Origin of the sequence: Micromonospora sp. DT178 (assembly GCF_049841695.1) — a bacterium.
Taxonomy (GTDB): Bacteria; Actinomycetota; Actinomycetes; order Mycobacteriales; family Micromonosporaceae; genus Micromonospora.
Genome location: NZ_JBNCKV010000027.1, coordinates 1 through 57,671 on the forward strand (window position 1 = coordinate 1; position 57,671 = coordinate 57,671).

The following is a 57,671-nucleotide window of genomic DNA, read 5'->3' on the forward strand; positions in this document are numbered from 1 at the left end:
CTCCAACAACAGCCGCTGCTGCGGATCCATCGCCACAGCCTCCCGCGGACTGATCCCGAAGAACCCCGCGTCGAACATCCCGGCCCCGGAAAGGAATGTTCCGTACCGGGTCCCCGACCGCTGCCGACCGGGGCCGTCCAGCGCCGTCAGATCCCAACCCCGATCCGCGGGGAACTCACCCACCGCGTCAACACCCTCGACCAGCAACTGCCAAAACGCCTCCGGGTCACCAACCCCACCCGGATACCGACACCCCATCCCCACAATCGCAACCGGCTCGTCGAGCACAGTGACTGCGGCGACCGGTCCAGTTGCCGGCTCAGACACCCCGTCCAACCGCTGCTGCAGGTATCCCAGCAGTGCCACGGGCGTGGGGTAGTTAAATAGCAGGGTGGTCGGCAGCCGCAGCCCTGTCACCGCGGTGAGTCGGTCACACATTTTGATGGTGGCGTATGAGTCGAAGCCCTGCTCCTTAAAGCTCCGGTCAGCGTCGACATCCTGCGGCCCGGCATGACCAAGCACTGCGGCCGCATGGGTACGGATCAGGTCAAGTAGTTGCCACTCGCCCCCACCCGCTGCCGGCTCGCTTCTCGCACCGGCTTCACCAGGGCGGTCCCGCCTCGCGGAGCGTTCGGTCTCGGCAAGGTCGAGCGCGGCCGCGCTGGCCTCGATGTCATGCCGCTCGACCGCGTCCTGGGACTGGTCGATCGGGGCGATACTGCGACCAGGGTGCTCGGCCAGCGTGTCCGGGAGCCAGTGGCGCTGGCGCTGGAACGGGTATGTTGGCAGCGGCACGCGTCGGGGCAAGTCACCGGCAAAGGTCGGGGTCCAGTCGATGTTGATGCCGGCCACGTGCAGGGTGGCCATCGAGCGTAGCCAGCGGTCACGTCCGCCGTCGTCACGGCGTAGGGTGCCGGTCACTACCAGATGCTCGCCGGCCTGTTCTACCGCCATGGTCAATACCGGGTGCGGGCTGACTTCCACGAACGTCTGGTGGCCGGCTTCGGTCAGTGTCTGGATCACCTCGGCGAACCGGACCGTGTGTCGCAGGTTGCGGTACCAGTAGTCGCCGTCGAGGCTGGCGGTGTCGACCTGCGCCGCTTGCAGGGTCGAGTAGAACGGCACCTGCCCGCTGTGGGGTTGCAGGTCGGCCAGATCTGTGCGCAACTGGTCCTGGATCGCCTGTACCTGCACCGAATGCGAGGCGTAGTCCACCGCGATGCGCCGGACCCCCCGCTCCGCGTGCGCCTGCACGAATTCGTCACACGCGGCCGTGGTTCCGGATATCACCACCTGCGCCGGGCCGTTGACCGCCGCGACCGACAGGTCCTCACCCCACCCGGTGATCAACTGTTGCACCTCGTCCAACGGTGCGGGCACCGACACCATGCCCCCCGACCCGGACAGGGCTACGATCGCCCGGCTGCGCAACGCCACCACCCGGGCCCCATCGGCCAAGGACAGGCCACCGGCCACACACGCCGCGGCGATCTCTCCTTGGCTGTGTCCCACCACCGCCGCCGGCGTCACTCCCACCGAACGCCACAACTCGGCCAGCGACACCATCACCGCCCACGACACCGGCTGCAGCACATCCACCCGGTCCAGCAACGCGCTATCCGCCAACGCCTCCCGCAACGACCAGTCCACAAACGGCGCCAACGCCTGCGCGCACCGGGTCATCGCCTGCGCGAACACCGGCTCGGCATCCCACAACGCCACACCCATGCCCACCCACTGCGCTCCCTGACCCGGAAACACGAACACCGGACCCGTCGCGCTACCCGCACCGGCCGCGACACCACGCACCACCACCGGCGAGGCGTCCAGATCCTGCAACCCGGCCGGATCCTGCAACCCGGCCAGATCCTGCAACCCGGCCAGGAACCCGTCCAAATCCTCGGCCACTACCACCGCCCGATGCGCAAACACCGACCGGGCGGTGGCCAGAGTCCAGGCCACATCCCGGGCCGAGATCTCCGGCTGCTCGGTCGCGAACGCCCGTAGCCTCATCGCCTGCTCACTTAACGCACGGGCCGTTCTCGCCGACAGCGACAGTGCCAACGGCGCCGACCCCATCGGCCCGCCGAGCCTGACACTCTCAACAACCTCAACGTCGGCGACCTCGCTTACGACGACGTGGCAGTTGGTGCCGCCCATGCCAAACGAGCTAACGCCCGCAACCAGCGGCCGGCTGGGATCCGGCCATCCAGCGGTCTGCGTCTGAACCTGTAGGTTCTGTTCCTCCAGCCGAACCCACGGACTCGCCTGCCGGAAGTTCAAGCTGGCCGGAATCTGGCGATGGTAGATTGCCAAGATCACCTTGAGTAATCCGGCGATACCCGCAGCACACTCAAGATGGCCAATGTTCGTCTTAACCGATCCCACCCGCAGTGGACCGTAAGCACGGCGGGGCCTGCCAACGGCCGCGCCCAGCGCGGCCGCCTCGATCGGATCACCAACCTTCGTGCCAGTGCCGTGCAACTCGACATACTGAATGTCTGCTGCTTGTACGCCTGCACGTTCATGCGCGAACCGAATGACCTCCTCCTGCGCGGAGGCACTAGGAACCGTCAGACCTTCGCTTATCCCATCGTGGTTGATAGCGCTGCCGCGAATGATGCAATACACGTGGTCACCGTCGACCAATGCCTGCCGTAACGGTTTCAGTACAACTACTGCACCGCCTTCGCCGCGCACGAACCCGTTGGCTCGGGCATCAAATGTGAAACAGCGGCCATCCGGCGACAGCGCCCCGAACCTCGACAACTCAACGGCAGCCTCTGAGCTGAGATTGAGAATAACGCCGCCGACAATTGCGCTGGAACACTCGCCGCGACGCAGGCTGTCACAGGCGAGGTGAATGGCGACTAGCGACGACGACTGGGCGGTATCGACGGTGATGCTCGGTCCAGTCAACCCGAGCGTATACGACACCCGGTTGGCGATCATGCCACGCTGCAGGCCGGTGTTGCTGTGCGCAGTGATTGCCTCCAAACCGTACCGGCGCAATACGGTTGCGTAGTCATCCTTATTCGCACCGATGAACACCCCGACGCGGGTGCCCCTAATTCGCTCCGGCACGACGCCGGCGTCCTCAAGCGCCTCCCAGCTCAGCTCAAGCGTCAGTCGCTGCTGCGGGTCAGCGGCGGCAGCTTCCCGTGGCGAAATCCCGAAAAACCCAGCATCGAACTGGTCAACCCCGTCAAGGTAGCCCCCATACCTTGTACCCAGGGGCGGATTGCCCGGGTCGAACGGAGTGACGCCCCAGCGATCAGCAGGAGTGGATGAGATCGCGTCCAGCCCATCGCGTAACAGGGTCCAGAATGCTGCCGGACCAGCGGCGCGTGGCAGACGGCACGACACACCAATAACGGCAATCGCACTATCCTGGCCTCGGAAGGTCTCAGACATCGCTGAAGGTCTCAGACATCGCCATCCTCAGATATTCTAATCCACACTGCGGAAAACACGAACCAGCGGCCTGGAAGTGAGCCTGCCGGTTACGCGCCCCGGCTGGGCTCACGCAGTCACCTGACCTACACGTGATCTTCGATCACGGGCCAACAGGTCAGCGCCACGCGGTCGGAGTCTTGACACTGAATCGTTTGACGAGACGTCATTAGCAATGGTTCGGCAGGCCCGCCTTGGAGCAGCCGACTGCCCCAACCTGGCCGGAAAAACACTTCGAGGTGAACGGTGCAGCCCGAGATCAAGAAGCTTAGGGCTCTGCGTTCGGAATACGGTGAACCTGATGCTAGGTAACGAAGGCAATGACGAGCTTGCGCAAGTCACGACCGGGCTAACTCGCTGGACCCTAGGAGCCGATGCCTGGAGCGGCGACGGTCGAGGTAGCGTGACGAGCCGCCCGGCGATCAACGCCGATTCCACGGCCGAAGGGGCGAACGTGGACGAGGCATCGATGGTCCTTCCCCCGTAGAAGTTTTCTTCACCGGAACGACTCCTCCATACACGATTCTCAATCTCCGCGCACCTTGTCAAGGGTCCGGCACAACGACCGCAATAACGAAGAAGTGGCGCGATGACGGGCCCGGCTGGTCGTGTCGTTCGGCGACGCCGGCGAGTTCGGCTGGCTCTGACCGCCGGTCCGGGTCAGCGGACAAAGCCGGTGGCGGCAAACGCCTCCGCGCCGTCGCGTTCGCGGACCCGCACGGGCCAGACCGACAACACTGTGACCGCCCCGACATAACCCGGTCCGGGATCCAGATCGACGATCTGCGCCGTCCCGACGAGGTCCGGGCGGTCGATGAAGCCGGTCAGCCGGGCCAGGTCGTGCGGCGCCCACACTGTCAGGTTCGACATCAGGATCCGCAGCCCGTCGCCGGTCGCCTTCAGCACCGACTCCTTGCGCGTCCAACAGTGGAAGAAAGCCTGGGTCCGGGCCGGCCGGCCGTGAACAGCGCGGAAGTCCGCGCGCTCGGCATCGCTGAGCACCAGTCCCAGCATGCTGTCGACGTCGACGTCGGCGATCACCTGCTCGACGTCTACTCCGACGGCTGCGTCCGCGCACAGCGCGACCGCCACCCGGTCGGCGGCATGCGTGAGGGAGACGTTGAGCGTGCCTCCGACGACCTCAGGGCGCCCGTGCGGCCCTCGGCAGTCCGGGCACTCGCGGCGAAGCTTGACCTTCCGCGGATCGTCCTCGGCCGACTCGGCAACCGCGACCTTGAGGAGCGCGGTGGCCGTCGTGAACCGCCGTCGCGCCGCGACCCGGCGGAGGGACCCGGCGCGGGCCCGCTCCGATTCGCTGAGCAGGTCCTCGCACCAGTCGGGAGCGTCGGCCGGGTCGATGCACCACACGTGGCAGTCGGTCGGGCGACCGCCACGCCTGCGGGTCCGGCCATCAGGCGGCACGGAGGAACTGGCCGTTGAGGAACATCAGCGCGTCCTCACCGGGCCGGCGCCACAACGACAGCAGCCGACCGACGTAGATCGTATGCTCGCCCGCCTCGTGGCTTTGGTCCAGTTCGCATTCGAGGTGGGCCAGCGCCCCGTCGATAAGCGGCGCGCCACTGTAGGCGCCGGGGAACCACGACACGGCGTTGAACTGTTCCGGGCCGACCGGCCGTCGTTTGTCGGCGAAGTACCGCGCCACCTCGGTCTGGTCGGACGCCAGGATCGACACCGCGAAGGTGGCCTGCCGATCGAGCACGTGGTGCATCCGGGCGTCCCGTCCGACACAGACCAGGATCAGTGGCGGAGCAAGGGATACCGCGGTGAAGGAGTTGGCCGTCATGCCGTGTGCCAGGTCTCCGCCCGCCGTCACCACGGTGACCCCGGTGGCGAAGGCGCCGAGGACGCGTCGCACGGATGCCTGCTCGTGGATGGCATCGTGAGCCAGCTGGAGCCTTTCCACATTTCCCTCCTGGCGCCGCCTAGGAATAGGGCTGTAGGGCCGTGGCCAACGCCTCCGGCACGCGGGCCGGGGACGTCCGGGTGTTGGGCCCCCGCATGCAGGCGACCCGTTGTTTGCCGCGAGCGACCAGCGTTTCCCCGCCCGCGGCCAGCCGCACGTAGTCGAAGCCGAACTGCAGCTGTGTCTGGGCCAGTTCGATCAGTCGCATGCGGATGGAGAGCTCGTCGAACGCGGTGAGCTCAACGAAGAACTCGCAGTCCACCTTGAGGGTGAACAGCTTCAGGTCCTGCTGGAGGTCCTCGAGCACCGAAGGCGCCCGGTCCTTGAGGAACATCTCCCGGCACCGGCCCTGCCAGCGCGGGTAATTGACGTAGTAGACGTTGCCCACCATGTGGGTTTCCTCGAACCCCACGGTATGGCGGTACTCGCAATACTCCTCCACGGTCTATTTACGCCCTCCGCTGAGAACGGCCACGGCAACCTTGTCGTGGACGCCGGACACTCGAGTGACAAAGGTGGCCACCCGCCGGTCGCCGCACCCGAGCACGACCCAGCCGATCGGCTCGGCCGCCGTCACACGCCACTCGCCGGCGTCGGGCAGGCATTGCCGGGCGACCTGGAGACGCGTTGCCGCCGCGTCCAGTGGTTCGCCGGCGGCCTCGGCAACCAGGTGCGCCACCGACGCGTGCTCGCCCAGTCGGTCGGCCCATGCTTGCCCGGTCCGGCTCTCCACCGCGGCGACGGCGCAGCCAACCGGATCCGTGGCCGCGACGCACAGGGCGAGACCGGCCGCCGAACTGGCCGACACCGTGCGCTTGCCGGGGACCCGCGGTTGACCGTCCTCGCTGTACCGGACCATGACCGGCCCACCAAGGTCCCGGCCGACCGCGACCGTGGTGATCGGCTGGAGCGGCCCGGCCGGTGCGGGCTCGACCGCGACCGCGATCGCCGACCCGGCACGTCGTGCATCGCCCGTTCCAGGTAGGACCGAGCAGGACCGGATGCCGGGGCCCCGACCCGTTCCGCTTCCGTACGGCACGCAGCCGCAGGCCCTCCCACCGTTCGACGACCGCGCCGGCCGCGTCGCGCAAAGCGATGTCGTAGACGTGGGCGTCCCCCGTCCCGTGAGCGCTCCGTGGCGCGGAACCGGAGCGAGTCGGCGTCGAACATGGCCGCGCCGGCCGGCACGTTCCGCTCGATCCTCTCCGGAAGCCACGTCGCGTCGGGCACGCAGACCTGGTTGCCGTGCATCATCGCGTTGCACACCCGGATCGCCGAGCAGCAGCGTGGAGGGCAGATAGGCCCGCGAACCAGTCGGTCCTGGCGTCGGCCGCCACGGTGGCGTCCACGTCGCGGGCCGCGGCGAGGTGGTAGGTCCGCAGGCGTTGGAACCGGCGTCCCTGGAACAGCACCGGGCCATAGAGGTCGGTCGCCGGGTCGAGCGGCACCTCGGGCAGGCCCGGCTCGATCTGCTCGGGTGCGCCGGCCGCCGGGGTCGTTGGCCGGAAGCACAACCGCGCCCGGAAGTGGTCGGTGGCGAAGCCGGTCTCCTCGCTGTGCAACGCGACCTCGACCGTGCCCGAACCGGTAACCACGGCCGCGACCCGGATCCGGATGCTGTCGTGCACCGGCACGACGATCGGCCGGAGAAACTCGACGTTCTCGACGACCGGCGCGGTGGCCTCACCGATGACGGCCGCCGCCACCTGTGCCATGGCCTCCATTTCGAAGACCGCCGGGAAGAGCTGGTTGCCGTCGAGCAGGTGATCGGTCAGGTACAGGTCGGTTCCCGCGCTCAGCTCGACCTCGCAGATCAGCTCGACCCCGTGGTAGCGCACCAGAGGACGGTCGACGAAGCGCAGCAGCGGCAGCTCCGGCTGGTCGTAGCGCATCGTGTCGATGCTGTTGGTGCGGCCGCTGATGACCACCGTGGTCGGCGTATGCGGGTCGGCCAGCAGACGCCGCAGCACGGCGATCCCTGGCCGGGCGAGATGGCGCTCACCCCTTCGCGGCCGAGCGTCTCGATTACGTCGAGCCGTTCACCCATGCCGACGCCCGATCACACCGACCACTCGAGACACATCGTGCGGACGTGCGGATTGCGCTTGCCGAACTCGCAGTGGCCTCGGCCAGCCATTCGTTCGCCATGGCGTAGTGGGCCTCACCGCGCAGCCCGGTACGGCCGATGCTGCTGCCCAGGGTGACCAGCAGCCGTAGGTCCTGGGGATCGACGGCTGCCAGTACGGCGCGCAGGCCGCAAACCTTCGGCGCGAAGGTGCGGGCAATGGTTTCGGTCTCCAGGGTGACCAGCGACGCCGGTTCGTTGCGACCGGCGCCGTGCAGCACCGCGGTGACCGGGCCGAGCGTCGCGGTCAGCGTGGCCACTGCGTGCTTGACCGACCGGGCGTCGGTGACATCGGCCCGCGCGTACTCGACAATGAGACCGGCCTGTGCCATCCGCTGGAGGTTGGCCGAGAGCTCGGCGTCCTGGGCCGGATCCGATCGCCCCAGCAACGCGTGCTTGGCCCCGCTGTCCTGGGCCATGGCCAGGGCGCACTCGGCCGTGATGCCCTTGCCGCCCCCGGTGACCAGCAACACGTCCTGCGCCGTGAGGGCCGGGACGGTCCGGGCCGGTTCGAAGGGCAGCACCCGCAACGTCGGGGTCCGGCGGGTGCCGTCCGCGTCGTAGAACACCTCCGCGAAGGACTCCGTCGCGGCGGTCTCGGCGGTCACCCGGGCCACTGCCTGATCATCGGTGGCCAGATGGACCACGGTGACCGGGGTCTGCGGCGACTCCAGATGCAGCGTCTTGGCCAGCCCCGGCCGCGCTCCGATCGTGCTGGACCAGGACGAACCGCCGGCTGGACAGGTCGGCCGGAACGGCCTTGGCTCCCCGCAAGGCCAGTTCGAGGTCGCCCTCGGCGCAGGCCGGCGGCAGGCAGACCAGCACGCCCGCGCCCACCCCGGCCCGGGCCAGGGCCGCGCCCAGCCCCGGGGCGAACGGGTGACCGGCCGGTGCGAAGACCTGCCACTCGCCGTCGGCGACCGCGGCGATCCGGTGTGGGATCGGCGTGACGTCCAGCTCAACCGACCAGGGGCGGACCCAGGACGCCGCCCCGACGGACACCGCCGGCGCGACCGGCTCCACGGTCTCGGTGCGGGACAAGGCGTCGAAGGCGTCCGCCAGTTCCCGCAGGGTCGAGGTGGCGAAGTTCCGCGGGCCTGCGCGGCCGCGATCCCGAGCTGGGCCGCGACCTGATTGACGATCTGGCCGACGGTGATGGAGCTCAGGTGCAGGTGGTCGAGCAGCCGGCTGTCCGGGCCGACCAGGTCCAGCGGCAGCTCGGCCCGCTCGGCGGCGAGCCGCCGCAACAGCTCCAGGCTGGAGGCGGGGGCATCACCGGCGGCGACCGCGGCCACCGGTGAGCTTGTCGAGACCTGCGTCAGTGCAGCTCAAGCGGCATGGTGCATTCTTTGAGGAGGCCGCCGATGCCGTTGCAGCCTTGGGATGCCGAGCCTAGATACGGATCTTGTCTCAGCCGGCGCGCGGTGAGGCAACCGGGGTAACAGGTCATGCCTTCGCGGTGCCGTGGTGCAGACGGTGGTCGTCGTTTGCGCACGAGGTCTCACTGCGCCCTACGCCGCGATCTCTCACCCGATGTGGTTGGAGACGCCGCTGACCCATCGCGCTGGTGGCGGTGGCGCCTCCTCCATCCGGGCGGCTCCGCGCGGCTAGTGCGCTGACCACGAACGTTCTCCGGGTCTGGTGTCAGGCGGCTTTGGAGCGCGGTCGGCCCCAGCGTTGTTGGCGTTCGCGACGGATGCCTGCGCGTTCGCGGCGTTGTATGGCTAGGACGCTGGGGTGGCGGGCGTCGGCGTTGCGCCAGCGTAGGTATGCCTGCCGGTCGCGGGCGAGAACGGTGCGGTTGGGGTAGTTGGAAGCGGTCATGGTGACGCTGCGTAGCGGCCTAAACTGGGCCTCGATCGGGTTGGCCCAGGCGACGCTGGTCGGGGTCAGGCAGAGTTCGACCTGTTCCGCGCGCCAGGTCCGGAGGCGGCGTCTTGTTCGTGGCCAGGTTGTCCAGGATTACGCAGAGGGTGCACCGTCCGGGCGGGCGGATCGTCTAGAGCGCGGTCAGGTGTGGTCGCCGCCTTTGCGGCGGCGCATGACCCAGAGCTGTTCGTCGCCTAGGCTGGCTGTAGCAGCCGTGGAAGTAGCGGATCCCGTGCGTACGGGGGTAGTTGGCCGGGCGTCCGGTCCGGGCGCTTGGCCGGCGACCACGAGCTGCCGTGGTGTGGGCGGGCCTCCCTTGCGATACCGACGGACACCGCGCCAGACATCGCGGTGTCGCCCCTTTGCGACACCGCTCTTGCCCTTCAAGACTTTCGGCCACCGCCTCGTAGCCGGCTTCGCCGGACCTCATCTGGGCGCGCACTGGCGTTGCCCGTGCTGGTAGACGAGAAGCCCAATCTGTGAACGAACAGGAGCCGGAACCTCCGAGTTTGACACCTCTGCACAGGTCCGGGCGGGGACAGTGCAGGCGACCGCCCAGACGATCTCCGCTAACCATTTCGGATAGATGAGACCCGTACGACCGTTCCGCGCCAGGTCTCGTCGATCGCGTCGGTCACCCATCGCAGCACACGATTAGCAGGTCGCCTAGCGTACGCCGGCACGTGGAGACCCAGCCGCGGGAGACTGGCGAGGATGGGCTGCTGCGCAGCCCATCAAGCGAGTCATCGGATCCGCATTGGTGGCGAAATTGCCAGCCATGTCGTTGGATGGACTCAAGGGGCCCTCCCCGAGGCGTGCGCGGCCCGCACTACCTGTCCTACGGCGGCCGCAAGCTTACCGCCACGGCGGTGCGCCCGACCGGCGCTGCGATCAATGCCGCCGCCGCCGGGCCCGACGGGCCGCGTTCAATCGGGTGCAGGACCGCCGGCGCCGAGCGTCGTCCCGGTGTGGGAACGCCTGGAACGGATTCGTACGGGTTCTCGGCCCTCGAAGCCGACGTCGGCAAGGTCATTCGCACTCACGTTCTGCCTGCAGCGGCCTGAACCCGTGTCCGGGAGGCGTGCGACATGGTCTGGTTCAGAGTGGCCGCCCGCGCGTCCGTCCCTGGCGCCATGGATCCGGCGCCTTACCGGTTCGTCGCAGCTCCTTGATCCAGCCATTGGCGATCTGCCGGGGAACCGAGTAGTGCTCGGCGACCCTCGCCGCACTCCCCATCTTCCAGTACGTGACGGGGAAGTCGGGCGGCATGTCGCTTACGTGCTTACCCACGCGTCTGGGCGGCACCTTGTCCGCAGGCGCCGACGTCCGCCCTCCGTCGATTGGCTGCGCAGGTTCGTCTCGTTCTATGTCGTGTCTGTCAACGATGTCTGGCACCGAGCCAGGGGGTTCCGCGTCTCCGGATAGCCGAAACGCAATCTCGATAACCTGTCGAAAGTCCAACTCAGCCAGCGTCTGCGGTATGGCGGAGCCACCGTCGTCAGGCCGTACCGAAATCTCCCGGAGGGCAGGGCCAGCTGAGGCCAGGTCCACAACGACCTTTATCTGCCCGCTGCCGCCAACCTGCTCAACTGTGATGAGGTACTCGCTCATCAAAGCTCTCCTTTATGCGGTGAGCCCGACCACGGGCAGCACACTGTTACGATGGTTTGCCGTCCAGCTTCCGCAACCGGCCTATCCAACCCTTCGCGGTGTGCCGCGGAACCCCGTAGTGTTCGGCGACGCCGGTGACGGTACCAGCGGCCTCGTACACGGCCCTGACCTCTTCCGCATCAGGCATGCGCCGGTAGGCGCGGCCCGACCCCGTCCCCTGAGAGCGCGTCGCCTCTGCGGGTTGTACCGCGGCAAGCTGGCCATGATCCGCCGAACCGTCAACCGACTGCTGAGTGTCGGACCGCCGGCGAGTCGTTACCCGACCGCCAGCGGGCGCGCTGGGACCAACGACTCCAGTCGCCGCGCCGGCCCCCACTGCCGAACTACTGGCACGCGAGACTCCCGCGCCCCCAATTAGTGCCTGCCCGATCGCCTCAAGATCTATCTCAGGCAGCGAGCTGACAGTCAAACCGGCCGGGCCATTGCTGCGCATCGTTATCTCAGCGATCCGGTGCACGCCGCCGCTGGCTTCAACCCTGATCAGGAGTTGAACCGCACCAGCAGCTTCATCGTCATCCGTTGATATAGCGACACGAAAAACAGTCATCCCGACATATTAGTCCTTCGCCTGCCACCGCGAGGTCGAGCCGCTCGTGGCGAGGACTGCCATGCGGTGAGCCTTGTTAGGTACGACTGATCGACTCGCCGTGTCGCCGCTCTCTGAAATGGTCTGGCCACTTTTCGTGATGCCCCGCGAGCAACCGTGTCTGTCCACTGTGGGACTTGGCTGCGTGGTTGACGGCGCCATCGGAATATGTTCGCTCAGCTGGCCGGTGTGACGGTCGAGCGGGTCGAGGCTACTGACCAGGCGTGCGGATCTGGCGGGCGACTGGTCCGGGCACGGGGTGTCGGAGTGTTAGCGGTTGACGACGCGGGCCCACTCCCGGTGTCGCAGGTTGGCGGAGGACGGATGACGGCCGGCCGGTGAACTTGCGGCTGCCGATGCGACGGTTCCGTTGTCCGCTCACCAAGTGCGAGGGTCGGCCTTCGCCGATCATATCCCTGGCTGGACCAGCAAGCACGCCCGTCGGAGTCCGGCCGCGCGGCGGACGTTGACAGGAGTCGATCGCGGTCGTATTGGCTGGCAGGCGGGGCATACGGTTGGCGACCAACGCTCGGTCTATCAGCCAACCGCAGCGCGCAACTGCGACTGCTGCTGGCGTTGCCGCTTCCCACGCCCGGACAGATGCGCGTCCGTAAAGTCGATGTACGTCCTGGCGACCATCGAGCACGTCACACGACGGGTTCGGATCCTCGGCGCGACCGGCCACCCGACCGCCGCCTGGGTCACCCAAGCGGTCCGCAACCTCGGCATGGACCTCCACGACGCCGGCTGCCAGGCCCGTCTCCTGATCCACGATCGGGACGGCAAATACCCGGCGCTGTTTGACACGATCCTCCCCGACACAGGGATCACGGTCGTCCTCACCGGCCTCCAGATGCCCCGGATGAACGCGATCATGGAACGCTGGAATCAGACCTGCCGCTATGAGCTGCTCGACCGCATGCTGATCTTCAACCAGCGCCACCTGCTGCACGCCCTTCGGGAATACGAGTGGCACTACAACGAGCACCGAGCCCACCGCGGGACTTCCCACGCACGGCCGCTGCATCCGCTGCCCAAACCGATCACCAACCCAGACACGATCACGCACCTGACCATCCGCCGACGTGACCGCCTCGGCGGACTCCTCCACGAATACGAGCATGCCGCCTGAACTGCACGGACAGGGTTTCCGGCACCCGCAGCGGCGCCAGCGGGATCGGCGCCGCGATGGCGCGCCGGTTCGCCGCTGAGGGCGCGGCCGGCGTCTGCGTCGCGGATCGCGACGGCGCGGCCGCCGCCGCGGTGGCCGCCGAAATCCGGCAGGCGGGCGTTCCCGCGCTGGCAACGCGCACCGACGTGGCGGTGGAGTACGAGGTCGTCGCGCTGATCGACGCCGTCGAGCGGCAGCTCGGGCCGATCGACCTGTTCTGCGCCAACGCGGGCGTCGCGTTCGGCCACGGGCTGGACGCCCCGGACCAGGACTGGGCCCTGGCCTGGCAGGTGAACGTGCTGGCCCACATCTACTCCGCGCGTGCCTGGTGCCCCGGATGTTGGCCTGCGGCGGCGGATACCTGCTGCACACCTGCTCGGCGGCCGGTCTGCGGGTGGCCCCGGGCGACGCGCCGTACACCGCGACGAAGCACGCCGCGGTGGCGTACGCCGAATGGCTGGCGGTGACCTACGGCGACGCCGGCCTTCGGGTCAGCGCGCTGTGCCCGCAGGGCGTGCGTACCCCGTTGTTGATGGCCGGCCTCGAGGCCGGGTCGGCCGCGGCGAGGCCGTCACCGCAGCCGGCGAGCTGCTTGAGCCGGACGACGTCGCGGCGTGGTGGTCGAGGGTTTGGCGGCCGAACGGTTCCTCGTCCTGCCACACCCCGAGGTGTCCCGGTACGTGCAGCACAAGGCCGCCGACCGGGACCGCTGGATCGCCGGCGCCCGCCGCCGGATGGGCTGAACTGCCGGACGGGCTGAACCGCCGGGCGGGCGGCCGGAGGGCGGGCGGCCGGGTCAGTCGCGGGCGGTGAACTCGACCCGCAGCGTGTTCAGGTCATGCTGGAACGGCGAGCTGGCCTGCCAGTCCGGTGTCGCGTCGACCGGGCGCAGGTCCGGGAAACGATCAAGCAGGATGCGGAAACACTCGTCCGCTTCCATCCGGGCCAGCGCGGCGCCCAGGCAGTAGGACGCGCCCATGCCGAACGCGGTGTGCCGGTTGGGGGTACGGGTGATGTCGAAACGGTCGGGTTCGTCGAACACCTCGGGGTCGCGGTTGCCGGCCACCATGGCGAGGTAGATGATCTGGTGCGCCGCAATGGGCACGTCGCCGATCACCACCGGTTCGGTGGTCGTCCGCACGACGCTCCCGCCCGGGCCGTCGCAGCGCAGCATCTCTTCCACGGCTGACGGGGTCAGCTCTGGCTTTCTCTTGAGCAGGTCGAGCTGCTCGGGGTTCTGGAACAGCAGGAGCAGCCCGTTCGCGATGAGGTGGGCCGTCGTCTCGTGGCCGGCGAACAGCAGCAGCACGCAGTTGGCGACGATCTCGTCCTCGGTGACCAGGCCGTCCTTCTCGGCGGCCGCGAACGTGCCCAGCACGTCCTCGCGCGGCCGTTGCCGGCGCTCCGCCAGCAGTGGCCGCAGGTAGTCCTGCATCTCCACGATGCTGCGCTGGCACTGGCGCAGCCGGGCCAGGCTGGCGATCTGGAAGACGGCGAGGACGTCCCGCGACCAGGCCTGGAGCAGCTCGCGGTCGCGGATCGGCATACCGAGCATCTCGGCGATGACGTTCGCCGGCAGCGGGTACGCCAGGTCCTTGACCACGTCCATCCGGCCCTGCGGCGCCACGGCGTCGAGCAGCTCGTGGGTCAACTCCCGTACCCGCGGGCGCAGCGCGTCCACTGTGGCGCGCGTGAAGTACCGCTTCAACAGCTGCTGAAAGCGGACGTGGTCAGCGGGGTTGGTGTGCCCCATCCACATGTCGATCGAGGCGCGCAGCGGCAGCAGTTCGTCCTGCTCGGCGGGACTCAGCCGCCGGAGACCCTGGGCCATGTTCGCGTTGGCCAGGCGGCGGTCCTTCATCCCGGCGACGATGTCCGCGTGCCGGGTGACGAGGTACGCGTTGAGCTCCGGAACCCAGGTCACCGGGTTTTCCGCCCGAATCCGGTGGAACAGGCGGGTCGGGTTTTCCCGCGCCTCGGGGGTGAACAAGCTGTTCTGCCGAATCGTCCCGTTCATGTCCTCCATGCAGTGATTATGACGTGGGACGTACGCCGGCACCATGCCCGCCAGCCGCGGGCCCCTGTCGCTCGACCGGCCGGAAAAGTTCCCAGCAAAGCGCAGGAAATTGGCGGAAACCAGGTCGCGGCGGGTTTCGACTAGGGCCTGTCCTGCCGACCATGGAAGCCAGATGATGGCGGCGGTCAATACGAGGCTGGCCCGGTAGAGGGATGCGCGTTTGGCGTAGCGGGTGGCCAGGTCACGCCACTGCTTGAGGCGGTTGAAGCAACGTTCCACGACGTTGCGCTTGCGGTAGGTCGTCTTGTCGAAGGTGGGTGGCCTGTGGCCGGCGCTTCCTCTGGCAGTCCGGCGGGCGACCTGGTCCGACCGTTCGGGAATGACGTGCCGGATCCCCGCGTTGCCGCAAAGCTCGGCGGGTCGAGTCGTGCGCATCTCCCTTGTAGCGGAAAGTAGCCGGAGCGGGCTTGTCATTACTTTCCTGAGATGGTCGTTGAGCTGCAATTACGCCGCTTAGCCCTTACCAACCCTTGTCACTCTTCGTCAAGATTTGACTCGGGTTTTCGGAGCTAAACGGGGGGTCCAAGGGTTGGCCGTCCGCCACGTCCAACCGTCTACCGACCGGTTCTGCGCGCCTCACAGATCGCGTACCGACCGAACTCGCGGCAACCCGTCTTCGGTCAACAATCGTTACCGGGACCTCACGCGTCGGCGGGCTCTCGGTGCTGTCCCGCAACATGCGATGCGCGGGATATTCACACAACGGCTGCAGCGGCTCCGGGCACCCGACGAGAGCAGACGTCAATCGCTGAACCCCGTCCGCATCGACCAGCCACGACCAGTCCATGTCCCACGGCTCCTCCCAGGGCGGATGGAAGCAGTCATGATCAAAGCGCTCCAGAAGGCCGGCCCCACACTCCGGACAGACCACCACGCTGGCCCAGCGGTAGTTGACCTGATGCCCGGCGGCGCCGTGCGGCACACCCCAGCTGCTGTGCGCACAACGGTGCGCTGATCCCTGCAACGGCAGTTCTACCTGAGCCTGCCCCGGGAACTGTTCGAGGCAGCCCGGATCGACGAGGCGAGCTACTGGCAGCTGTTCCGGAAGATCGCCATGCCGCTCTCCATCCCGTCGTTCATCATCGTGTTCCTGTTCGAGTTCCAGGCGGCCTGGAACAACTTCCAGGGCGCGCTGATCTACCTCGACGCAGAGTCGGTGGAGGACTTCACCGCTCCGCTCGTCATCGCGTACGCGATGACGAAGTACAGCCCCACGGCCGGCGGGCAGGGCGACCACCAGTACGTCATGGTCGCCTCGCTGCTCGTCACGCTGCCCATGCTGCTGCTGTTCAGCTTCGGCCAGCGGTACTTCATCGAGGGCGTCGCCACCCAGGGCCGCAAGGGCTGACCCCTGGAACTCGGCCGGAGCCGGCATTGCGCCGGGCCCCGGCCGAGGGCTGTCGCGTCGCCGGACACGGGACGGGGCCGACCCCCGGACGGAGATCGGCCCCATCGAAGCCACGGCGCGGGTTACCGGACCACGACGACGTGCTCGGTCCGCGCGTACAGGAACGTCTGGTCGCCGTTCCACTGCACGGTGTACGTGTACTCGCCGGCCGCGTCTGGCGTGTCGGTGAAACGGAAGCTCCCGTCCTGGGCTGGAGTCACCGGGGGGAGGTAGACCGTGGTGATGTCCTCGCCGTCGACGATGCGCCACACACTCAGCGTGGTGCCCGGGGTGAGTGGCCGCCCGGGGGTCTCCAGTACACCGCTGAACCGGAGCTGCCGGCCGGTGTTGGCCGTGCTCGGCCCGGTGAGGCTCAGCGTGGACGGCCGCTGGGCCACCTCGACGGTAACCGTCGCCTGACTCCAGCGGAAGGCCGAGTTGCCGTCCCAGAGCACCTCGTAGTGGAGGTTCCCGCCGACCGGCGGCGTGTCGGTGATGCTGAAGGTGCCGTCCGTGGCGGTGGTCAGCGGGGCCAGCGTCGCACTGGTTCCGTCCGGGTGCCGGCGTGTCACCACCAGCGGCTGCGCGCCGGGCGCCGACCCGTCGGACAGGGTGAGCCGGCCGGTCACGGTGAGCGGTACGAGCGCGGTCCCGGTGGCCGGGGCGGTCGCGCTCACCGAGGACGGCGCCAGGGTGGCACCCCGCAGCCGCCACAGCGTGTAGCGCCCGGTGGACATCTCCAGCAGCACGGTGAACGCGTCGGTGCCGGAGAAGGTGAGTGCGCCCTCCACCACCTGGCCGGCCGGGTTGTCGGCGGTGTGTCGCTTCGTGGTCGTCGCCGCGTCGTACACCGCGATGCGGGGGCCGGCGAGCTCGATCCGGTCCCGCGACGCGCGTGCGCCGACGACGTGGGCGCCGTCCGGGCTGAGGGCGACCGCGTGCGGGAAGCCGACGAAGGTCGGTTCCTCGCCGTACGCGCCGACGCGGGTAAGGCTGGCGGTATCCCAGATGTCGTACCGGTACGGCGAGTCGAACGCGGTGATCGCCTTCGAGCCGTCCGCCGTGATGGTGATGTCCCGCAGGCGGCCGAGGCTGTGGGTGTGGCCGTCGATCACCCCGCGGAGGGTGGCGGGGGTGGTGCTGACGTCGTACACGTACAGGTCGGCCGGGCTGATCCCGTTCTCGCCGGCCACCACCGTGGACCCGGCGGCGGCGACCATCGGCGGGCCGTACAGGCCGCTGGCGATGCGGACCGGCTCGGGCGTCGTCGCGGACAGATCGAGACCCACGACACCGCCGCTCCAGCTGTTGGTCGGACCGTGCCCGACCCAGAGACGGTCGCCGGCCAGCGACAGGTACGTCGGGTAGGGGAACGCGGCCAGGTCGAACCGCCGGGTGACGGCAAGGGCCGCGGTGTCGATCTCGGCGATCTCGTTCGAGCCGTTGAGCGCCGCGTAGAGGCGGCTGCCGTCCGACGTGACGGCTAGGCCGTTCGGCTCGACGAGGCCGGTGATGGCGCCGATCGGGGTGCCGCTGTCATCGGCGACGACGATCCGGTCGCTGGCGGAAATGAAGAGCCGGCCGTTCCCGGCGGCGATGTCCTTGACGAACTTCACCCCCTGCAGAGCCGTGCTGGTGTCCGCGGCCTGGGCAGGTGCGACGGCGGCGACGAGCCCGGCCGCCGCGACCAGTGTCGACGCCAGGGCCGAGCGGGCCACTGTGCGGAACCGCATGAGCGGTCTCCCTTCGGTTGATACCCCGTGATGCCCGGCGGGCCGGCGGCCTGTGATCGGAGGCCGGTGCCGGGGCGGGAGGCAAGATCGCCACCCATTGGTATAGGGCGATGTACTCCTCGGAGGCGTTACACGGGGCACAGCAGACGATCGCTCACGGCAACCGCGCGGCTGTGGCATGCGGCCGAGCGCGGCCAACTTCGAGGACTGACGCGACAGGTCGCCTTCCCAGTGCCCGGGGACGGCGTCGCGTGTAACCGGTCCAGCTCCGCATGCCAACGGTCAACATCAACATCCGTCACAGGCAGACCAACGAACGCGAGCCGAACTCGATTCGCTTACTGCCGTTGCAGTACTAAGCGTGGTTCAGTGCTCGTCCTGGATCCACGCGCACACCGCGGCCCGCTCCGCCTCCGACAACTCCATCCGGGCGTTGACCGTCAGCCGCAGCACGTTACCGGCGAACTCCGAGGCGAGGTTCGCCGCGTCGTGTCGTGCGTCCCGCCACTCAACCCCGCTGTACTTCAGGCCGATGAGCACGAAGTGGATCGCGCTCCTCGTGACCGTGTGTCCCCGCCGGCCGCACGCCTCACGGATCACCTCCTCCGCCTGCGCCTGTGGTAAGGCGGGGTTGGCACGACCCTCTTCGGCGATCGACCGGAACAGTGCCTGGTAGGCGTCTGTGCCGATCAGCGGTGCTCCGACAACCCGGCTCACTCGTTCGGCGATCTCCGGCGCGCTCGCGGGCTGGACCAGCTCATGCCTGCCCGGGTCGAGCAGCCAGCCGGGGTGGCGCGGCTCCAGCACCAGGGTGTCGCTCTGGATTGCCGCGACGAACTGCTTGAACCCGCCCGCCCCGGCCCAGTTTGTCGTCGCCTCCCGTCCCACGGTCTTGCGGACGTAGTGTGCTGCGGAGGCGAGGTCGACCGGTGTCGTCGACTGTGCCACAAGCTGCCGCACCGCCGCCTCGAGGCGGTTCCGCACGTTGTTGCTGTCGCGGTCGATCGGCGCAGCAGCGGTCGCGCGTGGCTGCGGCACGGGGGTGCGGACCTGGTCCACTCCGGCTTGCGACGGGCTCAGACCCAAGGCTTCTTCGATGAACATGATGTCGGGAATCGCGAAGTCGCACACCGACTGCAGCGCGGCGGCGGTCGGCCCGCTCACCAGCATCGCCGAGGTCCTGTCGTGCTCCCGCAGCCGCATGAACACGGGGGTGAAGTCTGCGTCGGTCGACAGGACGACGAAGTCGTCGAACCGGGTCGGGTGGGTCAGGGTGTCGAGGATGTCGAGCACCATGTGGATGTCGGCACTGTTCTTGCCCATGCTCGTCAGCGACGGGCAGTCCACGACCCGGAACCCGGCCCGAGTGAAGTATGAACGGAACTTGCCGGAATGGCTCGGCTCCAGGTAGCAGATCCGGCGTAGCAGCACCCGCGGGACTTCGTCGTCGTCGACCCGGAATGGGCCGAGATCCTGCTCCATCCACCGCACCCAACGGCCAGGGTCAGTGGCGAACGCCGTAGCCGCGTCGGGGCTTGAGTTGCGCAAACCGATGTACACGTTCTCGAAGTCGACGAATAGTGCCGCACGGCGATACGAAGCGAGCGGGGCTTCGGCCATGGCGCTACCTCCGGGAACGTGGACTGATCGACCATAGACGGCCGAGGACGTGCCCGGCGTCGACCGTTCGACCCCCAGTTCCGTGCCGCCAGGACGAGTGTCGAGGACCAGCGGGTAGAGGAAGGCCGCTGTGCCCCAACGCCAGCCGCTTGCACGCTCAGGGAGAGCAGACAGTGGAGGTGGAATGGAGGCCCACCTCTACCTCGACGTTCCTAGTGGCCATCCAGGTTGAGGCACTCGACCGACATAGGCTGCTCGTTGACGTAGCTCGGGCGATCTCCGACGACCGGGTCAACATCCTTTCCGCTACCGTCACCACCACCCACGACCGGGTGGCGGTGAGCCGGTTCAGCTTCGAGATCGCCGACCCGAAGCACCTGGGCCACCTGCTGGCCGCGGTCCGCAATGTCGACGCGTCAGGTAGGCCACACCGGTCCAGGAAGCCACCCCTTATGGCTTCGGGCGCCGCTTCTCGTTGGTGCTGTGCGAGGTCAGGCACCGGCGGCCAGGCTGAGCGTCTGTCCGGCCTGGCGCTGGCGGTGTTCGTGGGCCTGGTCCAGCTTGGCACGCAGTTGCTCGGCGACGGTGCTCGGGTCGGTGTCGGGGACGGTCAGGACGGGGTGGCCGGCGTCGAGGATGCGCCGGTAGGTCCCCGCGGTACTCGCCGTTGCCGTCCGCGATCAGCGCGGGGGCTCCCGGGGAATTGGCCGCGGCGGTGGCGCACTCCCCGGCCCTGTTCTCGTATAGCTACGGCCAACGGACATGTAGCGCTGCGTGACGGAGTGCTGGTAAGAACCGCGTCACCAGCCGCAAACGGCGGTGATCAGTCCTTGGATGGTGATCTTCCTGCGCTGGGCGGCTCGTACACTGACGAAAATGGAGGACCACACGGCCACCGGGATCGGTGCACGTCCGGCGCCCGCCTTGCGGGAGTACGTCGACTCGTATGTCGGCTTCGACCTCCGCGGGCTCCCGACGGGGGTGCACTGCGGCCCGCCGAGCCGCGCGCTCACTGCGGTGATCAGCCTGTCAGATCCTTTGGAGGTGGCGGCGGGCGTTGACGACGGGTCGCCGGTCACCCGATTCGGCAGCGTGGCCGGCGGTCTGATGTGCCGGTCCGTCGCGATTCACCACGACGGACGCCAGCAAGGTGTTCAGGTATCGCTGACACCGCTCGGGGCCCGGGCCGTCTACGGCATGCCCGCCGCCGAACTCGCCCACCGACTGGTCCCACTTGACGAGCTTCTCGGAGCGCTTGCCGTCGAGCTGGTCGACCGGCTCCGATCGGCGACAACATGGGCGGCGCGGTTCACTGCGCTGGACGAATTGCTCCTCCGAGCTGTCGGCCGTGGCGCCTGCGGCGACCATGTGCGCTGGGTGCGCCCCGAGGTAGCCGAGGCATGGCGCCGCCTCGTCGCCGCGCAGGGTTGCGTCCAGGTTGGTGCGGTCGCCGCAGAACTCGGCTGGAGCCGTCGGTACCTCACCGAGCGGTTTCGCGGTGAGGTGGGCCTGTCGCCGAAGACCTTCGCCCGAGTCTTGCGCTTCGAGCACGCGCACGAACTGGCGTCGGCGCAGGACCCGCTCCCGTGGGGCGATGTGGCAACCGTCTCTGGCTATGCCGACCAGGCCCATCTCGTGCGGGACTGGCGCGAGTTCACGGGCCGATCGCCGACGGCCTGGCGTCGCAGCGAAGCCCTCCTCGGAGCCGGGTAGCCGCCAACCGTCTGCCCGTCGCGTCGGCTTCTCTTCCCTTTTCTTCAAGACCGCCCGATCGCTGGCGTGGACGATCGTCGGCATGAGACTCGTCAACCACGAACGCAATGCCATGGACCTGCGGACCACCCCCGTGCACCTCGGACTGGGATCGAGAGCGAAACCCGTCGAGGGCTTCACCTGGGACCCGGAGGTGCTCCAGGCCTACAGCGCCGCAGTCGCGGCAGACGGCGCCGAGGGCCGGATGGTGATGATCTTCGACGGCGACGGGCTCGGCGACCATTGGGAGAGCCACCCAGCAGGCGACGAACTGGTCGTTTGCCTCAGCGGGTCCGTGACGGTCACCCGCGACGTGGACGGGCTGCCCGACCGCGTTCTGCTCGGGCCGGGCGAGGCCACCATCAACCCGGCCGGGGTATGGCACGTGGTTGACATGGAGGGGCCGACGTCCATCCTGGCCATCACTGCGACCCTCGGCACCGACCACCGTCCTCGGACCGACACCCGCCCGACCGAACGCGTCGGCACGCCCAGCCCGGAGGAAGCGCCGTGAGGACAAGCATCGCGTGCCTCGGCGACAGCCTCACCCGCGCGCAGTTCAGCGTCGACTACCTGGATCTACTCGGACGACGCCGCCCTCCCGGTGACGTGCAGCTTGCCCGTTTCGGCGCCAACGGCGACTTCGCCTACAACCTCTTGCAGCGCCTCGATGCTGTCGTCATGAACCCACCCGATGTGATCACCGTGTTGATCGGGACCAACGACGCCCGAGCGAGCCTTGCCGGCTACCCCGTCGAGCAGGCCATGAAGCGCAAACAGCTCCCCGATCGCCCGTCGGCCGGCTGGTTCCAACAGTGCCTGGGAGCCGTCGTCGCACGGCTGCGAGCGGAGACCGACGCGACGATCGGTCTGCTGTCGCTACCGGTACTCGGCCAACAACTCGACGGAGCAGCGGCACACGCATCGGAGGCGTACAGCCGGATGATCGCCGAGGTCGCCGCCACCAACGAGGTGGCCTACCTTCCGCTCCACGAACGCCAGATCGAGGAACTGCGCCAAGCGGACCCGCCACCGATTTCATACCGGGAGGTAACGCCCGCAGCGGTCGTCGGCGTCCTCGTCCAGCACGCAGTGCTGCGTCGCAGCCTCGACACGATCTCGCGGCGGCGAGGTCTCGTGCTCACGACCGACCACATCCACCAGAACAGCCGCGGCGCCACCCTTATCGCTGAGGTCATCGACGCCGGTCTGCTGCCCCAGAGCGCGTAGCTGGTTCCGGCGCCCGGCCAGTCGGAATGCCATCTACCGCGCGGAGGTGGCATCCGATCCAGGCGGTCAACGCCTACGCCATCCGGCTCGTCTGGCTGCGTGACCAGCGCGAGGGCACCTGGGTCACGGTCCCGTGGCGGCTGCTGTCGTTGACCGCGACCCCATTCGGCGAGCCGGTGGCTCTGTCGATGACGAGAAGCAGCGCTTCTCGGGCAGTTCGGGAGGCACTGCCCGTGCTGGATGTCGATGGCTTCGGGCAGCAGCTCGGTGTCGATCGGTAAGACGCCATGTGCTGCTCGTCCGAGGCCCGGGACAAAAGCGCTGGCTACGGGCGCAGGGTGCGGCCCCGTCCCGCCGTTGCCGAGTACCGGCAGGCGCCTTCCGTTCTGGCCCTGTTCTCGTATAGCTACGGCCAGGTGGCGTGTAGCACCGCTTGACGCTCAGGGCTGCGGTGAGAGATGCCGCAGTAAATGCCGGACTTACTGCGGCGGAGTCCCTACCGTGATCACTGCGGGGTGCGATGGCGCTGGGCCGTCCGGGGAGTGAAGTACCAAATGGTCCTGTCCCTCGGGTGTCGCAGCGACGAGCCTCGCGGGGCCTTGCCAGGCAGACCTGAGCCGACGTGAATTGAAAAACGAGCATCCGGATCTGCCGAGGTGCTCGTTGGACCGCTCGCCGATGTTCGCTAATCCTCAAAGTCGAACGCGAAGGTGCCCGCCTCGATGCGGTCGATGAGCTCGCCGACATCATCGGCTTGCCGGATGGCGTTGTCCCATCCGCTGCTGGTGATGTCGACCAGCAGCACCGGTGCGGGGTCGCTGCGCAGGTCGAGCACGAGCCGCTCACGGGATCCGTCACCGCCGATGATCGCGATGCCGGGGTGCGCGTCGGTGCTCTCGTCCCATGCGTCATGCAGCTCGAGCACCTCGCGTGGCGTGTTGAGCCAAACATAGGCTCCGCCTGTCATCCACCCTCGCCGGAACCACGACGCACCTTGCAGGTAGGCCCGCCACGCGGCCGGTAGCGCTCTGCCCAGCGCGTGGTGGGCGTCGGTGAACTCCTGGCCGCCCACGGGACCCCGGTAGTCGGCTTCCTCGATGATCGCGCCGACGATGTGGGCGTTGAAGTCGGCAAGCTCCTCTGCGGGGATCCAATACTCCAGCACGTCGCGGCCACCGACCTGATGAACCTCGTAACGGTCCAGGTACGCACGCTGAACCTCGAACCGGGTCACGTAGCCGACGCCACCAGCAGGAACGTTCCACTCGCGGGCGATCGTTGTGGCGTACCAGCGGTTGAGTACCGGATAGAAGATCGGCTGGTCCGGCAGGCGTGGTGGCCAAGCCCGCCATCCGGACGCCGCCACAAGGTCGAGTTCGGCCTGCCCGGTGGGCCGCCACAGGGTGATCGTGTCGGAGACGTCGATGAGTCTGCTCCCTGCAACCATGGTTATCGCGTGATCGTGGCGAGCCACGCCTGCGCCTTTCTGACGCTGTCGGCCTCGGACGTTACCGCGGCCAGTTCGGTTAGGCCGATGACACATGAAGCTCAGGTGCACGGATCTGCACCGCCGACAGCGCGTCGGAGACGATCGGAGCTGCCGAGAACAGCGCGTCGGATGGTAACGCCGGGCCGCCTCGGGCTAACAAGCCAACGCCGAAGCTGCTTCGGTGGCCAACCTCCTTCCCGCACACGAGCGACTGTGGATAACCTGCCCTACTCGGTATCCCACCAGTCCCACCACTGCTCTGGCGCTTGCTCGAAGGCGGCTACGGGGGGTCCATGTGTCTGGCAGCGCTGTCGTCGATGCCAGGAACGCAGGAGCGGAACGGGCCGTCGGGGCCGAGCAGCATCGGCAGGTGGTGGTCCAGTTCGCGCAGCCAGCCGAGCATTCCGGTCATTTCCAGCCGGGCATGTTCCCACCCGTACCACAAGGCGGTCAGCCGGGTCACGGCTTCGTCGTGACGCCACCACTGCTCGCACCAGTGCCACCGCACCAGTCCGACCTCACCGACCGGTCGGGGAAATCCCGGCAGGAGGTAGTCGCGGACCCACTCCTCGACGGTCGCGTACAGCGGTGGCTGCCCCTGCCCGCCGCCGCTGGCCGCGCGGTCGGCGACAACCTGCTGAAGTTCGGCGACCTGCCTGGTCAACAGCGCAACTTGTGCTGCGAGGTCCTCTGTCGTCCCGTCCACCTCGCCGAAGGGACTTGAGGTTTCCACGCTAGTCATCGGGTCACCGCCCGGACCCGCTTCGATACCCCGGTCGCCGGCCGCTTGGCAGCCACGAGGGGGTCCACCTTTCCGCCGACGACCAGCGGAGCGAAGGTACTGCCCAGGCGGCGCTGCTGGGCCACGGCTTCGTCGTGGCTGGCCGATCCGTAATGCCCCGCGGCCACAACGTGCCTCTCGGTGTGCTCATCGACTGCGGTGCGAGGCAGGTCTCCGCCGCAGCATGATCACACAGACGTTCTCGGACCAGCCCGCTGAAGTGACGCAGCCGAGCCGCCGCTCCCCGTTGCATGCCGAGATGCCGACGCGTTGGCCGTTCGCGTCCCTGGCCCGTGGACACGGGCGGAAGGCCCCCATCGCCCGCCATCCTGACCAGGTCGCAGAGCAATGTCGCTACACCCGCGACCCGCATCGACGATCGAGGATTCGCGATCCGTCGTTCGGCGAGGGCCACTGTTATCGCTAACGAACTGGATCGTTGGAGCATCCGGAAACACATCGCCATCGGCGCGACCTGAGCCACCCGGGCGTGGCAGCGAAACCGAGTGATCCGACACGCCCTCCGAGCCGGTCCTGCGTGGGCCACCGGCAGCGATGCGCTCAGGTGCTTCACCGTCGCCACGGTGCCGGACGGCGTGCCTGAGCGAACTACCAGGTCTTGCGCGAAGCCGAGGCCGACGCTATGTTATCGATAACATCGAAGTCTACCCATTGATTCGCCATTGACGGGTCGGTGAAGCGCCGCCGGCCCGACCGTGCTCGTGGGGACCGCACACGATGCGCTTTCACGGCAGACGAGGCGCCTGGCACGCGCTTCGCCCAGTGCAGCCGGCGCGGCCACCGCCACCGACCTCGCCGTCGCACCAGGGGCGGCCACGGCTGCCATCCACACCGCCGGATGCTGCTGGCGCACCAACTCGTTGAGCACGCCCTCCAGTGCCACCGGCCGACAGGAGCGGGTTGCCGGACGCCGCCGCGAGGAGCCGGGGCAGGCGGCAGGACGCCACCTTCCGGATCAGTTCGTGAGGATCCCGCTGCCGCGCGAGCCCACCACCCCGCCACCACCACCAACGGAGGCCGACATGCCCGCCCCCTTCGTCAACCGTCGTACCCTGCTGAAGGCAGCCGGCGGAGCCGCTGTCGCGAGCGCCGCCGGCCCCGCCCTCGCCGGTGCCGCCAGTGCCGCCCTGCCCCCGGCCCGCGCCGACATAGGGGTCTCCGCCCACGCGTTCGAGCCGAGCCAGGTCAGGCTGACCGGGAGCCGTTGGCAGGACAACCAGAACCGCACCCTCAACTATCTGCGCTTCGTGGATGTCAACCGGTTGCTCTACAACTTCCGCGCCAACCACCGGCTCTCCACCGCCGGTGCCACCCCCAACGGGGGTTGGGACGCGCCGACGTTCCCCTTCCGCACCCACATGCAGGGGCACCTCCTGACCGCCTGGGCCCAGGCCTGGGCCGTCCTCGGGGACACCACCTGCCGGGACAAGGCCAACCAGATGGTGGCCGAGCTGGCGAAGTGCCAGGCCAACAACGGCGCCGCCGGCTTCAACACCGGCTACCTGTCCGGCTTCCCCGAGTCGGACTTCACCGCGCTCGAGGCACGGACGCTGAGCAACGGCAACGTGCCGTACTACTGCATCCACAAGACGCTCGCCGGGCTACTCGACGTCTGGCGCCTCATCGGCAACACCCAGGCCCGCGACGTGTTGCTGGCGCTCGCCGGATGGGTCGACTGGCGCACCGGCCGGCTCACCGCCAGCCAGATGCAGGCCATGCTGGGCACCGAGTTCGGCGGCATGAACGCCGTCCTGACCGACCTGTACCAGCAGACCGGCACCGCCCGTTGGCTCACCGCCGCGCAGCGCTTCGACCACAACGCCGTGTTCAATCCGCTCGCCGCCAATTCCGACCAGCTCAACGGGCTGCACGCGAACACGCAGGTGCCCAAGTGGATCGGCGCCGCCCGCGAGTACAAGGCCACCGGCACCACCCGGTACCGGGACATCGCCAGCAACGCATGGAACATCACCGTCAACGCGCACACCTACGTGATAGGCGGGAACAGCCAGGCCGAACACTTCCGGGCACCGAACGCCATCGCCGGATATCTGCGCGCGGACACCTGCGAGGCCTGTAACACGTACAACATGCTCAAGCTGACCCGGGAGCTGTGGCTGCTCGACCCAGACCGGGCGGCCTACTTCGACTTCTACGAGCGTGCGCTGCTCAACCACATGATCGGCCAACAGAATCCGGCCGACAGCCACGGGCACGTCACCTACTTCACCCCGCTCAACCCGGGCGGCCGTCGTGGCGTCGGCCCGGCGTGGGGTGGCGGCACCTGGAGCACCGACTACAACTCGTTCTGGTGCTGTCAGGGCACCGGCGTGGAGACCAATACCACGCTGATGGACTCGATCTACTTCCACAACGACACGACGCTGACCGTGAACCTGTTCATGCCATCGGTCCTCACGTGGACACAGCGGGCGATCACGGTCGCCCAGACCACGTCGTACCCGGTCGGCGACACCACCACCCTGACCGTCACCGGGTCGGTCGGCGGTTCGTGGACGATGCGGATCCGGATCCCGGGCTGGACGAGCGGTGCCACCGTCAGTGTCAACGGCACGCCGCAGAACGTCACCGCGACGCCGGGCAGCTACGCCAAGCTCACCCGATCCTGGGCCTCCGGCGACACGGTCACGGTCCGACTGCCGATGCGCGTCGTGATGGTTGCCGCCAACGACAACGCGGCGGTCCAGGCGGTCACCTACGGCCCGGTGGTGCTCTCCGGAAACTACGGCAACACCGCCCTGAGCGACCTGCCCTCGCTGACCAGCGGCTCGATCACCCGTACCAGCAGCAGCGCGCTGGCCTTCACCGCAGTCGCCAACGGCGTCACCGTCAACCTCGGGCCGTTCTACGACGCGCACGGGCACAACTACACGGTGTACTGGCGAGCTGGCGGGACGGCCGACGGCACCGTCGCGAGCTTCCGGCTGGCCAACACGGCCAGTGGTCTCGTGCTCGGCATCCGCGACATGTCCACGGCCGACGGCGGGCTCGCCATCCAGTGGGGTGACAGCGGCACGGCGGACCACGACTGGCAGCTGCTGGTCGACGGCTCGGCGATCCGACTCCGCAACGTCAACAGCGGCAAGGTCCTCGGGGTGGAGAACATGTCCACCGTCGACAACGCGCGGATCCTCCAGTGGGCCGACAACGGCACGGCCGATCACACCTGGTCGATCGTCGACGTGGGCGACGGTACGCACAAGCTGCGCAACACGCACACCGGCAAGCTCCTCGCCATCATCGACGGCTCCGTCAGCCAGGGTGCCCAGGCGGTGCAGGACCAGGACAACGGCACGCTGGACAACCAGTGGCGGTTCCTGCCCAACGGCGCCCGCCGGATCCAGAACCTCGCCAGTGGGCTCGTCCTCGGCGTGCAGAACATGTCCACCGCCGACGGCGGCCTCGTCATCCAATGGGGCGACAGCGGCACCGCCGACCACCTGTGGACCGCGATCGTCGACACCGCCGGATACCTGCGCCTACGAAACTCGCACAGCGGCAAGGTGCTCGCCGTGGAGGGTGGTTCCGCCGCGGCCGGCGCCCGGATCGTGCAGTGGGCCGACAACGGCACAATCGACCACCGGTGGCGGCTGCGCTACGGCGGTAACGCCTACTTCCGTATCCAGTGCGCCAACGGCGGCCGAGTCCTCGGCGTCAGCGGCGGCTCCGGCAGCCAGGGCGCGCAGGTCCTGCTCGGCAACGACAGCGGGTCGGCCGACCAGCGCTGGCGGTTCGTCTAGAAGCGGTAGGGAACAGGCCGGGCGCCCGCGCCGGGCCTGTTCCCTACCGGACGGGCCGACCCCCGCATCGCGGAAGCCGGCGCCGGCTGACCCGTCCGCGTCACGAGAACTGCGCGAAGAACCTCCAGATCTCACCCTTGGTCCAGGTGGTAACGCCACTCTCGGCGTACGTCCCGTCCACCGGCCCGGGCATGTGACCGTTGTCGAACGCGGCCCACTGGACCGGGTAGCCGGCCCTGCAGCCGGAGTAGGCGGTCGTGACGTGCGTACGGCTGCCCGGCCCCGGCTCGGGCGGATTCTGGGCGGCGCAACCGTTGTTCCGGACGAACGTATCGCGCAACGAACGCCCCTGCGAGATGTTCAGGACGTTGTCCGAGATGCCGTGCAGCCCGAAGTACGCGATGGGCTGCGTACCACCGCTACACCCGCTGATCTGTGCGCCAGCGATGACCGCGACCGCCCGGAAGACAGTGGCCCGCGCGCAGGCGAGCGCATAGCTCATGCCGCCGCCCCAACTGAAGCCGAGGGCGAACCGCTGTCTCGGGTTGACGCAGAGGTCGCTCTCGATCCGTCTGATCATGTCGTCGACGAAGGTGACGTCCTCACCGCCGGCGTTGCCCCAGCCGTTGCCGATTCCCTGGGGCGCGACCAGAATCGCGCTGTTGTTCGACTGCTCCTGCTGCCCGTAGTAGGACCATGCCGTCCCGCTGGTGCCGCCCGAGGAGATCTCCTGCATGGTGCCGCCGCGCCAGTGGAACGCGAAGATCAGCCGGTAGGGGTTGTTGCTGTTGTAGTTGGCGGGCACCCGCAGGATGAAGGAGCGGCTCTTGCCGTTGCTCTGAATCGTGTGCGTGCCGCTGGACAGCGTCGGGGCCCTACCGCACCCGGCGCCTCCCGGCGGTGGGTTGCCGCTGTCCACGCGGACAAGCTGCCACTGCTGGTTGGCGCCGTTCCAGTCGGAGTACTGCACGATGTTCCCACCGTCGGCGGTAGAGGCGCCCTGCACCTCCACGACCTTGCCGCTGTGCCGGCTGATCAGCCGGACGTGACCGCCGTCCGAGTCCGCGAGCCGAAACTGCTGGTTCGCCGCGTTGGTGTCGGACCACTGCACGATCGCTGCGCCGTCGGCGGTCGACCAGTTGTGCACATCGAGGACCTTGCCGGAGTGCCGGGACTTCAGCCTGTAGTAGCCGCCACCTGAGTCCAGGAACTGCCACTGCTGGTTCGCCCCGCCGTTCCGCGTCCACTGGCTGATCCGCGCACCGTCGTTAGTGGCCGAGGCGTAGAGGTCCAGCGCCTTGCCGCTGTTCCTGTTCACCAGGAAGTACCAGGCGTTGGTGTCCACGGTCGCCGCGGCCGCGGGGGCTGCGTTCACGGCGACCAACGTGCCGGCCGCGATGACCGCCGCAGCCGCCGCGGCCAGGCCTGACCGCCAGCGACGCCTCGATGGAAGGGCGGGACGAGCCGCACCGATGGCACTCATGGTCCACTCCTCTGGTCGGGGTCATCCGCGAGCGGAACGCACGCGGGTCGCCTGGGGTGCGTGCCGACGTCCGGCGTCGGCACGGTGTTCGTCGTGCGGGCGCGATGCGGCTACCGGGCCACGTCCCTGGCCGGTTGCCCGCCTGCGGTGGCGCGAACGGATGCCGTCCGCGCCACCGAACGGAAGACCAGCTAACCGATACGGATCAGTTGCCATTGCTGGTTGTTGCCGCCCCAGTCGGTGTACTGGACGACGTTCGCCCCGTCGCTGGTGGACGCGCCCTGCACCTCCACGGCCTTGCCGCTGTTGCGGTTGATCACACGCACGTAACCTCCGGCCGATTCGGCGAGCCGGAACTGCTGGTTCGTGCCGTTGCCGTCGCTCCACTGCACGATCGCCGCGGCGTCGGAGGTGGAGAAGTTGTAGACGTCCAACACCTTGCCGGAGTGCCGGGACTTCAACCGGTAGTAGCCACCACCCGAGTCCACGAACTGCCACTGCTGCTGGTTGCCGTTGTTCCGCGCCCACTGCGTGATCCGTGCACCGTCATTGGTCGCGAGGTTGTACACGTCCAACACCTTGCCACTGTTCCTGTTCACCAGCACATACCAGGCACTGGTGTCCACCGGAAGGCCCGGTGGCGGTGTGGAGGGCGGGCTGCCGCCCTCGTTGAGGGCATTGAGGACGGCGGTGTACGCCGGCTTCTTGTTGCCCGATCGATCGAAGAGCAGGGCGTCGTCGGTGCCGCGCCAGGAGTCGCTGTCCCGCACACCCCACACGGTGATGCCGTTGCAACGCGAGACGGCCAGACAGGCGCGCGTGACCGCGGCATAGATGTTGGCCTGGTTGGAGCCCTTCATGACGTCGAGCTCGGTGATCTGCACGTCGACCCCGAGGTCGGCGAAGCGCTGCAGATTGGCCTGGTAGTCACCCGGGAGCGAGGTGCCCAGGTGGGACTGGAAACCGACGCAGTCGATCGGCACGCCCCGGGCCTTGAAGTCCCGCACCATGTTGTAAACACCGGTCGACTTCGCGTTGACGCCGTCGGTGTTGTAGTCGTTGTAGCACAACTTCGCACCGGGATCGGCCGCCCTGGCGGCGCGGAACGCCGCCTCGATCCAGTCGTTGCCCGTGCGCTGCAGGTTGGAGTCACGCCGTCCGCCGCCGCCACCGTCGGCGAACGCCTCGTTGACCACGTCCCAGGAGTGGATCTGGCCTCGGAAGTGGCTGGCCACCTGGGTGACATGGTTGATCGCGGCGTTGCGCAACGCGCTACCGGAGAGGCTCTGCGCCCAACCCGGTTGCTGCGCATGCCAGAGCAGGGCGTGACCCCGCACGCTCATGCCGTTGGCCCGAGCGTGACTGACGAGACGATCGCCGCCGGTGTAGCTGAACCGGCCCTGTTGGGGCTCGGTGGCGTCCCACTTCATCTCGTTCTCGGCGACGACGCTGTTGAACTCGCGGTTGAGGATGCCGACATACTGGCTGTCGGAGAGCTTGCCCGTCGCGACGGCCGCGCCGAAGTAGCGACCCCTCTCGGCTGCGGACGCTTTCAGGGTGGTCCCGGCACTGGCCGTGGAGTCCAGCGTCGCCGTCATACCCGCAGTCAGCGCCACGGCGAGGGCCATCGCCGACAGCAGGGTTCTCTTGGATGTCATGGCGTTCCTATCCCGTCATCAATACCGGTGATGGTGATGTGCCAGTTGGTTCGGGAAGCCGGTCCGGAACGGCGGACGCGACTCGCGGACGGTCAGTGAGGTGGACGGCACCGACACCGGCAGTCCGGTCGCTGTCGCCAGCGGATGTCCTGAGGTGACGTCCGCATGCCCTGGGAGGACGTCACGATCGCGAGGTCGACCAGCGAGGGCCCGCCCGGTGAGCCACGGCCGCAGTCAGCCTCGACATCGAGGGTGAGCGATAACATCGCCATCGTCAAGACGTAACTAATCATCAATTCCTCAGCCCCACGACGCGCTCATCCGTCAGGACGGCCCAGCCGTTTGGTCACTTCTGCCTCACGAAACGCTCGGCGAGCCGGATGGGATCGCTACCGCAGATGCGACCGGCTGCGGCTCTGTTATCGTTCACAGTCGCTCGGGCAGGGCGCACCCGGAGCGAGTGATGGCCGCCGGTCGCCGGGCCCCGACATCGCCACGTTCACGGCGCGGCCGACGCCCATCCACCACTTGCGGCTCAACCCCATCGGGGACGCGCCGAAGCTCGCCGACCGGACCGCCGAAGCACAAGCTGAGCGCAGGCCCTGGACCCAGGAAGAGGTGAAGGCATTCCTGACCGGTTTCACGAACGACCGCCTGTACGCCGTATGCCTGGTCGCCGATGGGCCTGCGACCGGCCGAAGCGTGTGGGCTGCCCTGGTCCGATGTCGACCTCGAGGCCGGCACGATCGCGGCCGGGGAGAACACCGGACGCTCGTCGACGCGAGGTCGAGGAGAAGCAGGCCAAGTCGGCGGCCGGCAAACGCGGCCCACCCATGCCGGCGACGGCCGCGAAGGTTCTGAAGGCGTTTCAGACTCTGCAGAAGAAGGAGCGGCTGAAGGCGGGCGACGTCTACGTCGACAGCAACCATCTGAAGGTGGCGGCTGAGCACCTCGGATCAGGGCTGTTCGGGTGACTCCAACGCCCCGAGATTCAGCAGTACGCGCGTACATGATGAATTGTGAGAGGGAACAGCAAGAAGGCCTCGACCCACCGAAGTGAATCAAGGCCCTGACCTGCCGTTTTACTGTCGGGACGGCCGGATTCGAACCGACGACCCCTTGACCCCCAGTTTTACACGATTCTGTCACGCCCTGACGGAACAGGTCGAAAAATCCTTGAGAGCGGATAGAAACGACAGACCGAAATGCGTGCCGTCCCGTGCCTTACCGCCTCATCCGCAGGTTGCGATCTTCTCGGTTACCGGACTCGTTACCGCGGATCGTCAAGCACTCCTCGTGCCAGGCCGTTCGGCCCGGGTCGGCCGTATCGTGCGACCGTCGGAGACTCCGAGCATCGATGGGCAGATCGGCGGCCCGGCCATCCCCTACCCGGCGGCAACGTCGACTACCGTGGGTCATAGCGTTGTCGTCAGGAGGCCTCCTGAGGGAGGCTTGTCGATCATGGGTGGTTCCAACACCGGCGGAGCGCCGGCCGGTTCCCGCTACGCCGACCAGCGGCCCTACGTCGTCGCGAACCGGCTCGGGGACCTGCGGGGACCTATGATCGGCGTAGTAAGCCTGGATAGCCGGCTCGACTGGTCCGGGCGGGCACGCTACGACCTGGGCAACCCGCGTCGCCTGGCGGCAGAAGCGCCGCCCAACGATGCTCGCGACCGAGCAGGTCGACCGGGCCGTGGACGGCCGCCACGAGGCGGCGCAGATGCAGGCCGACCTGAACGAGGTGTGATGACGTGGCATTGGTCCTGGCAGCGCGGCTGCCCAGTGGACCAGTCACCGACCGCTACCGCTCCTTGAGGCGGCGGTCGACCTCCTCGGCGACCCGCCGGTGCAGCTCGGCCAACCGCTCGTCGGTGTACTTCGTCAGGTCGCCCGGGTCCGTGCCGCCGTTCGCCGCCTGCTCCCGTTGCTTCTGCTGCTCCCGGCGTTGCAGCTCCTGCTCCTCAGGCGAGCCGGGGGCGGCGTACGCGCACCGGACGAGGGTGCCGTCGGCGTTCTTCAGGCAGGTTGCCTCCCGGCCGTTGATCTGGCCCCGGCCCTCCACCCGGTACCGGATGCTCTGCTCACTGCCGAGTGTGGCGGTCCACGTGCTGCCGCCGGTCGGCACCACCTCGAACACCTGGTCGTCGTTCCAGCAGCAGACGTCCCGGTACTCCGCCTTGATCAGGGCGACGATCGCCTGAGGCGACGACCAGGTCGGGCTGAGCCGGTGCACGGTCAGCGGGGCGAGACCGGGGCCGGGGTGCCGGGTCGGCACGGTCGACACCGCCACCACCGAACTGGCCTCGCCCTGCGGGGTGAGCGGGGTGACGTACGCGCTGCGTCCACTGCCGTCGCGGTAGCGGAGGGTGAACTCCGACTCGTTGCCCTCGTTGGCGCCGTCCTCGGAGGCGTCCCAGCCGCTGCGCTCGAACCACCAGTCGACGAAACCGCCGACGGCGGTGGTGCCCTCCCGCTGCCGGGCGGCCAGGCTGATCGGGTAGGACGGTCCGGGCACCTTCGTCGTGTCGTCAGTGATCGTGACCTTTCCGGTTCGGCCGTCGTACTGCGCCACACCGGCCGGCCGTTCGGTCACCACCAGGATTCCGGTCTGCCGTTTCAGCGGCACCACCACGATCGGGTTGTCGCCCTGGCAGTAGACGTACGCGTCGTCGGCGGAGAACCGGGCCCAGCGCCGTTCGGCAGAGATCTTCCGGCCCAGATTGTGGCTGAACCAGCCGCCGATGCGCGCGTCGGCGGCCGACACGTCGAACTGGCACCGCTGCTGCGCCCGGCTGTTGCCGCCGAGCGGTACCTCCTGCATCAGACCGACCTCGTAACCGGCCAACCAGCCGCGCCGTTCGACCAGGACGGCGAACCGGTCGGAGTCGGGCAGGTAGCTGACGTCGGTGATCTCGCCGGTGACGTCGCCCAGGTTGGGCGCGGCCTGTGCCTTGCCGACCAGGTACGGCGCACGTGCGGCCAGCTCCGGGACCGGATCGCTCACCACCCGCATGGTGGTCCCGTACGCCCGATCCTGGAGGTATTCGCCGTAGACCAGCCAGCACGCCCCAAGGGCCAGTCCGACGGCGGCGCCCAGCCAACCGAGGACGATGGTCCCCCTGGTCAACTCGGGTGTGGTCTTGCGCTCGCGGAACCGGTGGGTGAGCAGTCGCACCAGGGCCGGCGCCCCGGCGAGCAGGGCCAGCAGGGCCGGCGCTACCAGCCAGGGCACGAGTTTGCGCAGCTCCCACACGAGGACGGTGGTGGCGTACGAGGCGTACCAGCCGACCGCACCGAGCAGGATGAGCAGAAAGATCGGCGTACCCATCCGCAGCGCCCGACGCATCGACACCCTCCTACTGACAGGACGAGCCCTGATCCTATTTGAGGACGTCAAGACGCCTTGGTGCCGTCAGAGCGGCGCGACGACGATCAGCGGATGCGTCGAGGATCCGCGATGGTTGGCGCGGCCGGTGCTGCGTCGGGCCACGCGTCGGCACGGGGTCTTCTCGCGGGTCGGCCGCCCACCGTGAAGTAGTCCTCGCCTCGGATCGGCTCCGTGGCGCCAGGAAGTCGCGGTTGGCGCGGAGCAGCTCCGCCAGGACCGGCGCATCGTCGACCGTGACAAGTCGAGTGGGTTGGCGTCCATGATTCCAGCCAGCCGTGCCCGCCCCTTGACCAGGCGAAGCGCACGACACGGGGCTGACGCGACCGCGACGATCCGCGCCATGACCGGCCGGGGTGGCTTGGCGGACGCCCTGTCGCGGTCAGCGTCGCTCGGGGCGGGCGCGTCCGAGGGCACCCGCCGTGCCCCACCGTCGGGGATGCGGAGCAGGGATACGGGCAGCGGTCGTCAGCCGGGAATGTTCACGAAACAGATCCAAACGTGCGGTGGGCCCAATCGGCGAAGCTGGTCCAACCAACCTCTGGGTGGGCGGCATGCAGCGCGGGGATGTCGACCTGGTAGCCCGGCCCATTCAAGAACGCCCACATCGCGTGCATGTCCGGATTGCCGATATCGGCCAGCGGCACCCTCTCATGGCGCACTTCCCGTCCCAGCGCCGCGCTCAGTGCGGCCGCCATCTTGGCGGGGGTGGGGGCATCGCCGGCCAGCTCGATACGTCGCCCGACGTAGGGGGCGGGGTCGAGAAGCACCTGCGCGGCGAAGGCGCCGTGGTCAGTGCGGGCAAGCTGCTGCAGCGGCCGATCCGCCGGCAGCGGCAGATCGAGCACCCCACTGCGAATGCGGTCCGCCCCGCCGAGGGCGTTGTCGAAGAAGTACGTCGGCCCCAAGATCGTGTAGGGGACGTCACCAGCAGCCATCTCGGTTTCGATCCGCGCCTTGCTGTCGAAGTGCGGCACACCGCATCCCTGATCGGCGCCGGCCACGGAACTGAACACCAGGTGCGGCACTCGAGCTTCGCCGGCGGCTGCCAAGATCGCCCGCCCCTGGGCCACTTCGGCATTCACGCCCGCCTCGAATGGAGTCGTGAGCGCGAAGGTGGCCCCCGCGCCCGCCATCGCCGTGGCCAGCGAGCTGGGATCATCCAGCGATCCCGTGACCACCTCGACGCCCCGGTCGGTCAACCGGCGAGCCGCCGCCCGCTTCGGGTCGCGCACCAGCGCTCGCACCCGGGCCCCGCGGCCCAACAACGCCTCGACAACGGCGCTGCCCTGACCGCCGGTCGCCCCAAGCACCAAGATCGGCGCATCGGCCATCGAAGTCACCCCTTGACAGCGAGCGAGCGCGGCGACCGGTCGTCGCCGCGCTCCACGGTATCCTCCTCACCGCCGGCACCGGCGGCCCGCAGGATCCCGCGGTGTTGCCGATGCCGGAGATGGTGGTCGCCGAGCTGCCCGGCATGCAGATCAGCCGGGCCGAGACGGCCCGGCGTCCGGTCCGGCTGCGGGACGAGACGGTCGACGCCCTGGACACCGTGGTGGCCGCGACCCGCCCGTGACCGCTCCCTACAGGCGGTTCACCCCGGCAGCACCCTGCCGGGATTCATCGGCCGACGCGGATCGAGCAACTGCTTCAGGCCCCGCATCAGATGCAGCTCCTGGCTGTCGTTGTAGTCGGCGATGATCCCCCGCTTCGACTGACCGAGCCCGTGCTCGGCGCCCTCGACTACCGCTCCCCCGGTCAGCCAACCGTCGTACACGTCGACCAGGAGTGGAACTACCAGATCACGATCCTCGCCCCCGACTTCGAGACCTTCCTGGCAGGCCTCATCGACGAATCCGAGTACGACGGGGACGACTGATCGCGGGATCCGCACCTGTTCTTCGGCAATGGATGTGCGGTGCGCGACGGTCACTGACGCCTTCGGGTGCGCCGAAGAGATCACGACGACGAAAGCGCTGGTCACGGCGCCCGACTGTAGCGTGCTGACGGACGACCGTCGGGCGACGACGACCGCGACCGACCGCTCCGCCGCCACTCAAGCAAGGCCCGGGGAGCTGGCCGGGAACCGCATCGCGGATGACATCGTTGCAGAGGTGCACGGATTGCGTGTATTCGGACGTCAAGGAGCGATATGCGAGTAGTTGTCAGAGGGCTCGTCGTGGTGATGGCCCTGGCCGGACTGGCCGCATGTGCGGGTGCGCCCACGGCGGTCGAGGCACCCGCCGATGGGCGGGTGGCGCCGCGGTCCGCTGCGGCAACCGGCAAGCCAACGATCCGATCCGCGTGGACCTCCTGCGCGGTCGACGCTTCGGTAGCAGACGACGGACGCCCTCCCGACGCCCTCGCCCTGCCCCGCCTGGGCACCGACTTCACGGTGGCGGCTGCGATTCATTGCCAGCTCGAGCCGAAGCGACGCGCCGACCTCGGTGAGGACCTGGTCCTCACCGAGGGCCGGGCCACCGACGTGACGGCGCTTCTTGCCGCACTGCGCCTACCCGATGACACGACCACCGTCGAAGCCTGCACCCTGGAGATGGCCTGGGTGCCGAACCTGCTGTTACTAGACGCGCAAGGGCAGTGGATCCGTCCGGGACTACCGACGGACAGCTGCCGCAGGCCGCGCCCCGAGGTATCAGAGGCGGTGCGAGCCCTGCGCCTGACCTCCGTCTCGGAGAAGGTCGTACGGGAGGTCGTGTCGGCCGGAGCGGCCGCCTCCGGATGCAACCAGGATTGGTCAGACGTGGTGGCCACCGAGACCAAGGACCCGAAGCTCCTCCCTCGGCTGGGCCGGGTGTCGCTCCCGTCCCAGGTACGTCTGTGCGTGTACCGGGTGCCAGCGCAGCAGCAGGGAACGCCCCGGCCAACCTGGACCTTCGAATACGGACTGCTCCTGCCACAGCAGCGGCGGGTGGCCATCGAGCGGAAGTTGGCACTGCTGCGCCCCGCTGAGCGGTGCTCAGTCGCCGCAGATCGCTTCGCCGCCCTACAGGACGCCACGATCACCAGCGACGTGGTCTACATCGAACTCGACCATTGCCGACGGGTCCTGGCCACACCGCTGCATGGCCCCGCCGATCCTGGCCCAAGGCGACACCGCGCTCATCGAACTGCTCAGGAGGTAGTCGCCCGAGCCAGGTCGACGTCGACCTCTCCGCCGACGCGAGGACAAGTTGCTCCACTGTCCACCGGTCGAACTCGTGACGACCAGGACCAGGGAGCGCCGACGATCCGGCCGCATTCAGGCTCGTCGAAACATCCGACGTAGTGACAGCTGGCAGATCTGGAGCGCTTGACGCGGAATCAAGAGACCACAATGCCGCTTCATCCGGGATGCAGATAGAAACGGCAGGTCAGGGGTTCCATTGTCAGCCGATCGGCGGCCCACGGTCCACGCCCGTTACCGCCAACAAAGATCATCCGTTACCGAATGTTACCGCCGTCACCCGAGAAGATCTTCATCTCCCCAGGTCAACCGGTCGGGACGGCCGGATTCGAACCGACGACCCCTTGACCCCCAGGATGCTTCGCCACACGGCCACGCACGTCACACACGCTATCCCCAAGGTCAGTCCGTGCGGCCGACGTCGTGCCGCGCACCATCGCGCAGGCCGTGTGGTCCCCACTTGGTCCCCGGGACGCTGACACGCTCCAGCGACCGCAGCAGGCGGTTTAGGAAGTGTGGACACGGGCGGAAGCGGCTCGGCAAGGAGCTGGCCCGACCTGCGCTGCCAGGCTGGCGGCCACCTCCAAAAGCCGACCGCCGTTGACCCTCGGCACCCGTGCCAACAGGCACGCAACAGGCACGGCGCGACCGGAGGATTATGAGATCAAAATGGGCGATCCGTCGACCTGGACACATGGTGGTCTAGCAGCGAAAAAGCCTCTCGGCATCTCTCACCAATCCCCCGTTGTCCGTCGCCCTTCTGCGGACTAGATGCGGACTGCGCCGCCTGGACTCCACCCCCCGGCGATCGTAGGCTCGTTTCGTGGTGTCAGTGATCGAGACGGTGAGGATTGTTGTCGTCGTCGCGATCCTGCTGCCCCTCCTAGTGCTCATGGTGATCGCTCTGTTGAAGCCACGAAACTCCCGGTCCGACGACGGGCCCCCTGATTTGCTTCACCCTCCGCCGGACGGGGGCGCTGGCGGCGATGCAGGTGGCGGTGGGAACTAGTTCCAGGCGGCCCGCGAACGCAGATCGTCAGTTTCGAAGAGCGTGCTCAACTGGCCGTGATGCCCGAAACGCCTGCTCACACGGCGCCCGGTTCGGTTACCAGTCGTGCCCGCTCGTGACCGCTGGATCTCGCGGCTACTCGCCCGTGGACGGCCCTGCGGCTGCTGGACGCAGCTACGTCCTGAGCTTTCCGCTGCTCTCAGCCGCCGCCTTGCTGTTCGCATAGTTCCACACGGTCTTGGTCGGGACGGAGTCGTGGGTGTGCGCCGGTCGCTCCACGAACAGCAAGTGCTTCAGTTCCTCGGTCGGGCCCTGTTCCGCGAGCAGCCACGCGCGCAGCAGCCAGGCTCCCGGGCCGAGGATGTCCGGAGTCTCGTCAAGCAGGACGATGCGATCGAGCAGGGGTAGGAGGTTCGGCACGATCTCGTCCAGGTGCCGCGACACCTGGTCGGACACCTCGGCCGCCGTGCTCTCGTCGGCGATGCGCCACTGGTCGTCGCCCGACAGGCCGGAGAAGCCGAGCCGCCTCCGCCACATGCCGTTGTAGTGGCGGGGTAGCTCCGAATCCGGCCGTCCGGTTCGCTGACGGTCCCATTCCCACTTCGGTGCCAGCACCAGGGCGACGTTGATATAGAAGACCTTCTCCGACCGGCTAGAGTGATCTGAGATCTGCAGTTCGATGATGAGCGCATCGCCCTCGGGTGAGAACCGGCGGAAGACTCGCCCACCCTCTCCGCGCTCGAAGCCGTACCCGGCGAGCTGGTCTCCGACGGCTCTGACGAAGTTGTTGAACAACCATTTCAGGGACATCTACGCGCCTCCTCACCGGGGCGCGAAGCGTACCAAGCAGGAAGGAAAGCGGGTTCTCCTCGTCGGGCAGTCGCAGACCGTCCAGCCTTCCCAGACCGGGACAAGGTGGAGCGCCTTACCAGAGCCGAACGACCTTGGCCCGGTCTGGAAGGCTGGTAGCCCTTGGGTGCCCGGCGAGGGATCCCGCCCGGCCAATCTCTGAGGAGGGCCGGGGTTCGGGGCGGAGCCCCGAGGTCTTCTGGTCCTGATCGTCCCTCAGCGTGGCCGGCCGGCCCCGGCCGATGCCGGCCAGAGGTCGCCAGCAGGCCGGGGCCGTGCCGGCGCGGCCCGTTTGCGGGCCGCCTTAATGCAGATAGCGAACGATTCGGCAGGCATCCCGCATTAACGCATCAAGAATTGACCAGCGGTCAAGATGCGCTACCAGGCGGCGCACTTGACCGGCGTGGTCCCCAAAACGCCAAGAAGGGCCGACCCGATGTCCGGATCAGCCCTCTGACCTGCGTCGGGACGGCCGGATTCGAACCGACGACCCCTTGACCCCCAGGCAACTATCACGACGCCCTGGCCTGCGGCGGCCGCCCGCTACGCTGGGCCAGATCGTCCGCGAGTGTCCACCGACGTCCAGCGTTGTGCTTCCGGATTGTCACCCAGTTAGTCACTCAGGAGGGTGCTCGTGGCCCGGTTCCCGCATGGCGTTGAGCCCGCTCCGTCGTGTCTTGGAACGGTGACCCTGCATGAGGATGACTCGACGGAGTGCAGTCGGCAAGACTGCTCGGCGACGGGCAACATCCATTGGGACGTTGAGGCATGTGAGACGACAGGCTGCCCCCGATGTCCGTCGGGACCGACGTGGAGCCACTGGACGCCTTCGATGTGAACGCGGGTGCGGAGCACCGACGGCTGTCGTCGGGCACTTGACGAGCGATTTACCCTTCGGGCATGGCGCGTACATGGGTCTTGATCACGGTAGCGATTGCCGTACTACTCGGCGCCGCTGCTGCCGTCAGAATCGCCCAGCAGCGACGGCTGGCCCGGCTGACTCCTATGGAGCGCGCACGGCGAGCGACGCATGAACTCGGCCAAGAGAAGCGCGCCCTTCGCAATAGGAGCCCGCGCGGCACTGGCGAGCACTTCGGCAAGACTAAGATCAGGAAGTACGGCGACGAGCGGCGCGAGGACGCGCAGGCCGAGGGCGGTTTCTACAGCGACAGTCATAGTGACAGTGGCGGTGGATCGTCCTGGTGACTCGCTCAACGATGCTGGGTTGGTGGAGACCAGTGGATGCACCGCTGACGGGCCGTAGAACTGCTGAGACATGGAACGCCCATGTTCAAGGACGCGGCCTGCGCTGATCGTTAACAACACGCCGCCCGAGCCTCCATCCCGTCTGCCCTCGGCCCGCCCATCGTGGGAGCGGGCCGCCGCCCGGTGCGCCACGTCAAGACGGCCTTGACGCAAGTTCGGACGCTGGCGCGCCGGGCGGTGGTCTACTCGGCTTGCCCGGGTCGATGGCGGGCGGGATGGCTCGCGCAACCACCCACGAACCGCGACCCGCCGACGGATCTTGGCCATCCCGGAGCCGGAGCGCCCCCGCCGGAGGCGCCGTAACCCCAACCCCGTACGGACCGCGACCGCCCGACGGTCCGGCGTGCGCTTCCCTACGCCGTGCGGCATGCCGGCCGCGCGGCCCGGCCGGCTGCCGGTCCACCACACCACCGGTCAACAGCCTGTCGTTTTGCGGCGGCCCTCCGGGCTTCCCGCTCTCCGCGCCAGCCGCCGGGCATCAGGCGTGACGGCCGCAGAGCGACAGCGGCAGCGGCCGGCGCGCGCCCAGGCGGCGGCGCGTGCGGCCCGCTGCGGGCCGCCTTGAGACTGTGTAGAAAGTCCTCACCACCTCGCCGGCAGTCGGCCGGACCAGTCGCAAAATGGCTGCTCAGGCCGCGTAGACGGCGGTGGCGTCGTCGCTGCTCTTGTTGCGTGCCCACTTCATGCAAGATGGGTCGGCGGCCTCGATGGCGCGTACCCGACGGATCAGTTCGGTGGGGCCGTTCTGCTCCAGGACGTCGAGCACGTCGGGCCAATTGAGCAGCCCGAACAGGGCGACGAGGCGGGCGGCTCCGTCGGTGAGCACGGCGACTCGCCGGACGCTGTCGAGCGGAACTTCTCCGGTGATAGCGTGCTGGGCGGCGAACGGGTCCGCGGCTGCCACCCAGTAGCCGCCGGGTTGGTTGCGGGCGGCCAGCTCGGCGTGCTTCATCCGCAGCAGAGCTGCCTGCTTCTCGGCCGATCCGAACGGGTGACGGTCGGCCTCGTCGCGTTCGGCGCGGGCGGTCTTGTCCACCCGGTCGTCGGTAATGACCTGGATGCCATCGGCCGTGTCGATGAGCACCGTGACGTCACCGAGCACCAGGTATTCCAGCACGGTGTCCTTGAGCCGCAGCATGGCCGTTGCCGCCGACGGTGTGCCGGGGTGACTCAGGTCGCAGGTGTCGCGGTGCTGGTCGGCGGTGAAGCGGATGCCGTACATCAGCGCGTTGGCCAGCTCAGAGTCGCGGTCGGTGGCTAGGCCAGCGAGAGCTGAGCCGAGCTTGGCGGCGTACCAGGCAATCCCGTGGGTGCATCCGGTCCCGGTACGGGCGGTGGCTCCATCGAGGACCACGATCAAGTTCTCGCTGGCCATTGCCCAATCCTCGTTGGGTGATGTGGGGTTGCCGGCCTCGGATGCGGTCGCGACGCGCATCAGGCCACGCCCTCGCTGCGGTAGATCGGCGTCAGCGCGTCGACCTTCTTGATCGTGCGGGTAGCGGGGTCGTAGGTGGAGGCGACGAGCAGGGAGAATCGGCGGTTCTTCACCTCGCGGTACAGCTCGTCCAGGTGGTCTTCGAGGTACTGCGCGACGCCGAGGGTGCCCATGGCGTGGATGCCGGCGAGGTACAGGAACGTGCCACGCCCGTCCGGCCGGGGAAGTCGGCCGATGTACCCGTAGTCGACCGGCTGGCCTTTGTCGGACGGCGAGTGGAACTCCTCGCCGGTCTGGTGGTTCACCAGGTACAGGCCGCCGTCGTCCTTGCCGAAGCCCAGCTTCGGGTCAGAGGCGAGCACCTGTCCGACGAACGGCAGAATCCGTGGGCTGCCGACCACGACCAGGTTCGTACGGTTCAGGTCAACCATCCCGGGTGGCGGCACCACTTCGTACTCGGTCTTCAACCCGAGTCCCCGGGCGAGGTTGGACAGCTTCTCATAGGTGGCAAGCATCTCGGCGGAGACGACCGCGTACGGGTCCTTCTTGCCCGCCTCGAATTTGCCACCGACCGCCACGGTCAGCGGGCCGGTGCCGAGCATCGCCCGTTCCGGCCGGGGTCCGGAGGACAGGAGTTGACCGACTCGGGCACGGGTCATGCCGACCATCTGGGCGATCTGCGCATGGGTCATATCGCCGCCGTCCGGCACGCCGCCGCCACGGTCGCCTTCACCACCCGCCCCCACCCCACCCAGCCGGCCGGCTGGCACATCACCTGGGGCGAGCCCGACAAGGGCCTCGACGTGCGGCCGATCAACGCTGACGGCGACATCACCGATGGGAAGGTCGCCGGCTACCTCGCCAAGTACGCCACCAAGAGCACCGAGGCCACCGGGCACGTCTCCCGCCGCCTCGACGGCGAGGTCATCGACCTCTACGCCAACCACCAGGGCACCCACCCCGAACGGCTCGTCGACGCCTGCTGGACCCTCGGCGGCCACCCCGACTGGCAACAACTCCGGCAGTGGGCGCACATGCTCGGCTTCGGCGGCCACTTCCTCACCAAAAGCCGCCGCTACTCCGTCACCTTCCGCATCCTGCGCGACGCCCGCATCATCTGGCGACGCACCGAGACCGGCCACGAATACGCCGACCAGGCCGACGACGACACCACGCTGATCGTCGGGCTGCTGACCTATGCCGGCTCCGGCTGGCGCACCACCGGAGACGCCCTCCTGGCCAACACCGCCGCCGCCATGGCGCGCGAGAGGCACGAGATCGCACGAGAGGAACTTGCCGCCGCCGCCTGACCTGGCCCCGATCCACCGTCAAGGCAGCCTTGACGGTCAACCTGTCCCCGAACAGAAGGAGCACCGTTTGACTGCACCCGCTCTCGACGCCCCTCCCAGGGCGCTCTATCGGATCACCGAGGCAATGCGCCTGCTCAGCCTGTCCCGATCCGTGATCTACGAACAGATCCGCGCCGGCCGGCTGCGCACCGTCCGACAGGGCCGCACCCGTCTCGTCCCCGCCGCCGCGATCACCGCCTACGTCGACCTGCTCGAACAGGAAGCCCAGAAAGGAGGCTCCCGATGACCACTCGCCGCGCCCGAGGAGAAGGCGGCCTGCACTGGGACGAGTCCCGGCAACGCTGGATCGCCACCGTCACCGTCGGCTACACCCCAGCCGGCAAGCGCATCGTGCGCAAAGGCAGCGGCAAGACCAAGACCGAAGCCCGCACCAAGCTGCGGGAGAAGATCCGCGACTACGAAGACGGCCTCGCCCTGGTCCAAGACGGACACACCGTGGCCGATGCTCTCAACGACTGGCTCACCTATGGCCTGAGTAACCAGTCCGAGAACACCAAGTCGAACTACACCACCCTCGTGCGCTCCCACATCATCAGCGACCTCGGGGCGAGGAAGCTGCGGGATCTCAGTGCAACCGACGTAGACCGCTGGCTTCTGGGCAAGTCCCGGTACCTGAGCACCCGCACCCTGCGTCTGCTCCACTCCTTGCTGAACCGCGCGGTCAACCGGGCCATGGCGCGAGACAAGGTCAAGCGCAACGTCGTGGCTCTCTGCGCAGTCCCGTCCGGTCGCACCGGGCGGCCGTCCAAGTCACTGACCTTCGATCAGGCCAAGGCGCTCCTGGTCGCTGCCGAAGACAGCTCCCTGCACGCCTACATCGTGCTCTCACTGCTGACCGGCGCGCGGGTACCGAAGAACTGCGCGCCCTTACCTGGGCACACGTCGACCTCACCGGCGAGCCGGACAACGACCTACCCGTGCCACCGTCCATCCAGGTGTGGCGCTCGGTCCGCGCCGACGGGGACACCAAGACCAAGAAGTCGCGTCGCACCCTGGCCCTGCCCGCCCGGTGCGTTACCGCGCTCACCACCCACCGCGAGCGTCAGGGCCGGCCTGCCGCCGACCGCCTCGTCTTCCCCTCCGCAGCCGGCACGGCCCTCGACCGGCACAACGTGCTGCGGGCCTTCCGCCCCGTCGTCGCCAAAGCGGGCCTCGACCCGCGCGACTGGACTCCCCGCGAGCTGCGGCACAGCTTTGTTTCGCTGCTGTCCGACAGCGGCATGAGCATCGAGCAGATAGCCGACCTGTGCGGCCACGCCGGCACGACCGTCACCGAGACCGTCTACCGGCACCAACTGCGGCCGGTGCTCCTGGGCGGCGCGGTCGTAATGGATCGGATCTTCGGCGCTGAGCGATAGTCACTCAGTTAGTCACCCAGCTACGACAAGAGGGCACGTCCATAAATTGGATGTGCCCTCTGAGCTGCGTCGGGACGGCCGGATTCGAACCGACGACCCCTTGACCCCCAGTCAAGTGCGCTACCAAGCTGCGCCACGTCCCGATGCTCCCGCGCGGATCTCCCCGCGACAGCCGGTACAGCTTAGCGCAGGATCTTCGCGCCGTCCGCACTGCCCCCTCCCGCGCCGGAACGCGTCGTTCCGCCCACCTCCCCTAGAGCGTCCTAGGAGGATAGGGGAGTTGATGGGCAGCAAAAAAGCCGGGTGGGAGCGTGCTCCCACCCGGCTCTCAGGTCCGGCGGATCAGCCGTGCGCCTTGCCCCGGCCGCCCGGGCCGAGCTTCTTGCGGGGGCGTACGGAGATCTCGATCGGGCTGCCCTCGAAGCCGAACTCCTCGCGCAGCTTGCGCTCGACGAACCGCTGGTAGCCGGCGTCCAGCGGCGCGGTGGTGAACAGCACGAAGCGCGGCGGCGCCACGCCCGCCTGGGTGGCGAAGAGGATCTTCGGCGCCCGCCCGCCCCGCACCGGGTGCGGGGTCGCCTGCACCAGCGCGGTCAGCCACGAGTTGAGCTGCGCGGTCGGTACGCGGGTCTCCCAGCTGGCCAGGGCCTTGCGCAGCGCCGGCGCGAGCTTGTCGACCGCCCGGCCGGTCTGCGCCGACAAATTGAGCCGGATCGCCCACGGGATGCGGCGCAGCTCGCGCTCGATCTCCTTGTCCAGGTAGTACCGGCGGTCGGCGTCGACCAGGTCCCACTTGTTGAAGGCGATCACCAGCGCCCGGCCGGTCTCGGTGACCATGGACAGGATCCGCTGGTCCTGCTCGCTGATCGGCTCGCTGGAGTCCAGCAGCACCACGGCGACCTCGGCGGCCTCGATCGCCGAGGCGGTCCGCAGGCTGGCGTAGTACTCGGTGCCGCTGGCCTTGCCGACCCGCTTGCGCAGGCCCGCCGTGTCGACCAGCTGCCAGGTCTCCCCGCCGATCTCGACCAGGCTGTCGACCGGGTCCACGGTGGTGCCGGCGACCGAGTCGACGACCGCCCGCTCCTCGCCCGAGAAGCGGTTGAGCAGGCTGGACTTGCCGACGTTCGGCCGGCCGACGAGGGCCACCCGGCGCGGGCCGCGCGGACGGTTCTCGACGATCTTCGGGGCCTCCGGCAGCGCGTCCATGATGGCGTCGAGCAGGTCGCCGGAACCACGCCCGTGCAGCGCCGACACCGGGTACGGCTCACCCAGGCCCAGCGACCACAGCGAGGTCGCCTCCATCTCGATGGCGGTGTTGTCGGCCTTGTTCGCGACGAGGATCACCGGCTTGGCGCTGCGGCGCAGCATCCGTACGGCCGCCTCGTCCACGTCCGTCGAGCCGACCATCGCGTCGACCACGAACAGCACCACGTCGGCGGTGGCGACCGCCGTCTCGGCCTGCGCCGCGATCGCGGCCGCCCGGTCCTTGGCGTCGGGCTCCCACCCGCCGGTGTCCACCACGGTGAACTGCCGGCCGGCCCACTGCGCGTCGTACGGCACGCGGTCCCGGGTGACCCCGGGGACGTCCTCGACGACCGCCTGGCGGCGGCCGATGATCCGGTTGACCAGGGTCGACTTGCCCACGTTGGGGCGGCCGACCACGGCCACGACCGGCTGCGGACCGGTCGGCTCCTCGATGTCGACGTCCGGTTCCCGCAGCTCGATCCACCCGTCGGTGTCGGTCATGCCACTCCCCGATCGGTCAGCAGGTCGCGCAGGCGCCCGACGACCTCGTCGATGCCCAACTCGGTGGTGTCCAGCACCACGGCGTCGGCGGCCTGGGTCAGCGGGTCGGCCTTGCGCGTCGAGTCGAGCCGGTCCCGCCGGGCCAGGTCGGCCGCCGTCGCCGCCACGTCGGTGGCGTCCTCGGCGCTGCGCCGGGCGGCCCGGGCCGCCTCGGAGGCGGTGAGGTAGACCTTCAGGTCGGCGTCCGGGGCCACCACGGACCCGATGTCGCGGCCCTCGACCACGATCCGGCCGGCGTTGGTGATCATCTCCTGCTGCCGGGTGACCAGCAGCGCGCGCACCGCCGGCACGGCGGCCACGGCGGAGACCGCCCCGGTCACCTCCGGCCCGCGGATCTCGGCGTCGACGTTCACGCCGTCGGCGGTCACGCCGTACCCCTGGGGGTCGGTGCCGATGCGCAGGTCCACCTCGCCGGCGACCTTGGCCACCGACTCGGCGTCGGTCAGGTCGACCCCCGAGCGCAGCACCGCCCAGGTGATGGCGCGGTACATGGCGCCGGTGTCGAGATAGCGAGCACCGATGCCGACGGCGAGCCGCCGCGAGACGGTGGACTTACCCGAACCGGACGGTCCGTCCACAGCGACCACACATCGCCCGGCCCGTTCGTTTTCCTCCACCGTCGTCCTCCTCAGCCCGTACCTCACGAAACACCGGATGTGCCGCGAGCGGTTGTCCAAACGTTCTCAATGATGCCCGGCGTCGCGCCGCCCGACGGGCGCCGCCGGCGCCGGGCCGCCAGGGAGCCTACCGGCAGCCGTACCCCGAACTCGGGGGTCAGTCACCCACGGCCTTGAACAGGGCGGCGACCTCCGCGTTGGTCAGCCGCCGCGTCCGCCCGGCGCGCAGGTCGCCCAGCCGGATCGGCCCGATCGCGGTACGCACCAGCCGGCTCACCGGATGACCGGCCTCGCCGAGCAGGCGGCGGACGATGTGCTTGCGCCCCTCGTGCAGGCTCAGTTCCACCTGGGCGGTCCGTCCCAGCGTGTCCACCACCCGGAAGGAGTCGACCTTCGCCGGCCCGTCCTCGAGCTCCACGCCGGCCATCAGCCGCTTGCCGAGGTTGCGCGGGATCGGCCCGGACACCTCGCAGAGGTACGTCTTCTGCACCCCGTACGACGGGTGCATCAGCTTGTGTGCGAGGGTGCCGTCGTTGGTGAGCAGCAGCAGGCCCTCGCTGTCGGCATCGAGCCGCCCGACGTGGTAGACCCGCTGCTCCACCCGGTTGCCGAGGAAGTCGGCGAGCGCGGTGCGGCCCTTCTCGTCGGCCATCGTGGAGACGACCCCGCGGGGCTTGTTCATGGCCAGGTAGACCAGTCGGGTGTCGGCGACGAGGCGTTCGCCGTCGACGTGGATCACGGCCGTGGCGGGGTCGACCTTGTCGCCGAGCTGGGCGACCCGACCGTCGACGGTGACCCGGCGGCGGAAGATCAGGTCCTCGCAGGCGCGCCGGGAGCCCACGCCGGCGGCGGCCAGCACCTTCTGCAGGCGCTCGGCCCCCTCGAAGGCGGGCGCGTCGGGACGGGGCGTGCGGTCATCGCGTGGCATCGGCAAGCTCTTCTACGTCGTCGGGAAGGAACGGGGCCAGCGGCGGGAGGTCGTCGACGCTGTTCAGCCCGAGCTTCTCCAGGAACATCGTGGTGGTCCGGTAGAGGAACGCCCCGCTGTCCGGTTCGGTGCCGCACTCCTCGACCAACCCGCGGGAGACCAGGGTACGGATCACCCCGTCGCAGTTGACACCCCGGATGGCGGAGATCCGCCCTCGGGTGACGGGCTGCTTGTAGGCGACCACGGCCAGTGTCTCCAGCGCGGCCTGGGTCAGCCGCACGGACTGCCCGTCCAGTACGAACCGCTCCACGTAGGTGGCGTATTCCGGCCGGGTGTAGAGACGCCAGCCACCCGCGGCCCGGCGCAGCTCGAAGCCGTGTCCGGCGGCCGTGTAGCCCGCGGCGATCTCGTCCAGCATCGGCCCGATCCGCTCGGCGGGCTGCTCCAGCACCTGGGCGAGGACCAGCTCGCTGACCGGCTCGTCCACCACCAGCAGGATCGCCTCCAGCGCCCCGCGCAGCTCCGCGTCGTCGAGTTCCGGCGCCGGCTCGGGGGCCGGCGCCGCCCGCCGTCGCCCCGCAGCACCCTTCGCGGATACGCCCCGACCGCCCTTACCCTCCCCGCCGCCCGTCTCCCCGAACCCGCCGCCCGTCTCCCCGAACCCGCCGCCCTCCCCAGGCGCATCCGCCGCCACACCCTCAACATCTCCGGAGATCTTGGTAGGTTCAGGCCCCTCTGGGGGCGTGGAGGTACCAAGATCTCCGGTTTCGGGAGCCGGGACGGGGGCCGTGGGGCGCTGCCAGGGCGGTACCCACGCGGCGGCCTGGTCGGCCAGGGAGTCCCGACGCTCCTCGCTGCTCATCCCGCTCGCTCCTCCGTCGTCGTCCCGTTCCCGTCCGCCGCCACACCCGGCGCCGTCCCGCTGTCTTCCGCCGAGCCCGTGTGCGCCGCAGCCGAGCCGGTGTCGTCCGCCGCCACACCTGCCACCGCGGCTGGGTCGATGTCGTCCGCCGTGCCGTCCGGCACCGGCCGCCGCTCGGCCGACGCCGCCGGCAGCGGGCCGGAGCCCGCCGGTTCGGGCACCGTCGGGGCCGGCTCGGGCGGGGTGCCGGCGTACTCGTCGACGTGCAGGTCGGGGCCGCCCTCGGCGGGACCGGTCCAGCGTACGGTCAGCTCCTCCAGGGCCTGCTCCTGGACGAAGGCGACCAGGCCCTCCCGGTAGAGCTCCAGCAGGGCCAGGAACCGGGCCACCACCTCCAGGGTGGCCTCGCAGTCGGCGCAGAGCAGCGAGAAGGTGGCCGTGCCGGCGCGGCGCAGCCGCTCGGTGAGGATGCCCGCGTGCTCCCGGACGCTGACCCGGACCATGTGCACGTGGGCGATGGAGACCTCGGGCACCGGCTTCGGGGTCATCGCCCTGACCGCCAGCTTCAGCAGCCGCTCCGGGCCGATGCCGAGCACCAGGTCGGGCAGCGCGTCGGCGTACCGGGCCTCCAGGGTGACCGCGCGGGGGTAGCGCCGGCCGCCGACCTCCTCCAGCGCGGCGATGTGCGCCGCCGCCTCCTTGTACGCCTTGTACTGCAACAGCCGGGCGAAGAGCAGGTCCCGCGCCTCCAGCAGCGCGAGGTCCTCCTCGTCCTCGACCTCGGCGGCGGGCAGCAGCCGGGCCGCCTTCAGGTCGAGCAGGGTCGCGGCGATGAGCAGGAACTCGCTGGCCTCGTCCAGGTCCCACTGGTCGCCCATGGCCCGGATGTAGGCGATGAACTCGTCGGTGACCCGGTGCAGGGCCACCTCGGTCACGTCGAGCTTGTGCTTGCCGATCAGCTGGAGCAGCAGGTCGAACGGGCCGGTGAAGTTCGCCAGCCGGACGGTGAACCCGGCGCTCTCCGCCGCCCCGGGCACGCCGGCCGGGTCCGTCGGCACCTCGGCGACGGCCTCGGCGGCCCGTACGGGCGGCTGCTCCGGCGTCGTCGGAGGGTCGAGGGGTGGCGCGGTCACCGGAAGACCGTAGTCCACGCCCCGGCCGGCTCGGCGCGAAGGTGCATCCCGGTCTACCGCTCGGCCTGGGCGGCGATCACCTCGCGGGCCAGCTGGCGGTAGTTGCGGGCACCGGACGAGGCCGGGTCGAGCGTGGTGATCGGGGCACCGGCGACGGTGGACTCGGGGAACTTGACGGTCTTGGTGATCACCGTCTGGTAGACCTTGTCGCCGAACGCCTCCACCACCCGCTGGAGCACCTGCCGGCAGTGGGTGGTGCGGCTGTCGTACATGGTCGCGAGGATGCCCTCGAGCTCCAGGTCGAAGTTGAGCCGCTCGCGCACCTTGTCGATGGTGTCGAGCAGCAGGGCCACCCCGCGCAGGCTGAAGAACTCGCACTCCAACGGGATGAGCACGCCGTGCGCCACGGTCAGCGCGTTGATCGCCAGCAGGCCCAGCGAGGGCTGGCAGTCGATCAGGATGTAGTCGTACTCCTTGCGGACCGAGCGGAGCACGCGGGCCAGGGCCATCTCCCGGGCGACCTCGTTGACCAGCTGGATCTCGGCCGCGGAGAGGTCGATGTTGGCCGGCAGCAGGTGCAGCCCCGCCACGTCGGTCTTGATCAGGACGTCCTCGGCGGTGACGTCGTCCTGCATGAGCAGGTTGTAGACCGACAGGTCGAGGTTGTGCGGGTTGACCCCCAGCCCGACCGAGAGGGCGCCCTGCGGGTCGAAGTCGACGAGCAGCACCTTGCGGCCGTACTCGGCCAGCGCGGCGCCCAGGTTGATGGTCGTGGTGGTCTTGCCCACGCCACCCTTCTGGTTGGCCATCGCGATGATCCGGGCCGGGCCGTGCCGGTCGGTCGGCATCGGCTCGGGGATCGGCTTGCGCATCGTGTATGCCGCCGGATCCGCCGGACCGAGATCCGCCCCGAGCGTGGCCTGCTGCTCGCGGAGCTCCGACGTCCAGGTCTCGGCACGGTCACCGTTGCCAGCCATGTGCTCGTTGCCCCCTCCCGACGACCACCCGGCGTCGGAGCCGTCCGACGTCCTTCGCGGCGCCGCTGCGCACCCCGGTCCGCATCACCATCGCCCCAGGAGGTCCGCGCCGATGCCGACTGTACGCCACCGCCCGGCGGCCCGGTCGCACCCGCTCGGCGTGTCGCCGCCCCGCCGACCAGGCCAGCCGTCGGCGGCGTCCGCCGCGCACCGCCCCGGGCACCGTCGCGCCGCGCGAACCGGCCGGCGGCCACCCGGAGCGGACCGGCATCCGGCCGCCCCCGGCGGTCGACCCCCCGCCCGGGCGAGGACCGGGCGGGTCAACCCCGCGCCCGGGGATGGGCGGTGGCGTACACCTCGCGCAGCCGCTCGACCGTGACCAGGGTGTAGACCTGGGTGGTGGTCACCGAGGCGTGGCCGAGCAGTTCCTGCACCACCCGTACGTCCGCGCCGCCGTCGAGCAGGTGGGTGGCGTAGGAGTGGCGCAGGGTGTGCGGGGAGACCGCCTCCGGGCCGTCCACCGGCAGCCCGGCCCGCTCGGCGGCGCGGCGCAGGATCGTCCAGGCGCCCTGCCGGGTCAGCGCGCCGCCGCGGGCGTTGAGGAAGACCGCCGGGGTGCCCCGGCCGGCGGCGGCGAGCCCGGGGCGGGCCCGCACCAGCCAGGCCCGCACCGCCTCGACGGCGTACCCCCCGATAGGGACGAGCCGGGTGCGGCCGCCCTTGCCGCGCAGCAGCACGGTGCCCTCGTCGACGTCCAGGTCGTCCACGGCGGCGCCGACCGCCTCGGAGATCCGCGCCCCGGTGCCGTACAGGAACTCCAGCAGCGCCCGGTCGCGCAGCGCGAGCGGCGCCTGATCGCCGGCGGCGGTCACCGACCCGGCGGTCTCCAGCAGCCGCACCACGGCGTCGACCGGCAGCGCGCGGGGCAGCCGGCGTGGCGGCGTGGGCGGGCGGACGTCCCGGCTCGGGTCGGCGCCGGCCAGCCCCTCGCGCAGCGCGAACCGGTGCAGGCCGCGCACCGCGCTGGCCGCCCGCGCGGCGGAGGAGACCGCGAGCGGCGGGTGCTCCTCGTCGCCGGCGCGCAGCCGGGCCAGGTGCGCCTCGACCTGCCCAGGGCCGACGGCGGCCAGGTCCGGCACGCCGGCCGCCGCCAGGGTGGCCAGGTAGCGCTCCAGGTCCCGGCGGTACGACGAGAGCGTGTTCGCCGACAGTCCCCGTTCGACGGTGAGGTGGTCGAGGTAGCCGCGCACGGCACGCAGGGCCGGCGCGGGCTCCACGCCCGCACCGGCCCCGTCCGGTGTGCCGGTCAGCCCGCCACCCCTCAGGCCAGCGCGTCGGCCAGCGCGAGGGTCGCCATGCCGTGCGCCTCGGCGACCGGGCCGTAGGTGACCTGCCCGTCGTGGGTGTTCAGGCCCAGCGCCAGCGCCGGGTCGCGACGCAGCGCCTCGCGCCAGCCGTGGTTGGCCAGCTCCAGCGCGTACGGCAGGGTGACGTTGGTCAGCGCGTAGGTGCTGGTGTGCGGCACCGCGCCCGGCATGTTCGCCACGCAGTAGAAGATCGAGTCGTGCACCTGGTAGGTCGGCTCGGCGTGGGTGGTGGGACGCGAGTCCTCGAAGCAGCCGCCCTGGTCGATGGAGATGTCGACCAGCACGCTGCCCGGCTTCATCCGGGAGACCAGCTCGTTGGAGATCAGGGTCGGGGCCTTCGCGCCGGGCACCAGCACCGCGCCGATGACGAGGTCCGCGTCCAGCACCGCCCGCTCGATCTCGTACGCGTTGGAGGCCACCGTCTGGAGGTGGCCGCGGTAGATGGCGTCGGCCTGGCGCAGCCGGGCCACGTTCTTGTCGAGCAGCAGCACCTCGGCCTGGAGGCCGAGCGCGATCGCGGCGGCGTTCATGCCGGAGACGCCGGCGCCGATGACCACGGTCTTCGCGGCGTAGACGCCGGAGACGCCGCCCATCAGGATGCCGCGCCCGCCGCCCTGCCGCTGGAGGTGGTAGGCGCCCACCTGCGGGGCGAGGCGACCGGCCACCTCGGACATCGGGGCGAGCAGCGGCAGCGACCGGTCGGGCAGCTCGACGGTCTCGTACGCGATGCCGGTGACCTTGCGGTCGACCAGCGCGTCCGTGCAGGCCTTCGAGGCGGCCAGGTGCAGGTAGGTGAAGAGCACCTGCCCCTCGCGCATCCGGTGGTATTCCTCGGCGATCGGCTCCTTGACCTTGAGCACCAGCTCGGCGGTCTCCCACACCTCGTCGGCGGTGGCCAGGATCTTGGCCCCGGCGGCGGCGAACTCGTCGTCGCCGATGCTGGACCCGACGCCGGCGCCGGACTCGACGAAGACCTGGTGACCGCCGCGGACGAACTCGTTGACGCCCGCCGGCGTGATCGCCACGCGGTACTCGTGGTTCTTGACCTCGCGGGGGATTCCGACCTTCACGATGCAGACACCTCTCTTCGGGGCTGCGCTCCCCCGACTGCGCGGTGCCACGACGGCCCCTTTGCCGCCGCGGTCCACCGGTCCCGCCGGCGGCAGTCTAGGCGCGTCGCCGCCCCCGAAGAGGCAGCACAGTGACATCCGGTGCCCGCACCCGCTGACGATGTGTCAGGCGTGAACCGGGCCGGCGGTGGGACCCGCACCTCAGCCGTCAGGACAGTGTTCATCCATTATCGTCCCACTCTTCGGGTGCCGCTGCGGACAGGAGACGAGTGGATCACTAGGGTGTCGCCTCATGACCACACCTCCTTACCAGCCCGGCTTCCCCAACCAGCCCGGGTACCCGTCGGGTGTCTCCGACAAGAGCAAGGTCGTCGCGGGCGTCCTGCAGATCGTGCTGGGCACCTTCGGCATCGGCCGTTTCTACATGGGCGACACCAAGACCGGCGTCATCCAGCTCATCGTGTCCCTCGTGACGTGCGGCATCGGCGGCCTCTGGGGCTTCATCGACGGCATCCTGATCCTGATCAACGGTGGCGTCGACGGACAGGGCCGGCCGCTGCGCGACTGACCGACCCGGAACGACGAAAGGGGCCGTGCGGACGTACCGCACGGCCCCTTCACGTTCAATCTCCCGGCTCAGCCCGGCAGGGGCGCGTCGGCCCGGCGCAGCGCCGACCAGCCGGTGTCGCGGGCCCGGGCGGCGGCGAGCAGCCCGGTCACGCAGGAGGCGTTGGTGATCTCGCCGGCGAGGACCATGCCGACCGCCTCGTCCAGGTCGATGCGGACGACCTGGAGGTCGGCCTCCTCCTCGCGCCGCTCGTGCCGCTGCTCCGCCGGCACGTCGGCCAGGTCCCGGGCCAGGAAGACCCGGACCAGCTCGTTGGTGAAGCCCGGCGAGCTGTGCAGGTCCACCAGGACGTCGATCCGCCCGGCGGTCAGGTCGACCTCCTCGGCGAGTTCCCGGACCGCGGCGGCGGCCAGGTCCTCGCCGGAGACGTCGGTCAGCCCGGCGGGCAACTCCCACAGGTGCCGCCCGACCGGGTGCCGGTACTGGCGGATCAGCACCACCTGACCGGCCGCGTCGAGCGCCACCACGGCGACCGCGCCGACGTGCCGGACGAAGTCGCGGACCCCCGTCCCGCCGCCCGGCATGGTCACCTCCTCGCTGACCACGTCGAAGATCCTGCCCCGGTAGCGTTCGGTGCGGGAACGCACCTCGTAGCGGTGCTCGACGGCACTCACGAGGCCGACGTCGCCTTCGCGGCGGCGCCGCCGTTGCGGGCGGCGTTCTTCGCCGCCGCGCTCTCGGCGGCGTCCAGGTCGACCGGGAGCTGGTCGGCCTCCGAGTAGGTCACCGCCGCCTTCACGAAGGAGGCGAACAGCGGGTGCGGCCGGGTCGGCCGGCTCTTCAGCTCCGGGTGCGCCTGGGTGGCGACGAAGAACGGGTGCAGGCCCCGGTCCAGCTCGACGAACTCGACCAGCCGCCCGTCGGGCGAGGTGCCGGAGATGTGCAGGCCCGCCTTGGCCAGCGCGTCGCGGTAGGCGTTGTTCACCTCGTACCGGTGCCGGTGCCGCTCGCTGACCTCGGTGCTGCCGTACGCCTCGGCGACCAGCGAGCCCTCGGCGAGCGCCGCCGGGTAGGCCCCCAGCCGCATGGTGCCGCCCAGGTCGCCCCTGCCGGCCACAATGTCCTCCTGGTCGGCCATGGTGGCGATGACCGGGTGCGCGGCCTCCTCGTCGAACTCCAGCGAGTTGGCGCCCTCCAGGCCGGCCAGGTGCCGGGCCACGTCGATGGTCATGCACTGCAGACCGAGGCAGAGGCCGAGCAGCGGGATGCCGTTCTCCCGGGCGTACCGGGCGGTGCCGATCTTGCCCTCGATGCCGCGCACCCCGAAGCCGCCGGGGATGACGATGCCGTCCACGCCGGCCAGGGCGGCCGCCGCGCCGGACGGGGTGACGCACTCGTCGCTGGGCACCCAGCGCAGCTGCACGCGGGCCCGGTGGCCGAAGCCGGCGGCCCGGATCGCCTCGCTCACCGACAGGTACGCGTCGGGCAGGTCGACGTACTTGCCGACCACGGCGACGGTGACGGTGTGCCGGGGCTGGTGCACCCGGTCCAGCAGGTCGTCCCAGCTGGTCCAGTCGACGTCACGGAAGGAGAGGCCGAGCCGGCGCACCACGTACGCGTCGAGGCCCTCGCGGTGCAGCACCTTCGGGATGTCGTAGATGCTCGGCGCGTCCGGGGCGGCGGTGACGGCCTCGCGGTCGACGTCGCAGTAGAGCGACAGCTTCTGCTTGACCTTGTCGGGGATCTCCCGGTCGCAGCGCAGCACCAGCGCGTCGGGCTGGATGCCGATGCTGCGCAGCTGGGCCACCGAGTGCTGGGTCGGCTTCGTCTTCAGCTCGCCCGACGGCGCCAGGTAGGGCACCAGCGAGACGTGCAGGTAGAAGCAGTTGTCCCGGCCGAGGTCGTGGCGGACCTGGCGGATCGACTCCAGGAACGGCAGCGACTCGATGTCGCCGACGGTGCCGCCGACCTCGGTGATCACCACGTCCGGCACCTGGCCGTCGTCGTCCGGGTCGGCCATCGCCAGGATCCGCGACTTGATCTCGTTGGTGATGTGCGGGATGACCTGGACGGTGTCGCCCAGGTACTCGCCGCGCCGCTCCTTGGCGATCACCTCCGAGTAGATCTGGCCGGTGGTGACGTTCGCCTTGCCGGAGAGCGCCCGGTCCAGGAACCGCTCGTAGTGCCCGACGTCGAGGTCGGTCTCGGCGCCGTCCTCGGTGACGAAGACCTCGCCGTGCTGGAACGGGTTCATCGTCCCCGGGTCGACGTTGAGGTAGGGGTCGAGCTTCTGCATGACCACGCGCAGACCGCGCGCGGTGAGCAGGTTGCCGAGGCTGGAGGCGGTGAGGCCCTTACCCAGCGAGGAGGCGACTCCCCCGGTGACGAAAATGTGCCTGGTCGTCCGTGCTGAAGGGGCCAAGGCCTGCTCCCGTGTCGTCCGTCGCGGTCGTGCAGACCGCCGTGCCGATCAGCCAAGTGATCACGCGATCCACGGGATTCCACGGTAACACCTCTGCCGGCCCGCCCGCCGGGCGCACCCGCAGCGGGCTGCGGGACGTGCCGCCCCCGACTCAGGTGGCGGTGACCTCGATCGATGCCCGACCGGCCGGCGCGCGCTCGCCCGCGCCGGTCCCGGCCGTCGGCCCGGACGCCCCGGTAGCCGGGCCCGGGGCGCGCGGGGCCGGGGGCGCCGG

45 protein-coding genes, 1 tRNA gene and 7 pseudogenes (1 of these 53 running past the window's edge) are annotated in these 57,671 nt (G+C 69.3%); 18 read left to right on the forward strand and 35 right to left on the reverse strand.

The window, feature by feature from the left end:
* The 8 genes from ACLQ22_RS30265 to ACLQ22_RS30300 all read right to left on the reverse strand — a co-directional run.
* Nucleotides 1-3,414, reverse strand: a 3,414-nt coding sequence (locus ACLQ22_RS30265) for a type I polyketide synthase (protein WP_425695315.1), incomplete at its 3' end; no start/stop codon positions are given.
* A gap of 699 nt (nt 3,415-4,113) precedes the next feature.
* Nucleotides 4,114-4,821 carry a 4'-phosphopantetheinyl transferase family protein gene (locus ACLQ22_RS30270; protein ID WP_425695316.1) on the reverse strand — a complete coding sequence of 236 codons (708 nt, stop codon included), beginning with the start codon at nt 4,819-4,821 and terminating at the stop codon, nt 4,114-4,116.
* Between the two features lie 43 nt (nt 4,822-4,864).
* Nucleotides 4,865-5,377, reverse strand: a complete 513-nt coding sequence (locus tag ACLQ22_RS30275) for a flavin reductase family protein (protein WP_425695317.1) — start codon at nt 5,375-5,377, stop codon at nt 4,865-4,867.
* 19 nt (nt 5,378-5,396) lie between these two features.
* A complete protein-coding gene (locus ACLQ22_RS30280) occupies nt 5,397-5,819 on the reverse strand; it encodes an acyl-CoA thioesterase (protein WP_425695318.1) in 423 nt (140 codons plus the stop codon).
* A gap of 3 nt (nt 5,820-5,822) precedes the next feature.
* Complete coding sequence (locus ACLQ22_RS30285) at nt 5,823-6,236, reverse strand: hypothetical protein (protein WP_425695319.1); 414 nt, start codon at nt 6,234-6,236, stop codon at nt 5,823-5,825.
* Between the two features lie 391 nt (nt 6,237-6,627).
* On the reverse strand, nt 6,628-7,347 hold the full coding sequence (locus ACLQ22_RS30290; protein ID WP_425695320.1) for a hypothetical protein: 720 nt from the start codon (nt 7,345-7,347) through the stop codon (nt 6,628-6,630).
* A 55-nt stretch (nt 7,348-7,402) separates the two neighbouring features.
* Complete coding sequence (locus ACLQ22_RS30295) at nt 7,403-8,110, reverse strand: SDR family NAD(P)-dependent oxidoreductase (RefSeq protein ID WP_425695321.1); 708 nt, start codon at nt 8,108-8,110, stop codon at nt 7,403-7,405.
* A 16-nt stretch (nt 8,111-8,126) separates the two neighbouring features.
* Nucleotides 8,127-8,543, reverse strand: coding sequence for a hypothetical protein (locus ACLQ22_RS30300; protein WP_425695322.1), 417 nt, complete (start codon nt 8,541-8,543; stop codon nt 8,127-8,129).
* A 125-nt stretch (nt 8,544-8,668) separates the two neighbouring features.
* Here ACLQ22_RS30300 and ACLQ22_RS30305 point away from each other — a divergent pair, with 125 nt between their 5' ends.
* On the forward strand, nt 8,669-8,803 hold the full coding sequence (locus ACLQ22_RS30305) for a hypothetical protein (protein WP_357878238.1): 135 nt from the start codon (nt 8,669-8,671) through the stop codon (nt 8,801-8,803).
* 343 nt (nt 8,804-9,146) lie between these two features.
* Here ACLQ22_RS30305 and ACLQ22_RS30310 read toward each other — a convergent pair.
* Together ACLQ22_RS30310 and ACLQ22_RS30315 are read right to left on the reverse strand one after the other, a co-directional pair.
* Nucleotides 9,147-9,679 (reverse strand): annotated as a pseudogene (locus ACLQ22_RS30310) (IS630 family transposase); the annotation flags it as partial.
* Nucleotides 9,680-10,469: 790 nt separating this feature from the next.
* Nucleotides 10,470-10,982, reverse strand: coding sequence for a hypothetical protein (locus tag ACLQ22_RS30315; protein ID WP_425695323.1), 513 nt, complete (start codon nt 10,980-10,982; stop codon nt 10,470-10,472).
* A 1,265-nt stretch (nt 10,983-12,247) separates the two neighbouring features.
* Between ACLQ22_RS30315 and ACLQ22_RS30320 the strand changes: the two genes are divergently transcribed.
* On the forward strand, nt 12,248-12,760 hold the full coding sequence (locus ACLQ22_RS30320) for an integrase core domain-containing protein (RefSeq protein ID WP_425695324.1): 513 nt from the start codon (nt 12,248-12,250) through the stop codon (nt 12,758-12,760).
* Nucleotides 12,757-13,542, forward strand: a pseudogene (locus ACLQ22_RS30325) (SDR family oxidoreductase). Before ACLQ22_RS30320 ends, ACLQ22_RS30325 begins: the two are co-directional and overlap by 4 nt.
* Before the next feature lie 53 nt (nt 13,543-13,595).
* Here the strand turns inward: ACLQ22_RS30325 and ACLQ22_RS30330 are convergent.
* On the reverse strand, nt 13,596-15,320 hold the full coding sequence (locus ACLQ22_RS30330; RefSeq protein WP_425695325.1) for a cytochrome P450: 1,725 nt from the start codon (nt 15,318-15,320) through the stop codon (nt 13,596-13,598).
* Between the two features lie 538 nt (nt 15,321-15,858).
* Here ACLQ22_RS30330 and ACLQ22_RS30335 point away from each other — a divergent pair.
* The gene (locus ACLQ22_RS30335) at nt 15,859-16,224 is read left to right on the forward strand and encodes an ABC transporter permease subunit (RefSeq protein ID WP_425695359.1); all 366 of its coding nucleotides are present in this window, start codon (nt 15,859-15,861) and stop codon (nt 16,222-16,224) included.
* 122 nt (nt 16,225-16,346) lie between these two features.
* On the opposite strand, the gene ACLQ22_RS30340 is transcribed toward ACLQ22_RS30335, so the two are convergent.
* Both ACLQ22_RS30340 and ACLQ22_RS30345 read right to left on the reverse strand, forming a co-directional pair.
* A complete protein-coding gene (locus ACLQ22_RS30340) occupies nt 16,347-17,996 on the reverse strand; it encodes a hypothetical protein (RefSeq protein ID WP_425695326.1) in 1,650 nt (549 codons plus the stop codon).
* Between the two features lie 366 nt (nt 17,997-18,362).
* Complete coding sequence (locus tag ACLQ22_RS30345) at nt 18,363-19,616, reverse strand: NYN domain-containing protein (protein WP_425695327.1); 1,254 nt, start codon at nt 19,614-19,616, stop codon at nt 18,363-18,365.
* A 131-nt stretch (nt 19,617-19,747) separates the two neighbouring features.
* On the opposite strand from ACLQ22_RS30345, the pseudogene ACLQ22_RS30350 reads away from it, so the two are divergent.
* The 4 genes and pseudogenes from ACLQ22_RS30350 to ACLQ22_RS30365 all read left to right on the forward strand — a co-directional run.
* Nucleotides 19,748-20,029: pseudogene (locus ACLQ22_RS30350) on the forward strand (ACT domain-containing protein); the annotation flags it as partial.
* A gap of 421 nt (nt 20,030-20,450) precedes the next feature.
* Complete coding sequence (locus ACLQ22_RS30355) at nt 20,451-21,329, forward strand: helix-turn-helix domain-containing protein (protein WP_425695328.1); 879 nt, start codon at nt 20,451-20,453, stop codon at nt 21,327-21,329.
* A gap of 82 nt (nt 21,330-21,411) precedes the next feature.
* Nucleotides 21,412-21,882 carry a cupin domain-containing protein gene (locus tag ACLQ22_RS30360; protein WP_366642781.1) on the forward strand — a complete coding sequence of 157 codons (471 nt, stop codon included), beginning with the start codon at nt 21,412-21,414 and terminating at the stop codon, nt 21,880-21,882.
* The gene (locus tag ACLQ22_RS30365; protein ID WP_425695329.1) at nt 21,879-22,598 is read left to right on the forward strand and encodes an SGNH/GDSL hydrolase family protein; all 720 of its coding nucleotides are present in this window, start codon (nt 21,879-21,881) and stop codon (nt 22,596-22,598) included. The genes ACLQ22_RS30360 and ACLQ22_RS30365 overlap by 4 nt, the downstream gene beginning before the upstream one ends.
* Before the next feature lie 1,099 nt (nt 22,599-23,697).
* On the opposite strand, the pseudogene ACLQ22_RS30370 reads toward ACLQ22_RS30365, so the two are convergent.
* Nucleotides 23,698-24,045: pseudogene (locus ACLQ22_RS30370) on the reverse strand (ADP-ribosylation/crystallin J1); the annotation flags it as partial.
* Between the two features lie 322 nt (nt 24,046-24,367).
* Nucleotides 24,368-24,751 carry a DUF4913 domain-containing protein gene (locus tag ACLQ22_RS30375; RefSeq protein ID WP_425695330.1) on the reverse strand — a complete coding sequence of 128 codons (384 nt, stop codon included), beginning with the start codon at nt 24,749-24,751 and terminating at the stop codon, nt 24,368-24,370.
* Nucleotides 24,752-25,911: 1,160 nt separating this feature from the next.
* On the opposite strand from ACLQ22_RS30375, the gene ACLQ22_RS30380 reads away from it, so the two are divergent.
* Entirely contained in the window at nt 25,912-28,650 is a 2,739-nt protein-coding gene (locus ACLQ22_RS30380; protein WP_425695331.1) for a beta-L-arabinofuranosidase domain-containing protein, read from the forward strand.
* A 100-nt stretch (nt 28,651-28,750) separates the two neighbouring features.
* On the opposite strand, the gene ACLQ22_RS30385 is transcribed toward ACLQ22_RS30380, so the two are convergent.
* Together ACLQ22_RS30385 and ACLQ22_RS30390 are read right to left on the reverse strand one after the other, a co-directional pair.
* Nucleotides 28,751-30,133 carry an RICIN domain-containing protein gene (locus ACLQ22_RS30385; RefSeq protein ID WP_425695332.1) on the reverse strand — a complete coding sequence of 461 codons (1,383 nt, stop codon included), beginning with the start codon at nt 30,131-30,133 and terminating at the stop codon, nt 28,751-28,753.
* 191 nt (nt 30,134-30,324) lie between these two features.
* Nucleotides 30,325-31,791, reverse strand: coding sequence for an endo-1,4-beta-xylanase (locus ACLQ22_RS30390; protein WP_425695333.1), 1,467 nt, complete (start codon nt 31,789-31,791; stop codon nt 30,325-30,327).
* A 722-nt stretch (nt 31,792-32,513) separates the two neighbouring features.
* Here ACLQ22_RS30390 and ACLQ22_RS30395 point away from each other — a divergent pair.
* Nucleotides 32,514-32,765 (forward strand): hypothetical protein, encoded by a 252-nt coding sequence (locus ACLQ22_RS30395; RefSeq protein WP_425695334.1) that lies wholly within the window; start codon nt 32,514-32,516, stop codon nt 32,763-32,765.
* Between the two features lie 827 nt (nt 32,766-33,592).
* On the opposite strand, the gene ACLQ22_RS30400 is transcribed toward ACLQ22_RS30395, so the two are convergent.
* Together ACLQ22_RS30400 and ACLQ22_RS30405 are read right to left on the reverse strand one after the other, a co-directional pair.
* Complete coding sequence (locus ACLQ22_RS30400) at nt 33,593-35,137, reverse strand: hypothetical protein (RefSeq protein ID WP_425695335.1); 1,545 nt, start codon at nt 35,135-35,137, stop codon at nt 33,593-33,595.
* Nucleotides 35,138-35,658: 521 nt separating this feature from the next.
* The gene (locus ACLQ22_RS30405; protein WP_425695336.1) at nt 35,659-36,510 is read right to left on the reverse strand and encodes an NmrA/HSCARG family protein; all 852 of its coding nucleotides are present in this window, start codon (nt 36,508-36,510) and stop codon (nt 35,659-35,661) included.
* A 101-nt stretch (nt 36,511-36,611) separates the two neighbouring features.
* Between ACLQ22_RS30405 and ACLQ22_RS30410 the strand changes: the two genes are divergently transcribed.
* Nucleotides 36,612-36,752, forward strand: coding sequence for a hypothetical protein (locus tag ACLQ22_RS30410; protein WP_425695337.1), 141 nt, complete (start codon nt 36,612-36,614; stop codon nt 36,750-36,752).
* Nucleotides 36,753-36,770: 18 nt separating this feature from the next.
* On the opposite strand, the gene ACLQ22_RS30415 is transcribed toward ACLQ22_RS30410, so the two are convergent.
* Nucleotides 36,771-36,953: an FAD-linked oxidase C-terminal domain-containing protein gene (locus tag ACLQ22_RS30415; protein WP_425695338.1), complete on the reverse strand. Its 183-nt coding sequence runs from the start codon at nt 36,951-36,953 to the stop codon at nt 36,771-36,773.
* On the opposite strand from ACLQ22_RS30415, the pseudogene ACLQ22_RS30420 reads away from it, so the two are divergent.
* Nucleotides 36,912-37,055, forward strand: a pseudogene (locus tag ACLQ22_RS30420) (SMI1/KNR4 family protein); the annotation flags it as partial. The gene ACLQ22_RS30415 and the pseudogene ACLQ22_RS30420 sit on opposite strands and share 42 nt — an antisense overlap.
* A 300-nt stretch (nt 37,056-37,355) precedes the next feature.
* A complete protein-coding gene (locus tag ACLQ22_RS30425; protein ID WP_425695339.1) occupies nt 37,356-38,462 on the forward strand; it encodes a hypothetical protein in 1,107 nt (368 codons plus the stop codon).
* Between the two features lie 1,081 nt (nt 38,463-39,543).
* Here the strand turns inward: ACLQ22_RS30425 and ACLQ22_RS30430 are convergent.
* Nucleotides 39,544-40,179, reverse strand: a complete 636-nt coding sequence (locus ACLQ22_RS30430; RefSeq protein ID WP_425695340.1) for a DUF4304 domain-containing protein — start codon at nt 40,177-40,179, stop codon at nt 39,544-39,546.
* A 939-nt stretch (nt 40,180-41,118) separates the two neighbouring features.
* Between ACLQ22_RS30430 and ACLQ22_RS30435 the strand changes: the two genes are divergently transcribed.
* On the forward strand, nt 41,119-41,424 hold the full coding sequence (locus ACLQ22_RS30435; protein ID WP_425695341.1) for a hypothetical protein: 306 nt from the start codon (nt 41,119-41,121) through the stop codon (nt 41,422-41,424).
* A gap of 688 nt (nt 41,425-42,112) precedes the next feature.
* Here ACLQ22_RS30435 and ACLQ22_RS30440 read toward each other — a convergent pair.
* Together ACLQ22_RS30440 and ACLQ22_RS30445 are read right to left on the reverse strand one after the other, a co-directional pair.
* Nucleotides 42,113-42,919 (reverse strand): hypothetical protein, encoded by an 807-nt coding sequence (locus ACLQ22_RS30440; protein WP_425695342.1) that lies wholly within the window; start codon nt 42,917-42,919, stop codon nt 42,113-42,115.
* The gene (locus tag ACLQ22_RS30445; RefSeq protein ID WP_425695343.1) at nt 42,919-43,629 is read right to left on the reverse strand and encodes a sigma-70 family RNA polymerase sigma factor; all 711 of its coding nucleotides are present in this window, start codon (nt 43,627-43,629) and stop codon (nt 42,919-42,921) included. The genes ACLQ22_RS30440 and ACLQ22_RS30445 overlap by 1 nt, the downstream gene beginning before the upstream one ends.
* On the opposite strand from ACLQ22_RS30445, the pseudogene ACLQ22_RS30450 reads away from it, so the two are divergent.
* From ACLQ22_RS30450 to ACLQ22_RS30460, 3 genes and pseudogenes are all read left to right on the forward strand, one after another.
* Nucleotides 43,612-44,229, forward strand: a pseudogene (locus ACLQ22_RS30450) (replication initiator); the annotation flags it as partial. The gene ACLQ22_RS30445 and the pseudogene ACLQ22_RS30450 sit on opposite strands and share 18 nt — an antisense overlap.
* Before the next feature lie 67 nt (nt 44,230-44,296).
* Nucleotides 44,297-44,515, forward strand: a complete 219-nt coding sequence (locus tag ACLQ22_RS30455; RefSeq protein WP_425695344.1) for a helix-turn-helix domain-containing protein — start codon at nt 44,297-44,299, stop codon at nt 44,513-44,515.
* Nucleotides 44,512-45,647, forward strand: a pseudogene (locus tag ACLQ22_RS30460) (site-specific integrase). The gene ACLQ22_RS30455 and the pseudogene ACLQ22_RS30460 overlap by 4 nt, the downstream one beginning before the upstream one ends.
* Before the next feature lie 69 nt (nt 45,648-45,716).
* Here the strand turns inward: ACLQ22_RS30460 and ACLQ22_RS30465 are convergent.
* The 9 genes from ACLQ22_RS30465 to ald form a co-directional block, all read right to left on the reverse strand.
* Nucleotides 45,717-45,790 (reverse strand) — tRNA-Pro (locus ACLQ22_RS30465).
* A gap of 199 nt (nt 45,791-45,989) precedes the next feature.
* On the reverse strand, nt 45,990-47,393 hold the full coding sequence (der, locus tag ACLQ22_RS30470; RefSeq protein WP_425695345.1) for a ribosome biogenesis GTPase Der: 1,404 nt from the start codon (nt 47,391-47,393) through the stop codon (nt 45,990-45,992).
* Nucleotides 47,390-48,070, reverse strand: a complete 681-nt coding sequence (gene cmk / locus ACLQ22_RS30475) for a (d)CMP kinase (RefSeq protein ID WP_121397674.1) — start codon at nt 48,068-48,070, stop codon at nt 47,390-47,392. The genes der and cmk overlap by 4 nt, the downstream gene beginning before the upstream one ends.
* Before the next feature lie 157 nt (nt 48,071-48,227).
* On the reverse strand, nt 48,228-48,998 hold the full coding sequence (locus tag ACLQ22_RS30480; RefSeq protein WP_121397673.1) for a pseudouridine synthase: 771 nt from the start codon (nt 48,996-48,998) through the stop codon (nt 48,228-48,230).
* Nucleotides 48,985-49,860 (reverse strand): SMC-Scp complex subunit ScpB, encoded by an 876-nt coding sequence (gene scpB, locus ACLQ22_RS30485; protein WP_425695346.1) that lies wholly within the window; start codon nt 49,858-49,860, stop codon nt 48,985-48,987. The genes ACLQ22_RS30480 and scpB overlap by 14 nt, the downstream gene beginning before the upstream one ends.
* Nucleotides 49,857-50,993 carry a segregation and condensation protein A gene (locus ACLQ22_RS30490; protein WP_425695347.1) on the reverse strand — a complete coding sequence of 379 codons (1,137 nt, stop codon included), beginning with the start codon at nt 50,991-50,993 and terminating at the stop codon, nt 49,857-49,859. The genes scpB and ACLQ22_RS30490 overlap by 4 nt, the downstream gene beginning before the upstream one ends.
* A 53-nt stretch (nt 50,994-51,046) precedes the next feature.
* Nucleotides 51,047-51,970: a ParA family protein gene (locus tag ACLQ22_RS30495; RefSeq protein WP_121397670.1), complete on the reverse strand. Its 924-nt coding sequence runs from the start codon at nt 51,968-51,970 to the stop codon at nt 51,047-51,049.
* Between the two features lie 320 nt (nt 51,971-52,290).
* On the reverse strand, nt 52,291-53,280 hold the full coding sequence (locus tag ACLQ22_RS30500) for a site-specific tyrosine recombinase XerD (RefSeq protein ID WP_425695360.1): 990 nt from the start codon (nt 53,278-53,280) through the stop codon (nt 52,291-52,293).
* An 11-nt stretch (nt 53,281-53,291) separates the two neighbouring features.
* Nucleotides 53,292-54,407 carry an alanine dehydrogenase gene (ald, locus tag ACLQ22_RS30505; protein ID WP_425695348.1) on the reverse strand — a complete coding sequence of 372 codons (1,116 nt, stop codon included), beginning with the start codon at nt 54,405-54,407 and terminating at the stop codon, nt 53,292-53,294.
* A gap of 226 nt (nt 54,408-54,633) precedes the next feature.
* Between ald and ACLQ22_RS30510 the strand changes: the two genes are divergently transcribed.
* Nucleotides 54,634-54,975, forward strand: coding sequence for a TM2 domain-containing protein (locus ACLQ22_RS30510; protein ID WP_366644599.1), 342 nt, complete (start codon nt 54,634-54,636; stop codon nt 54,973-54,975).
* Between the two features lie 68 nt (nt 54,976-55,043).
* Here the strand turns inward: ACLQ22_RS30510 and ACLQ22_RS30515 are convergent, their stop codons facing one another.
* The 3 genes from ACLQ22_RS30515 to ACLQ22_RS30525 form a co-directional block, all read right to left on the reverse strand.
* Entirely contained in the window at nt 55,044-55,649 is a 606-nt protein-coding gene (locus ACLQ22_RS30515; RefSeq protein ID WP_121399198.1) for an NUDIX domain-containing protein, read from the reverse strand.
* Nucleotides 55,646-57,397, reverse strand: coding sequence for a CTP synthase (locus ACLQ22_RS30520; RefSeq protein ID WP_121397667.1), 1,752 nt, complete (start codon nt 57,395-57,397; stop codon nt 55,646-55,648). Before ACLQ22_RS30520 ends, ACLQ22_RS30515 begins: the two co-directional genes overlap by 4 nt.
* A gap of 151 nt (nt 57,398-57,548) precedes the next feature.
* Nucleotides 57,549-57,671 carry the 3' portion of a hypothetical protein gene (locus ACLQ22_RS30525; RefSeq protein WP_425695349.1) on the reverse strand. It continues 2,268 nt past the right edge of the window, so the window shows 123 of its 2,391 coding nt (coding positions 2,269-2,391); the start codon falls outside the window, past its right edge; the stop codon is at nt 57,549-57,551.

Coding starts and splice junctions, on each gene's coding strand:
- ACLQ22_RS30390 (WP_425695333.1), bottom strand. CDS start 31,791: ATGACATCCAAGAGAACCCTGCTGTCGGCGATGGCCCTCGCCGTGGCG.
- der (WP_425695345.1), bottom strand. CDS start 47,393: ATGACCGACACCGACGGGTGGATCGAGCTGCGGGAACCGGACGTCGAC.
- ACLQ22_RS30495 (WP_121397670.1), bottom strand. CDS start 51,970: ATGGCTGGCAACGGTGACCGTGCCGAGACCTGGACGTCGGAGCTCCGC.
- ACLQ22_RS30395 (WP_425695334.1), top strand. CDS start 32,514: ATGTCGACCTCGAGGCCGGCACGATCGCGGCCGGGGAGAACACCGGAC.
- ACLQ22_RS30285 (WP_425695319.1), bottom strand. CDS start 6,236: ATGGTCCGGTACAGCGAGGACGGTCAACCGCGGGTCCCCGGCAAGCGC.
- ACLQ22_RS30400 (WP_425695335.1), bottom strand. CDS start 35,137: ATGCGTCGGGCGCTGCGGATGGGTACGCCGATCTTTCTGCTCATCCTG.
- ACLQ22_RS30440 (WP_425695342.1), bottom strand. CDS start 42,919: ATGCGCGTCGCGACCGCATCCGAGGCCGGCAACCCCACATCACCCAAC.
- ACLQ22_RS30385 (WP_425695332.1), bottom strand. CDS start 30,133: ATGAGTGCCATCGGTGCGGCTCGTCCCGCCCTTCCATCGAGGCGTCGC.
- ACLQ22_RS30340 (WP_425695326.1), bottom strand. CDS start 17,996: ATGCGGTTCCGCACAGTGGCCCGCTCGGCCCTGGCGTCGACACTGGTC.
- ACLQ22_RS30430 (WP_425695340.1), bottom strand. CDS start 40,179: ATGTCCCTGAAATGGTTGTTCAACAACTTCGTCAGAGCCGTCGGAGAC.
- ACLQ22_RS30435 (WP_425695341.1), top strand. CDS start 41,119: ATGGCGCGTACATGGGTCTTGATCACGGTAGCGATTGCCGTACTACTC.
- ACLQ22_RS30360 (WP_366642781.1), top strand. CDS start 21,412: ATGAGACTCGTCAACCACGAACGCAATGCCATGGACCTGCGGACCACC.
- ACLQ22_RS30380 (WP_425695331.1), top strand. CDS start 25,912: ATGCCCGCCCCCTTCGTCAACCGTCGTACCCTGCTGAAGGCAGCCGGC.
- ACLQ22_RS30405 (WP_425695336.1), bottom strand. CDS start 36,510: ATGGCCGATGCGCCGATCTTGGTGCTTGGGGCGACCGGCGGTCAGGGC.
- ACLQ22_RS30355 (WP_425695328.1), top strand. CDS start 20,451: ATGGTGATCTTCCTGCGCTGGGCGGCTCGTACACTGACGAAAATGGAG.
- ACLQ22_RS30315 (WP_425695323.1), bottom strand. CDS start 10,982: ATGAGCGAGTACCTCATCACAGTTGAGCAGGTTGGCGGCAGCGGGCAG.
- scpB (WP_425695346.1), bottom strand. CDS start 49,860: ATGAGCAGCGAGGAGCGTCGGGACTCCCTGGCCGACCAGGCCGCCGCG.
- ACLQ22_RS30480 (WP_121397673.1), bottom strand. CDS start 48,998: ATGCCACGCGATGACCGCACGCCCCGTCCCGACGCGCCCGCCTTCGAG.
- ACLQ22_RS30345 (WP_425695327.1), bottom strand. CDS start 19,616: ATGGCCGAAGCCCCGCTCGCTTCGTATCGCCGTGCGGCACTATTCGTC.
- ACLQ22_RS30320 (WP_425695324.1), top strand. CDS start 12,248: ATGTACGTCCTGGCGACCATCGAGCACGTCACACGACGGGTTCGGATC.